This window comes from Arthrobacter sp. NPDC080086, assembly GCF_040702285.1.
The window spans coordinates 1-57,671 of sequence record NZ_JBFBKP010000003.1; the positions used below are offsets into that span (position 1 = coordinate 1).

A 57,671-nucleotide genomic window follows, 5' to 3' on the forward strand; every position below is an offset into this window, starting at 1 on the left:
AACCCGCACCACTCCTACTTCTCCACCGCTCCAACCACTCCGCCTCAACCTTCGTTTCGGCGCCGTGTCGTGCAGCGAGGGGCGAACTATAGGCACCTTTGCGAGACTTGGCAACACCTTTTTCATGACTCGCTAATGACGCGACCATGAAGAATGCCGGAGAACCCCGGCGGGGCCTGGGATTGCGAGCTGAAACTGGCCAATCGCGACGCCATCGATCCCCACCGGATTACCGTGGTGGCGCCAATCAACGACGGCTGAGCCAGACCCCTTCGCTGCCTCACCACCAGAAACAACGACAAGAAAAACCCTGCCCTCACCACTAATATATCAATTCATTGGTTCTGATATATTGATCTGCACCCACTCGATGTGCGCATCTAAGAACAACCAACGGAGGAGACCCATGACATCCGCCCCTCGCATCTTGCGGCGGCCGGCACGCCGTGCCCACGCCCCGCTCAATCCTGCTCGACGTGCGTTTCTAAGCTACGGCGGTGCCTTGGTCGGCGGTGCGCTAGTGAGCGCCTGTGGTGGTGGCTCTGAAGCGGCGGCGCCAGTTGCGAGCACGCCTACCGCTCCCATACAGGCCGATCCGATTTGGGGTGCGAACGGCGCCGCTACCACCATCATCTCGTCGCTGCAGGGCGTTGCGCAGAGCGCGTTTCCCGCCCTGGATTTCCAAGTGGAAGCGTTTGGCGCGCAGCCGTGCGCCGTAGTCGCGCAGACGAGTCCATATACCGATTCGACCAAATCCCCTATCAGTTCAGGTGCCGGGGCGACACAGGCATCGGGTTCTTTCGATTCGCGGCCGGCATTTTTGGCGGCGATTGCGGCGTGTAATGCTGCCGGCGGTGGCCGCGTAGTGGTGCCTTCGGGGACGTGGTATTGCGCGGGGCCCATCGTGCTCCTGAGCAACGTCAACTTCCACCTGAGCGTCAATTGCACGATTTACTTCAGCGCCAACCCGGCTGACTACGCCAAGGATGGCCCGGTCGACTGCGGTGCCAACGGCAAGCTCTATTACAGCCGCTGGCAAGCAGACGACTGCCTGAACTACGGCTCCCCGATCTACGCGCGCAACGCCAGCAACATCGCGCTGACGGGCGAAGGCTCGACCTCGGTGCTCAATGGCCAGGCCATGACGCCGTTTGCCGGCACGGGCAACACCAGCACGTGCTGGTGGACCTTCAAGGGCACCAACGGCGCCTACGGTTGCGCCAGCTCGAGCACGCCGTCGCAGGCCTATAGCAACCCGAACAACGTCGACTTGCAGACGGCGGTGCCGGGAATCTCGAGCGCGCTGTATACGCTGCTGACCAACCCGGCGACGCCCTGGCAGCAGGATCAAAACTACCTGCCGGCCCTATCCGAAGCCGGCGTGCCAGTGGAAAAGCGCATCTTCGGCCTGGGCCACTACCTGCGGCCGTGCATGGTGGAGTTCATCGGCTGCACCAATGTGCTGATGGAGAACTACCGCACCATCAACACGCCGCTCTGGCAGCACCACCCCGTGCACTGCACGAACGTGGTCATCCGCGGCGTCACGGTCGACAGCATTGGCCCGAACAATGACGGCTTCGACCCGGATGCCTGCAGCAACGTACTGTGTGAGAACGTCACCTTCAACACGGGTGACGACTGCATCGCCATTAAGTCGGGCAAGAATCTGGATACCGGCTACGGCCCCGCGCAGGACCACGTCATCCAGAACTGCACGATGAACAGCGGTCACGGCGGCATCACCCTGGGCAGCGAGATGGGCGGCGGCGTACAAAACATCTACGCGCGCAACTTGGCGATGCTCAACCAGTTCTGGGCGACCAACTCGCTGAACATCGCCATCCGCATCAAGACGAACATGAACCGTGGCGGGTTCGTGAAGAACTTCTATGTGACCAACGTCAGCCTGCCCAACGGTGTGAACCTGACGGGCGCCGGCTATGGCAGCAAGATGCTCACGGGCAGCCCGATCAACAGCACCGTGCCGCTGGGCGTAGTCACATCGTCGGCGGCAAATCCGTCTGCATCGCAGGGCGGGCTGATCACGTTCGATTGCGATTACCAACCGGCTGCCGATGCCATCCGCACGCGGCCGGCGTTGGTGCAGAACGTCAACATCTCGAACGTGACGGCCAGCAATGTCACCGTGGGGAGTCTGACCGGTTCGTGTTTCCAGGCCATCGTTGCGCAAGGTCCGGTGGCGTTCGACTACAACGGGCCGCTGCCCGCGCCCACCGCACCCCCTATTACTGGCGTAACGATCTCAAACTGCAACTTCGGCACACCCACGGCGGCCGGCCCTGCGAGCGCCACCGTGCCGGGGCCGATCTACGCCTACAACGTGCACGACATCACGCTACAGAACGTGGTGATCGGTGGGCAGACCTTCAACACCACCGTGACCGACACTCGCTGAGCAACCCGCTTCCTTCAAGAACGCGACGAACGGCCCAGCCCCTGAGCAGCGCCTTCATATGAAGGCCTGCGCTCGAGTTGGCCGCAGTTCAAGTGCGCGGGCTTTGCCGCTATCATGGTGCCCGCGCCGCCCATTGTTCACTGGTCTTTGACCGCATCGACAGACTCAGGCAGCGCGTTGCGATCCCTTACACTATCACCCGATCTTGTTGCGAGCTGTATGACTTCGCGCCCCGCTTCCTCGCCGTCGCATGACGAGGTCACGATGACTGCTTCCCGACGCGTCTACCTCAGCCTGCGCGAGCGCATCGTCGAGATGGAACTGCTGCCCGGCACGCGCATCGTTGAAAAAGAGCTCGCGGATGAATTCGGCACCAGCCGCACCCCCGTTCACGAGGCCGTGCAGCGACTGGCGGAAGAAGGCCTGATCGACGTACAGCCGCGTGTTGGCACGTTCGTGTCGCGCATTCCGCTCAATACGCTGGAAGAAGCCATGCTGGTGCGCAGCGCGCTGGAAGTGGCCATCATCGAAAAGGCAGCCGAGCGGATCACGCCGGAAGGCATCAAGAAGCTCAATGCCGTGCTGGAGCGCCAGGCGCAATGCGTGCGCGACAGCAATCGCCGCGGGTTCTTCCGTACGGATGAAGCCTTTCACGCCACGCTGGCCGAGTTGTCGGGCTACCCCGGCGTGTGGCAGATCATTCTGGAAGTCAAAACGCAGATCGACCGCTATCGGCTGCTGACCCTGCCGCTGGAAGGCCGCATGACCGAAGTGCTGGCCGAGCACCGCGCCGTCATCGACGCACTCGCCTCCGGCAAACCGAAGGAAGCCATCCGGGCCATGCGGGACCACCTTGACCAGGTGCTGCCCGTGCTGGAAATCACGCGCCGGCTGCGCCCGGAGTACTTTGAGGTGTAGGCCTCTCCGGATGAAATGGCCGCAAGGCGACATTGCCACGAGCAACACCAGGCCTCAATCAGCCCGCCATTGCGCCCTGATGTGAAGCGTCAAGCAATAAAAAACCCGCCGAAACTCTGGCGGGTTTTTCCTCTCGCGGCGCTGATCAGTAACCAGCCGCCAACCCCGTATTGCGACGCGGATCATTCGCGCCATAGAACTTGTTATTGCCCACCGGCTTACCGCCCAGCGACGGCGCCCCGACGATGATCGCGGCCAAGTGGTTGGCCGGCTGCGGCGCACCCAGGTTGTGGCCCATGTCGGTCAGCACCTTGCGCGTATCCGGCGACAGCGCGTACGGCTCAACGTTGGTCACGTCGGGCAGCCATTGCTGGTGGAAGCGCGGCATATCCACGGCTTCCTGCACGTTCATGCCGTAGTCGATGGCGTTGATCATGGTCAGCATGACGGCCGTGATGATGCGGCTGCCACCCGGCGTGCCCACCACCATGACGGGCTTGCCGTCCTTGGTAACGATGGTCGGGCTCATCGACGACAGCGGGCGCTTGCCCGGAGCAATCGAGTTGGCCTCGCCCTGCACCAGGCCGTACAGGTTCGGCACGCCGACCTTGGCGGTGAAGTCGTCCATCTCGTCGTTAAGGATCACGCCCGTCTTCGCGGCCGTGACCTTGGCGCCAAACCAGTCGTTGAGCGTGTACGTGACGGACACCGCGTTGCCGTACTTGTCAGCAATCGAGTAGTGCGTCGTGTTGCTGCCTTCATGCGGCTCGACGCCCGGCTTGATGTCTTTCGACACACCGGCCTTCTTCGGGTCGATCACGGCGCGGATCTTGGCCGCGTAGTCCTTGCTTAGCAGGCGGTCCAGCGGGTTCTTCACGAAGTCCGGGTCGCCCAGGTAGCTGTTGCGGTCCACATAAGCGTGGCGCATGGCTTCGATCTGGTAGTGCGTTGCCTGCGCGGAATGCCAGCCCAGATCCTTGAGCGGATAGCCTTCCAGAATGTTCAGCATTTCGCAGATGATCACACCGCCCGAGCTCGGGGGCGGCGCCGACACCACGTGGTAGCCACGGTAATCACACTCGACCGGCGCCAGTTCGCGCGTCTTGTAGCTGGTCAGGTCTGCCTGCGTAATCAGGCCGCCGCCAGCCTTGCTCGATGCAGCAATGGCCTCGCCGACCCAGCCCTTGTAGAAGCCGTCAGTGCCCTTGTTGCTGATCTCGCGCAGCGTCTTGGCCAGGTCATGCTGCACCAGCTTCTCACCCACCTGGAACGGCTGGCCCTTGTTCAGGAAGATCGCGCCCGAGGCGGCGTCTTCCTGAAAGTCCTTGGTGGAGGTGTGCAGCATGTCGACGTCGCCCTGGTCGAGCAAGAAGCCCTTCTCAGCCAGTGCGATGGACGGCGCGATCAGTGCCGCGCGCTGCATGGTGCCGTACTTCTGGCGGGCGTACTCCATGCCCGACACGGTGCCCGGTACGCCCACGGCCAGGTGGCCCTTGGTCGATGCGCCCTTGATAACGTTGCCGTCCTTGTCCAGGTACATGTTGGCGGTGGCGGCCTTCGGAGCGACTTCGCGGAAGTCGAGGAAGGTCTTGCGCCCATCGGCCAGCTGGATGGTCATGAAACCGCCGCCGCCCAGGTTGCCGGCGGCCGGATAGACCACGGCCAGCGCGTAACCCACGGCCACAGCAGCGTCGACAGCGTTGCCGCCACGCTTGAGCACTTCCACACCGACCTTGCTGGCCAGGTGCTGTGCGGACACCACCATCCCATTTTCCGCAGCGACCGGCGCAACCGACGCTGCGTGCGCGACCGTTGCGATGCTGATCGACGCGATTGCGGCGGCGATCCACCGCATCCCTGTTCTTGGATTCTGCATAGGAGCTCCTTTGGTACCTTCGTTGACGCCGGTCATGCCGGCGTACGTGTTATCGGCGCGAACGTTATCAGGCCGTGCGCCGGGGCACTATAGCCTCATCCCCGTATTGACGCAGGGCGCGCGCGGTGCGCCAGAGCTCCCTCGCCAATCAATCCACCAATTCAGCCCATCAGTGCAAACGGCGGCGCGCGCCGGCGCACCGGCTGCGCCTTGACGATGGCGGTGTTGGTTTCCGCATGGTCGGCCACCCGGTCCAGAATCTGGTCGAGCTGGTCAATCGATTGCACATACAGCCGGGCAATGAAGCAATCCTCGCCCGTCACTTTGTCGCACTCGCCGATCTGCGGAATATCTTCGATCAGCTTCTGCACGAGATGCAGCTTGCCCGGCATGGGCCGCACCCGCACGATGGCCTGGAGCGGGTAACCCAGCGCCGCTGGGTCCAGATCGACCGTGTACTGACGGATCACGCCGCGCTCTTCCAGCCGCCGCAACCGCTCCGACACGCTGGGCGACGACAGCCCGACCTGCTCGGCCAGTTGCTTGAGCGAGATACGGGAATCGGTCAGCAGAACATCCAGAATCCGCTGATCCAACGCATCAATGGTGCTCATTGCGCCTCCAATTGGCGTTTCGCCTTATTTCATGAAGAAAGACGTTGATTCTGCCTTATAAAACCCATGGAGAACACGCTCTCCGCATGCGATCCTTCTCACATCAAGACAAACCAACGGGGGCGACTGTCATGCACGACAAGACACGGGGCACGGTCGAAATGACCACCGCCATGGCGATTTCCGGAACGATCGGCTGGTTCGTGGTGCGTTCGGGGCAGCCCGTCATGGACGTGGTGTTCTGGCGCTGCGTGTTCGGGGCAATTACGCTACTCGCGGTGTGCGCGGGCCTCGGGCTGTTGCGGGGTGCAATCACGTGGCGGCGCGCGGGCATTGCCGCGCTGGGCGGGGTGGCCATCGTCATCAACTGGCTGCTGCTGTTTGCGGCGTATCCACGGGCGTCCATTTCGGTTGCCACGGCGGTCTACAACACGCAGCCGTTCATGCTCGTTGGCCTTGGCGCGCTATTCCTGTCGGAAAAACTGACCGCCACCAAGCTGACGTGGCTGGCCATTGCCTTCATCGGCGTGGTGCTGATTGTGCAGGTGGGGCCAGCCGCCACCGCAGGCACGGATTACATGATGGGGATTGCGCTGGCCCTCGGTGCGGCGTTTGCGTATGCGGTGGCGGCCATCATCACCAAGACGCTGGCCGGCACGCCGCCGCACCTGATCGCGCTGATCCAGGTGTGCGTGGGCGTGCTGATGCTGGCGCCGCTGGCCAACCTGTCGCATGCACCGGCCGATGCGCGCACGTGGGTCATTCTGGTGACGGTGGGGGTGGTGCACACGGGGCTGATGTACATCCTGCTCTACGGCGCCATCCAGCGGCTGCCGACGCACCTGACGGGCTCGCTGTCGTTCATCTACCCGATCGTGGCCATCGTGGTCGATATCGTGGCCTTTGGGCACCGGTTGCAGGTACCGCAGTTTCTCGGGGCGGGCGCCATCCTGCTGGCGGCGGCGGGGATGAACCTGGGGTGGTCACCCTACCGATGGCTCCATTCGCGGAATCAATCCGCCGCCGTTAAATAACACCGCTGTTAAATCGCGCAATAACCCGCCGCATTCAGAACATGAATCGGCGGCCAAACTGCTGTTATTCTTGTGCGTTTTCCGCCGATGCAAGGCGCGCCATGCGCCTGCCTCTCTCCCTCTCAAGGCGTCACGGCGCCCGGCGGACAGAAAAACCCAAGACATACGCACAAGATGAAGGAAGGTCACCCGCCACTGCCGGACCGCGAACACGCGGTCGCCTGGATCCGGGAACAAATGGAAACCTATGGCCTGTCTGTCGAAGACTTGCAGGCGCACGGTTGCTTCGATGCACCGCCCCCGCCCGCCGGCCCAACGTATATGAGCGCCGACGGCCAGCACTGGGACGGCAACGGCGACATGCCGGACTGGCTGCAACGCGCGGTCAACGCTGGGCAGAGCATCGAGCATTTCCGCATTGGCTGAGCGTTTCTCCCCGGGGGGCAGCGCTGGTGCAGGTACGCGGGTTGCGTGGTTGTGTGTGCAAGCGCCGCCGGTTTGACGCATTAACGCACCTTAACCGTTGCACTACCCGGCTGGCGCTCCAACTTAACGGAGGACGTCATCATGCCGGAACGCAAAACCGTAGAACGTGCGCGCGCCGACAAGCGCCACGGCAAGGCCGCCTCGACGCAGGCAGGCAACTTCGTCAAGGAAGAGATGGATCACATCCGCGAGGGCAAGCACGGTGCCAAGAACACCAAGCAGGCCATCGCGATCGGGTTATCCAAGGCGCGCCGCGCTGGCGTGGCCGTCAAGCCGCCGGGCGAAGGCAAGGCGTCGTCCGGCACGCGCAAGAAGGCTGAGCGCGACATAAAGGCCGGCAGCAAGAAGGGCAGCCACGCTAGCGCCAGCAAAGAATCCACGAGCAAGCGCAGCAAGACCACCACCCGCACGCTAAAGAAGGAAGGCCACGCGGCCGCGTCCAAGTCGTCGCTTTCTAAGCAGGCGCATAGCGCGGCATCCAAGCGCTCCCGCAGCGAGCGCTCGGCGGCGGCCAAGAAGGGGGCCGCCACCAAGGGCGCGGCCGGGCGATCCGCCGCCGCCAAAAAGGCAGCCCGCACCCGGGCGGCAAACCACGCCAAATAAATCTGTCCTGTATCTGTGCTGTTCCACCCTGAGGGCGGCCCGTTGGGTCGCCTTTTTATTGGGGCGGCGGTCCGCAATAGAAATTTTCGTTCTCCGTGTCAGGAACACGCACAAGCGCCGACCAAGTTGCACGGAACACATCTGCGCGATGTCGCAGTGCACCGTACGGCAAGGGTTTTCACCCTGTATGCCGTTCAATGAACCTGCTTAATCAAGGAGAACGCAAATGAAACAACACGCCATGATCGCCGCCGCCCTGGGTAGCCTGCTCGCACTGGGCGCCCTGTCCACGCCGGTGCAGGCTGCTGATGCCGCTGGCAAGGAAAAGTGCTACGGCGTTGCCAAGGCAGGCCAGAACGATTGCGCCAGCCCGGGCAGCGCGCACGCCTGCGCCGGCCAATCGAAGATCGACAAGGACCCGATGTCGTGGAAGTTCGTGCCGGCCGGCACCTGCATGCAGATGGGCGGCACGATGCAGCCTGCCTCCAAGTAAGCGCCCCACGCCACATCGAGTGACCGCCATGCAGACAACCCTGCCCACGTGCGCCGGCGCTGGCCTGCGCGCCCCGCACTTTCCTGCCCTGCTACACGGGGAGGCCCGCTTCCCCTGGGTAGAAGTGCACAGCGAAAACTATCTGTATGGCGGCCCGGCCCGCGCCGCGCTGCTGGCTGCACGGGCTCACCAGCCCGTGAGCCTGCATGGCGTGGGCATGGGGCTCGGCAATGCCGACGGGCTCGACATCGACCACGTGCGCGCCATCGCCACGCTGGCCGATACCGTGGCTCCGGCTGCCATTTCCGAGCACCTGTGCTTCAACCGCAGTGGCGCACAGGTCGTCAATGACCTGCTGCCCCTGCCTTATTCCCGCGAGTCGCTCGACATCGTGTGCGCCAACGTCATGCGCGCGCAGGACATCCTCAAGCGACCGCTCCTCATCGAGAACATTGCCGCCTACATCGACTGCCGCACGCTGGTCGATGCCGACGAGGCCGTCACGGAAGGCGCATTCCTCACCATGCTCGCCCGCCGCACCGGCTGCGGCATCCTCCTCGATCTAAATAACCTGTACGTGAACAGCGTCAACCATGGCGTAGCAGTCGAATCGGTGCTCGCCGACATCGACCCCGCGCACGTCGGCGAGATTCACCTCGCCGGCTTCAGCGAAGAAGACGGCATGCTGATCGACACGCATAGCGCGCCCGTGCATGCGCCGGTCTGGGCACTCTACGAAGCCTGGGTTGCGGCACACGGCGCGCGCCCCACGCTCATCGAATGGGATGCCGATCTTCCGCCAGTCCAGACGCTGCTGCAGGAAGTCGAGCGCGCTCAGGCCATCCTTGATCGCCATACGAAGTCGCACGCAGCGGAGGCCCCTCATGCGCTTGCGTGATTGGCAAGCCGACCTGATCGGCACGCTGACAACACCGTCCCCCGAAGAGGCATCGCGAGGAGCGGCGGTGTACCGCAATGCGCGCCTGGTCATCCTGCGCAATGCGTTGGCAGGGGCGTATCCGGTGTGCCGGGCGCTCGTCGGCGAGGATTGCTTTGATGCCATCGTGCGTGAAACGCTGGCCGTGCAGCGTTCCACCTCACCGAACCTGCATCGTTACGGCGATGCGCTGCCAGACGTGATCGCGCATTCGCCATTGGCCGACAGCGTGCCGTATCTGGCCGACGTGGCGCGACTGGAATGGTGCGTGCATTGGGCTCACTACGCACCCGATGCCTCCTGCACCGAGGTGCCGGATGCCAACGCACTCGGCGCGCTGCTCGCCCAGCCGGCGGATGCGATTCGCGCCGGGCTCATCGACGGCGCCTGGTGGATGGCTTCAGCGTGGCCCGTGGTTTCGATCTGGCGCGCCCATCAACCGGGGGCCACCGTAGCATTGGCCGACATCGACCCCAGCCGGGGCGAAGCCGCCATCGTCACCGTGCGCGAACAACGCGTGGTCGTGCTCGACGTCGATGCCAGCGCCGCCGCCTTCCTGGCCGCTTGCGACACCACACCTTCGCTGCAAGACGCACTCACACAAACACTGCGCGATTGCGCAGGCTTCGATCTGACCGCCTGCCTGTCGCACCTCTATCACACCGGACTGCTCGCACTGTCCGCTCACCCGGCAGCCGCCTCTGGAGAGACACCATGACCACCACCCTCGCCCCGCTCACACGCATGCGCACCACGTTCGACCGCATCCTCGGCTCGCAAAGTGCCGTGTGCGCCATCGTGCTGCTTGTTGCACGTGCCTATCTGTTTTATGTGTTCTTCCGCTCGGGCCTGACCAAGCTGCACGATTGGGACACCACCGTGCTGCTGTTTTCCGAGGAATACAAGGTGCCACTGCTGCCGCCCATGCTGGCTGCGGCGCTGGGCACGTTTGGCGAGTTGGTGTTTCCGACGCTCATGCTGGCCGGCATCGTGCCGCGCCTGGCGGCGGTGGGGCTGTTCTTCGTCAACGTGGTGGCGGCGCTGTCGTACTGGGCAAACCTGTCGGCATCGGCCATCGAATTCCACTTCGTATGGGGCGTGCTGATTGCCATCGTGGCGACGGTGGGACCGGGCTGGCTGGCGGTGCAGACGCTGTGGCAGCGCCGGGCCGAAATGCCCCGTCACGCAGTTTGACGATACAGACGGGGCGTGGCGCTCATGCACTGGGGCGGCGGGGGCTTATCATGCGCACTTGTCGTCATTCTTCCAGGAGCATCGATGCGCTTCCCTCGGTTGTCTTTCATGGCCCCAGCTGCCCCGGTAAGTACGTTGGCTGCAATGGGTGCAGCGGTGCTGCTCAGCGCGTGCGCCCTGGGCGATAGCCCGAACAGCACCGGCGCCCGCATGACGGATGACTCGCTGCTGTCGTATCAGGTCAAGGCGGCGCTGGACCAGGACACCGCGCTCAACCCGCGCCAGATCCGCATCCACACCACGCCCGAAGGCAAGGTCACGCTGACGGGCTGGGTCGACACACCCGAAATGGCCCGCCGCGCCGGCGAGGACGTGAAGCGCTTTGTCGATCCAGCCAAGTTCGACAACCAGTTGCGTATCCTGTCCCGCATGCAAGTGCTGGGCGGCGGTCCGTTGATCCCGCCGGGCTTGCCGCAAGCACCGGCCAGCGCGCCCGCAGCCCGCTAAGCCACGCGCGTGCCCACCCGCCCGGGCACGCGTGTCACCGGCAGTGACTGCAGCAGCCCGAACCCTGCCTCCATCACCAAAAACGGCACTAACAGCAACGTCGCGCCCGACGCCAGCGCCACCGCCTGCCACGTACAAAAGAGCCCCCGTGCCACCGCGTCGTAGCGACCCAGCGCCACGCTGGCCTGCCGAATCCGCAGCACCGACCACACGCACACCACCGACCCCATCAGATTGGCCATCAGCAGGTGCGCCGGGGCAAACGCGGGCAACCCGGCAATGCCCAGCGCCGCCGCCACCGCGTTCAATGCCTGATGCAGCCAAGCAAACGTCCAGGGCGTTGCAAACGGGGCGGTCACGATCAGGTCGTACCAGGCGCTAGCGCGCACGACCCGCGCAAAAGTCGACTCAGTCATCATGATGGCGTCTCTCCATAAGTGAACAATACGCCACCTTAAAGCCTGGTGTACGCTTCAAGGTCAAGTCGATTTTTGTCCACACACCCATGCCCGCTCCTCTGCCCACGCAACCCGACGATCTCTCCATCGGCGGCTTGGCAGCCGCCACCGGCGTCTCTCGCGATGGCCTGCGGTTTTACGAGGCACGCGGCCTGATCCGTGCCCGCCGACGCAGCAACGGCTATCGCGCCTATCCGCTCGAAGCCGTTGAGCTGGTGCGCTATATCCGCACCGCGCAGCAGCTCGGCTTTACGCTGGCGGAAATCGGCGAAGGCATGGCACAGGTGTGGCAGCAACCCGATACCAATGCCGCCGTCAGCGCGCTCCTGCGCGACAAGCTCGCCACCATTGACGCCCGCATCGCCAGCCTGCAAGCCATGCGCGATGCGCTTGCTGTCCGTGTGGGGCTGCCGTGTCCGCTTGCAACGACCTGAGACGGTCGATATGTCTTGTCATATAACTGTCGCAGACTGCCGCCGTGGGGCGGTTTTTCATGCAGTTGTTGGCGTCGTGGCGCGCCTGCATGGCTTGCTCAGCCATGAAAGGCGCTTGAAAGATCGCCTCGGTAAAAACGCTCCGGTCTCAAGGGGAGTCTGTTGCAGTGAAACATTGGGGTGTCTTTCATCCGCGGGCGTGGGCCGTGCTGTGCGCGGTCGCCTGCCTGCCGCCTGCCGCCTGGGCTGCTGCATCGGCGCCGGCTGCGGCCAGCATGCCGGTGGCCACCATGCCGCCGGTCAAGCCATCGGTACCAGGCGTTACCGGCCCGGGCTTCAACCTCGTCGAGCTTCTGCAGGAACTCAAGAGCAACAACCCGCAGCTCATCCAAGGGCGTCACGCCTATCTGTCGGCCAAGTCGATCCCGCCGCAGCTTGCCGCGCCCAACAACCCCCAGGTCGGCTACATCTGGAACAGCATTCCCAAGGGATTCCCGCTGGCCGTCAACCGCGCGGGTGGTAGCCAGTACAACCTGACGCAGCAGATACCGTTTCCGGGCAAGAAAGCCTTGGCGGCTGAAATTGCCGACCGCCAGGCCGAATCGCTGAATGCGCAGACCGATGCGCTGTATCTGCAGCTCTACGCGCAGCTCTCCACGACGTACTATCAGGCGATTGCCCTGCAGAAGCAGATCGACGTTCAGAAGCTGACCATCACGCGGCTCGAGCAGGTCAAGCAGATCACGCGCGTGCGCTACGCCAACAACGCTGCCGCGTACGCCGACTTCCTCAACGCACAGGTCATGCAAAGCAGCGCGCAGAACGACCTGTTTGCCGCGCAACGCCAGTACGACAGCACGGTCCAAACGCTCAATACGCTGATCGGCAAGGACCCGAGTTTCCCGCTCGTGCTGCGCGCCGATGACGACGCCGTGCGCCTGCCCGAAGAGTCGCTACCCGAACTGGAAAACCAGGCGCTGCGTGAGCACCCGTCGATCAAGGCCTCGGCCGAGTTGATGGACGCCGCACGCAAGAGCGTGACGCTGGCGCGCAAGGCCTACCTGCCCGATTTCCAGGTCATCGCCACTGTCACGACAGACAACCCGCCGTATGGCGTGCGCCCGAACAGCTATCAGATCGAGCTGGACGTGATCATCCCGTTCTGGTTTTTCACCAAAGAGAAGTACGGCGTGAACCAGGCGGTGGAGAGCCAGATCGCCACCGAGGCCAACGATGTGTCAGTGCGCCAGCAAACGTTGTTGGCCGTCGATACCGCCTACAACACGCTGCGCCAGACGCTCGCGCAACTCGACTTCAACAAGCAGCGGCAACTGCCGCAGGCGCTGGCGGCGTATCGCGTGACGATGACCAACTACGCCAGCAACAACGCCAATTTCAACGACCTGCTCATCGCCCAGGGCGCACTCAAGAACGCCGAACTGTCGGTCGCCCAGGCACAGGCCACGGCCTTGCAGGCCTATCACGCGCTGCTCGCGGCCACGGGCCGCTCGCCGGTTCAAGCTCAATAAGATCATGAAGAAGTTCTCTCCCGTCGTTGCTGTGATTGCGTTGGCCGCGGCCCTTGCTGTTGGCGTGGTGGTTGGGCGCAAGTGGCCCGCCGCTCCATCGACCCCGGCTGGCGATACCGCGAAGCCGGCAGTGGACTCGGCATCCGCACCGACCGCCAATGCACCTGCACGCCCGAAGCCCGACTCCGTTGAAATTCCGGATGGTGGGTTTGATCCGCAACAAGTGCAGGTCGCGCAGGTCAGCCAGCTTGCGGTGCCGGTGGAGCTGTCCACGCCCGGTAAGCTCGCCTACAACGCCGAGCGCACCAAGCTGGCGTCGGCGCGCGTGGCCGGTCGGCTGGACCAGATTCTTCTCTTCGAAGGGGCACTGGTGCGCGAGGGCCAGCCGATTGCCCAGTTGTACTCGCCCGACTTCATCTCCGCGCAGAAGGAATACCTCCTGGCGCTAAACACCGCCCGCCAGCTCAAGGGCTCCAACATGAAGGACCTGCAGGACGATGCGGATGCCACCGTGCAATCCGCCGCCGGCCGCCTGCACGTGCTGGGCATGTCCGATGCCGATGTCGCGCAGATCGCCAAGCGCGGCACGCCGGCCGAACATCTGACGCTGCGCGCACCCATCTCCGGCACCATCGTCAAGCGCAACATGGACCCCGGCGCTTTCCTGAACGTGGGCGACTCGTTCATGAGCATCGTCGATACACGCGTGCTGTGGTTTATCGGCAATGTGTATGAGAACGACATTGCAAGCGTGCGCATCGGCCAGCCGATCTCGCTGCACACCTCGGCGTATCCGGAGCGCGAGTTCACGGGCCGCGTGAGCTTTATCGCGCCTAACATCGACCCGGCCACGCATACGTTGACGGTGCGCTGCGACGTGCCCAACCCCGACGGCCTGCTGCGCCCCGAGATGTACGCCACAGCGCGCATCCAGACCGGCAGCGGGCAAGCCACGGTGGTGCCCAAGTCCGCGCTGGTGAAGGACCACGGCAGCTACTACGTGATCGTGCAGAGTGATGCCAAGCACTTCAAGCGCGCCCAGGTACAGGGCAAGGACACGGGCACCGACGGCAACTTCGCCGTCACCGCGGGGCTAGAAGCTTCGTCGAAAGTCGTGGTGCGCGGTGCCGCGCTGCTCAACGAGATGATCGTGAAGGCAGGAGCTTGAGCATGTCGTTCAACCCCATCGCGGGCATTCTCAAGCGGCGGCTGTTGATCGTCTTTCTGGCGATCGCGCTGCTGGTGGCGGGCGTGCTGTCGTTCAAGGAGCTGCCGCTGCAGGCGTATCCGGGCGTGGCGCCGCTGTCAGTGCAAGCCATTACGCAATGGCCGGGCCGCAGCACGACCGAAGTCGAGCAGCAGATCACCATCCCGATTGAAAACGCGCTGGCCGGCGTGCCGGATGTGCAGTCGTTCCGGTCGGTGTCGCTGTTCGGCTTGTCGGTGGTGACGCTCAAGTTCAAGGAAGGGACCGATAGCTTCAAAGCGCGGCAGAACTTCTCGCAGTATCTGGCGAGTGCCAACCTGCCGACGGGCGTGCAGTCGTCGTTGAGCCCTGACTCCGACGCCACGGGCGAGATCATGCGTTTTCGCCTGGTGGGCGACGGCGTAGATCTCACCACGCTCAAGAGCTACCAGGACTACGACATCTCCAAGGGGCTCAAGCACGTGCAAGGCGTGGCGGATGTCAGCTCCTTTGGCGGCAAGGTGAAGGAGTACCACATCATGCCGTCGCCGGCGAAGCTGCAGTCGTACGGCATCACACTGTCGCAGCTCATCACCGCCATCGGCAATGCCAACAACAACACCGGCGGTAATCTGCTGCGCGATGGCGAACAGCAGTTCGTGGTGCGCGGCGTGGGCCTGCTGCAGACGCTGGATGACATCCGCAACGTGGTGGTCAACACCAACAACGGCGTGCCCGTGCGCGTGCGCGACATTGCCGAGGTGGAAGTCGGCAACGTGCAGCGCCTGGGCCAGGTGCAATACAACGACCAGCCCGACGTGGTGGAAGGCATCGTCCTGCTCAAGCGCGACGCGAATGCCAGCGAAGTGCTCGCCAAGGTGCGCGAAAAGGTGGCGGAGCTGAACAACGGCGTCCTGCCCAAGTCGGTTCAGATCAAGCCGTTCTACGACCGCCAGGTGCTGCTCGACATCACCATGGGTACGGTGGAACACACGCTGGTGGTGGGCATTGCGCTGGTGCTGGCCGTGCTGTTCGTCTTCCTCGGCAACCTGCGCGCGGCCGCCGTGGTGGCGGCGGTGATTCCGCTGGCGCTGTGCGTGTCGTTCATCAGCATGGAGCACTTCCATGTGCCCGCCAACCTGATCTCGCTTGGGGCGATCGACTTCGGGGTGATCGTCGATGCGGCCGTGATCGTGATGGAAAACATCATGCGGCACCTGGAAGAAGGCGCCGAGAAGCTGGACGACGCCATCGTCAAGGCCACCAGCGAAGTGCAGCGCGCGATGATCTTCTCCACGGGCATCATCATCGTGGCGTATTCACCGCTGTTCTTCATTGGCGGCGTGGAAGGCATCATCTTCAAGCCGATGGCCTTCACGATGGGCTTTGCGCTGATGGCGTCGATCGTGCTGAGCCTGACCTTCGTGCCGGCCACCACGTCGTTCGTGTTCGGCAAGTCGCTGCATCCGCATTCGCCGGCGTTCATCACGGCCATCCTGCGCTGGTACAAGCCGCTGCTGCGCAAGTTGATCGCGCGGCCGATGGCCGTCTTTGCCACGGCCATCGCAGCGCTTGTGCTCACGTTGTACAGCGCGACGTTTCTCGGCACGGAGTTCCTGCCCACGCTGGAAGAAAACAACCTGTGGCTGCGTATCACGCTGCCCAATACGGTGGATCTAGACTACTCCGCGTCGGTGGCGAACGACTTGCGCGCGTATTTCGTCAAACAGCCGGAAATCAAGCAGGTCTCCGTGCAGATTGGCCGCCCAGACGACGGCACCGATTCCACCGGCGTGTTCAACCAGGAATACGGCCTGTACTTCGCGCCGCCCGACAAGTGGGAGGCAGGCATGACCAAGGGCAAACTGGTCGAGCGCCTGTCGAAGCATCTGGAGAAGATTCCCGGCATCGAATACAACTTCTCGCAGTACATCCAGGACAACGTGGATGAAGCGCTTTCGGGCGTGAAAGGCGAGAACTCGGTCAAGCTGTTCGGCAATGACCTCAACGTGCTCGAAACCAAGGCCAACGAAATCCAGGCGCAACTCAAGAAGGTGCAAGGGCTGGTGGACGTGGGCATCTTCCGCGAGCTGGGGCAGCCGACGCTGAACGTGTCGATCGACCGTCAGGCCGCCGCGCGCTTCAACATCAACGTGAGCGACGTGCAGAACCTCGTGCAGTACGCCATTGGCGGCGCGCCCGTCACGCAGATCCTGGAAGGCGAGAAATCGTTCGGGCTGGCGGTGCGGCTGAATCAGCAGGCGCGCGCGTCGTATGACGCCATCCGCGAGTTGCTGATCGATACGCCCGATGGTCAGCACATTCCGCTGTCGATGATCGCCAAGGTGGAGATGACCGATGGCCCGTTCTTCATCTACCGCGAGGAAGGCAAGCGCTACATCGCCATCAAGTTTGGCGTGCGCGGGCGTGACCTGGGCGGCGCGGTGGACGAGGCGCAACGCGTGGTGGGCAACAACGTCAAGCTGCCCGAGGGCTACACCGTGAAGTGGGACGGCCAGTTCAACGAGATGAAGGTCGCCCAGGGCAAGCTGATGGTGATCGTGCCGCTGACCATTCTCGTCATCTTCCTGCTGCTCTACAGCACGTTCGGCAACTTCAAGGATGCGCTGATGGTGGTGCTGAACGTGCCGTTCGCGGCCATCGGCGGGCTGCTGGCGCTGCACATCGCACACGAAACGCTGTCGATTTCGGCGGGTATCGGTTTCCTGTCACTGTTCGGTATCGCCATCCAGGACGGGGTGATCCTGATCTCGTACGTCAACCGCCTGTCGCAATCCGAAAACGTGCGGGAAGCCACGGTGGAAGGTGCCGCGCTGCGCCTGCGGCCGGTGATCATGACGGCCATGCTGGCCGGCCTGGGCCTGCTGCCCGCGGCGTTGTCGCACAGCATCGGCTCCGAGGCGCAACGCCCGCTGGCGCTGGTGATCGTGGGCGGCATGGTGACGACGACGATCCTCACGCTGCTCGTGCTTCCGGTGGTGTTCACGTGGGCGCACCGTCATCGCGGCACGCCGCCGCGCGAGCCCGACGTGACGCCGACGGCCGCCATGCTGCCCTGATCCGCGCTGAGCCTGCCAACGCAACGGGCGCGCCGCTTCAAGAGCGGTACGCCCGTTTCTCGTTGGGCTCACACCAGAATCGGATCAATCTCATGGTTGCATGTGCGCGCCGCGGGCACAGTGCGTATCAATCCTATCCATCTTGATCGCCCGCTGACGCCATGCCGACCCTCCCGAGCACGCAAGCCACCACCACAGACATCGCCACGCAATTCCCACCGCAAGTGGTCACCACGCTGACGGAGCTGTTCGGGAATGACCTCTCGCAATGGCGCTTTATCGTGGATCTGTTCTCCGAAACGGTGGAGCAGGATCTCATCAATCTCGACAAGGCCATCCGTGCCGGCGAGGATGCGCAGATCGTTGAAGCCGCGCACCGCATCGTCGGCTCTGCCCGCATGCTGGGTCATCTGCAGATTGGAGATACCGCCCGCGTCATTGAGCGCACGGCGCAGAGCATCGGGCCGTACCCCGAGCGCCTGGCCGAGATGCAAGCTGCGCTCTCCCGTTTGTGCACCCTGGTGGACGCATTCCAGCGGCAAGTCAGCGGTTGCGTGTGGCCGGATTCATCGGTCGCGCGCTAAGCGGCCGCCTCGCACCGCCAGCCGCCGATTCAGCAGCAGCGGTGCCACCCCCACTGCAATACCGCCCAGCCCAACCAGATTGGTCGTCCAGTCGAACGTAGGCACGCTGTACGCCGCAATGCCCCAAAGGAACAGCGCGCTGCCCAGCGGCCACAGCCCCAGAAACACCGCGTTGAACACCGAGCGCAGCGCTTCGCGCCGGTAGTGCCAGGCACACGCAAAGCCCGCCAGGCCGTAGTAGAACGCCACCTGAAAGCCGATGGCGTTGACCGAGTCCTTGATGATGGCGTTGATGGTCGGAAAAAACGACGCGCCAAACAACAGCACCAATCCAATCCCACTAATCACCGCCGTGGCCACCCAGGGCGTGCGCCATGTCTGGTGCAGCGTCGCGTAACGCGTGTGTAGCATGCCGTCGCGCCCCTTGGCGTACAGCGTGCGCGTGAATTGCAGGATGGAAGTCTCCAGCGTGCCCACCGTGCTCAACATCACGGCCACCACGGCCACGTAGCTCCACGGGCGCGGCAGCAGCTTGTCGGCCACGGCAAAGATGACGTTGGTGCTGGACTGTTCGATCTCCGCGTCGCTCAGCACGAGCAGGATCACGGCCGAGAACCCCATGAACAATGCCAGCACGATCAGCATGGCCCACAGCGCGCCGTAGCCGGGTGCGCGGCTGGCGTCCCGCGTTTCCTCGGTGAGGTTGACCGTCACGTCCCAGCCCCAGAAGAAGAACAGCGCCGTGAGCGCGCCGGTCGCAAACAACTGCGGCGTGAACGCGGCCGGCGATAGCCACGCCCACGACAATGCATGCGCCGGGTGCGAGCCGAACTTCACCACTGCCAGCACCATCAGCGCGATCAGGATGGCCGTCTCGGCGACGGTCATGGCGATCTGCGAATAGCTCGTCAGCTTGATGCCCTTGATGATGATGGCGCTGACCACCAGCAGCCATGCCGCCGCCACGAACGCCACCACGGCCGGCTGCCCGGCCAACGACGGCGCGACCAGCGTGAGCGTGGCCGTGGCTGCCGGAATCGTGCCCGACACCATGAACACTCCCGATGCCACCAGGAGTGCCCAGCCAGCAAAGAAGCCCAACGTACGGTTGAAGATGGCGCCCACCCAAGCGTAGGCGGCCCCGGCATGCGGGTTGATGCGGTTCAGATGCAGGTAGGCAAAAGTCACGCCAAACATGATCAGCCCGCAGTACAGCAGGCTGGCTGGCGTCAACCCGCCAACCGCCGCGATGAGCGTGGCCGTGGTCGCGGCAATGCTGAAGGCCGGCGCCGTGCCGGCCACACCCATGACGATGGATTCGCTCAGGCCCAGTGCATGGGCTTCGAGCTGTGCTTGCGTGTCGGTTGCCATCCCTACCTCCGCCGTTCTGCCCTGCCTGCCGCGCTTTCACTTTCAGTATTGGCGGTGCCGCACAGAACACCAACTACGACAATCCACGCGCCGCCTTATTTATGTTTTCTGTCACATAAATTAAACAATTAGGCTCCGCATTGCGTGATCCGCAATACAACGGATTCTTACAACTATTGATGTAGAACAGCCTACCCCACTATCTTCCGCGGGCAACGTCGGCGCATTGCAACTACAGCCGACTGGCACGCGCGGGCCATGACCCAGCGCGGCCGCACCACTTCACTCGTAGTAACCAGGCATCACTCATCCGGGGGGATTTCGATGTCCGAAGCAGTCCTGCATCCATTTTTTTCGCGCGAGCGCACCATCGCTGCGGTGGGTTTCAACCGCTGGCTGGTTCCACCTGCCGCGCTGGCCATCCATCTTTGCATCGGCATGGCCTACGGCTTTTCCGTTTTCTGGTTGCCGCTTGGCCGCGCACTGGGCATCAGCAAACCGCTGACCTGCGGTGCCGATGTCTCGCTCATCGCGGAACTGTTCACCACCACCTGTGACTGGCGCGTGTCCAGCCTGGGCTGGATGTTCACGTTGTTCTTCGTGTTCCTGGGCGCCTCCGCTGCCATGTGGGGCGGCTGGCTCGAACGTGTCGGCCCGCGCAAGGCTGGTGTGGTCGCCGCTGTGTGCTGGTGCGGTGGGTTGCTGATCTCAGCGCTTGGCATCCAGATGCACCAACTGTGGCTGCTGTGGGTGGGCTCGGGTGTGATCGGCGGTATCGGCCTGGGGCTGGGCTATATCTCGCCGGTGTCGACGCTGATCAAGTGGTTTCCGGACAAGCGCGGCATGGCGACCGGCATGGCCATCATGGGTTTTGGCGGCGGTGCAATGATCGGCGCCCCCTTGGCGGATCGTCTGATGAAGCTGTTTGCCACGCCTGAATCGGTGGGCGTGTCGCAAACGTTTATCGTGCTGGCCGGTATCTACTTCGTGTTCATGATGGCCGGGGCCCTGGGCTACCGCGTGCCGCCGACGGGTTGGAAGCCGGCCGGCTGGACGCCGTCGCCCGCCAAGGTCAACAACACCATGGTCACGCAGCGCCACGTCCACGTGAATGAAGCGCTGAAGACGCCGCAGTTCTGGCTGATCTGGGGCGTGCTGTGCCTGAACGTGTCGGCCGGCATTGGCGTCCTGGGCATGGCCTCGCCGCTGCTGCAGGAAGTGTTTGGCGGCAAGCTGCTGGGCGTGACGACCGCGTTCACCGAGTTGTCTGCCGCGCAAAAGGGTCAGATCGCAGCCATCGCTGCCGGCTTTACGGGCCTGCTGAGCCTGTTCAACATCGGCGGCCGCTTCTTCTGGGCGTCGCTGTCGGATAAGCTGGGCCGCAAGATGACATACGCGGTGTTCTTCGTGCTGGGTTTCGTGCTGTACGCATCGATTCCGTGGACGTCGCACACGGGCAATATCGCCCTGTTTGTGCTGGCCTTCTGCGTGATCCTGTCGATGTACGGCGGCGGTTTTGCCACCGTGCCGGCGTATCTGGCTGACATGTTCGGCACGCAGATGGTGGGCGCCATCCACGGCCGCCTGCTGACCGCATGGTCGACGGCCGGCATTCTGGGCCCCGTGCTGGTGAATTACCTGCGCGAATACCAGATCGCCCACGGCGTGGAACGCGCCGCGGTGTACGACATCACGATGATGATCCTGGCTGGCCTGCTGATCCTCGGCTTTGTCTGCAACCTGCTGGTACGCCCGGTCAACGCGAAGCACTTCATGACCGAAGCACAGCTCGACGCGCAACGCCACGCAGCAGCCGTAAAGAGCCCGACGCCGTCGGTGGCGGCGCCGGAAACGTCGCTGGAGTGGAAGGCGCATCCGGGTTCGGCCGTGGCCGTCGTGGTGGCTTGGGCCGCCGTGGGCCTGCCGCTGGGCTGGGGGGTCTGGATTACACTGCAGAAAGCTGCTGTGCTGTTCTCGTAACGACGCGTTTTAGCGCTTTCACGCCATCGGCCGCACCATGAAGCACCAAAAAATCGAGTTTTACCGTCATCCGGCCGGTGGCTGGGGCGCGCTCAAGAGCGTCGCGCATCAACTGCTGTCGCAGGGCATCGCGGCCAAGGGCGCCAAGACAATGCTGTCGGCCAACCAGCCCGACGGCTTCGACTGCCCCGGCTGCGCATGGCCCGATCGCGATCACGCCTCCACGTTCGAGTTCTGCGAGAACGGCGTGAAGGCCGTGGCCGCCGAGGCCACATCCCGCCGCACCACACCCGAGTTCTTCGCCCAGCACACCGTGCGCGAACTGGCCGAGTGGTCCGACTACGCGCTGGAAGACCAGGGGCGCTTGACGCATCCGATGGTCTACAACGCGGCTAGCGACAAGTACGTCCCAATCGAATGGGACGCCGCCTTTGCGCTGATCGCGCAGCACCTGCGTGCGCTGCCCGATCCGAACCAGGCGATCTTCTACACCTCCGGCCGCACCAGCAATGAGGCGGCCTTCCTCTATCAGTTGTTCGTGCGCGCGTACGGCACGAACAACTTCCCCGACTGCTCCAACATGTGCCACGAGCCCTCCGGCACGGGCATGCGGGGCAGCATCGGCGTGGGCAAGGGCACCGTCACGCTCGACGATTTCACCAAAGCCGACGCCATCTTCATCTTTGGCCAGAACCCGGGGACGAACCACCCGCGCATGCTCGGCGAGCTGCGCGAGGCATCCAAGCGCGGCGCGAGCATCGTCTCGTTCAACCCGCTGCGCGAGCGGGGGCTGGAGCGCTTTGCCGATCCGCAGAGCAAGATCGAGATGCTGACGCTCGGCTCCACGCGCATCAGCACCGAATACCACCAGGTGCGCATCGGCGGGGACCTGGCGACCATCAAGGGCATCATCAAACACCTGATCGAGCGCGATGACGTGGCCCGCAGCCGTGGCGAGCCGGCCATCATCGACCACGCCTTTATCGCCCAGCACACCGGCGGCTACGACGCCTTCGCCGCCGACGTGCGCGCCGAATCGTGGGCCACCATCGAGGCCGAATCGGGCTTGCCGGAACACGAAATCCGCCAGGCTGGCGATACGTACATCAAGGCCGGCAGCGTCATCGCCTGCTGGGGCATGGGGATCACGCAGCACAAGCATTCGGTGGCGACCATTCAGATGATCGTCAACCTGCTGCTCCTGCGCGGCAACATTGGCCGCCCGGGCGCCGGGGCCTGCCCGGTGCGCGGCCACAGCAACGTGCAGGGCGACCGCACGATGGGCATTTACGAAAAGCCCGCGCCGGCGTTTCTCGACCGGCTGGAGAAAGTCTTCAGCATTCAAGTGCCGCGTGAGCACGGGTACGACACCGTCGGCGCCATTGAAGCGATGCGCAGCGGCGCGGCACGCGTGTTCTTTGCGATGGGCGGCAATTTTGCTGCTGCCACGCCGGACACCGCCGCCACGTGGGCCGGCCTGCGCCAGTGCGACCTGACCGTGCACGTCACCACCAAACTCAACCGCAGCCACATCGTGCACGGTCGGGCTGCCCTGATCCTGCCCTGCCTGGGCCGCACCGAAGTCGATCAGCAAGTCGGCGGCACGCAAGGCGTGACGGTGGAAGACTCGATGAGCATGGTGCACATGTCGGCAGGCATCAATCCGCCGGCGTCGCCGCATCTGCTGTCGGAGCCCGCCATCGTGGCGCGGCTGGCCGAAGCGACGCTGCCCGAGAGCACCATCCCCTGGCGCTGGCTGGTGGAAGACTACGACCGCATCCGCGAACGCATCGAAGCCGTGTTCGACGACTTTGCCGGCTTCAACGAAAAGATCCGCGTGCCGGGCGGTTTCCGCCTGCGCAACACCGCGTCGGAACGCGTATGGAACACGCCGTCGGGCAAGGCGGAATTCCATGCGCATGCCGTGCCGACCGACACGCCCGTGCACCGCGCCCGCGAGCGCCATGCCGACGCCACCGTCTTTACGCTGGCCACGGTGCGCTCGCACGACCAGTACAACACCACCATCTACGGCATGGACGACCGCTATCGCGGCGTGTTTGGCCAGCGCCGCGTGGTCTTCATCAACAAGGAAGACCTGCATGCGATCCGCATGAAAGACGGCGAATGGGTGGACATGGTCACGCTGTCTGAAGACGGCACCACGCGCCGTGCCGATGGTTTCCGCCTGGTGGCGTACGACATTCCGCGCGGCTGTCTGGCAGCGTATTACCCAGAGACGAATCCGCTGGTGCCGTTGTCGTCCGTGGCCGATCAGGCGCGCACGCCGACGTCCAAGTCGATCCCGGTGATGCTTGTGCCGAGCCAAGCTCCGCGCACGACGGATAGCACAGCGGCCACCACGGCCGACGCCTGATGCCCACCGAGCCGGCGTGGTCCGCGCTGCAACTGGCGCTGCTGGCGGCATTGCGCGAAACGGACGTCGGTAAGCCGGTGTCGTTACCATGGCTGACCAAGCGCGTAGGCGAGCGCGCCAGCACCGTGCTACGCGCGTTGCATCCGCTGGCCGATGCTGGCCTGCTGCGGGTCGCCATGGATGACACCCGCTGGCTCATTGTGCTGCTCGATGCTGGCCGCGCTGTACCGAAACTCACTGCATGACAGCCCTCACCCACCACCTCGCCGACCTGCCTGTCGTTTCCACCTCGGCGACGCGACGCACGCGGGACGGTACGCATGACGCCACCACCACTGCCGTCGCCGATGAGACCCCGGTCGCGCTCGTCTTCAACGGCATCACGCATGCGGTGATGATGGCGTCGCCGGCAGACCTGGAAGACTTTGCGCTGGGCTTTGCGCTGTCGGAAGGCATCATCGACGGCCGCGTTGATTGGCGTGGCGCCGAGGTGGCAACGCACCCGCATGGTATTGAGGTCCACGCCGAGATCGCCTCGCGCTGCTTCGTCCGCTTGAAGGAACGCCGCCGCGCGCTGGCCGGCCCGACCGGCTGTGGCCTGTGCGGCATCGAGAGCCTGCAAACCTTTGAAGACGCGCCGACACCGCTTGTACCGCCTGCGTGGATGGCTTCATTGATGGACGCACAAGTGCTGGACGCCATGCAGGCGATGACCACACATCAGCCTGCCAATGCGCTCACGGGCGGTTTGCATGCCGCAGGCTGGGTGCCCGCAAACGGCAACGCGCCGCTGCATGTGCTGGAAGACGTGGGCCGCCATAACGCGCTGGACAAGCTGATCGGCCGGCTGGCCCGACTCGGTATTCACCCGGCGGACGGCTTCATCGTCATGACAAGCCGCGCGAGCTTCGAACTGGCGCGCAAATGCGTGCACGTGGGTGTGCCGCTGCTGGCGACGATCTCCGCGCCGTCGTCCCTGGCCATCAACCACGCCAAGGCCGGGCAATTGACGCTGCTGGCCTTCTGCCGGGGCGACAGCGTGACGCGGTTTGCCTGACAAGCGTCGCCGCTCGCGTCGCTAGATCTCCACCTTGCTCCCCAGCTCCACCAACCGGTTGGCGGGGATCCGGAAGAAGTCCGACGGCTTGGCGCTGTTGTGTTGCATCCACGCGAACAGCGCCTCGCGCCACATCGCCATGCCAGGCAGCGGCGATGGCACAACCGTCGCGCGCGTGATGAAGAAAGACGTCTCCATATCTTCAAACACAACGCCAAGGCGCTCGCCCACGGATTTGACGATCTCGTCCACCGCTGGGGTTTCCTTGAAACCGAAATCCACCACCGCCGTAAAGATGTCGTCACCGATGGTTTTGAGGATCAGCCGCTTGGCCGGCTCAACGTAAGGCACCGCCAGCGTGCGGAAATGGATGAACAGCACGCGCTTATGCAACACGTGGTTGTGCTTGAGGTTGTGCAACAACGCCAGCGGCACGAATTCGATGCTCGGCGTCAGATACACGGCGGTGCCATCCACGCGGTACGGCGGATGACGCAGCAGGCCCTCCATGAACGGCTCCAGCGGAATGCCGCCTTCCACATTGCGCGCCTTCAACAACTGCGTGCCGCTGTGCCACGTGACCATCAAGAAGAAGATCAAACCACCCAGCAACAGCGGGAACCACCCACCGGCCGCAATCTTGAGCAGGTTTGCGGCGAAAAACGACAAGTCCGCCGCCAGAAACATCGCCCCAACGCACACGACCAGCGGCAAGCTCCACTTCCACGCATTGCGCATGACCACCGTGACCAGACCTGTCGTGAGCACCATGGTCGTCGTCACGGCAATGCCGTACGCGGCGGCCAGATTGTCAGATTTACCAAATGCCAGGACCACCGCCACCACCAGCAGCAACAGCACGTAGTTCACGACCGGCACGTAAATCTGGCCGATTTCCACGTCGGACGTGTAGAGGATCTTCATACGCGGCGCATAGCCCAGATGCACCGCCTGCGCCGTCATGGAGAAGGCGCCCGAGATGACCGCCTGCGACGCAATCACCGTGGCTGCCGTGGCCAACACCACCATCGGGCCCACGGCCCAATTCGGCATGAGCAGGAAGAACGGGTTCTGCACGGCGGCCGGCTCGCGCAGCAGCAGCGCGCCTTGGCCAAAATAGTTCAGCAGCAGGCACGGCATGGCGATGTAGAACCACGCAAAACGGATCGGCCGCGCCCCGAAGTGGCCCATGTCGGCATACAGCGCCTCGGCGCCCGTCAACGCCAGAAACACTGAGCCGAATACGATAAACGCCAGGATGGTGTGCCGGAAGGCAAACTCCAGGGCATACACCGGGCTGAGCGCCACCAAGATCTGCGGCGACTGCGCCACCGACACCAGCCCGATCCCGCCCAGCAGCACGAACCAGATCACCATGATCGGCCCGAACAGGCGCCCTACCACGTGCGTGCCCTGCTTCTGCAGCAAGAACAAGCCGATCAACACAACCAAGGACAGCGGCAACACCCACTTCTGCAGCGTGGGCGTCATGATCTCCATGCCCTCAATGGCCGAAAGGACTGAAATGGCTGGCGTGATGACGGCATCGCCATAGAACATGGCGGCGCCGAGCAGACCCAGCAGCATGAGCGTGCGCTTGAAGCGAGCACCAGCGCCGCTGGCGCGCATGGCCAGCGCAGTCAGCGCCAGGATGCCGCCTTCGCCGTTGTTGTCGGCACGCATGACGAACACCACGTACTTGATGGACACCACCAGCGTCATCGCCCAGAACAACATCGACAAGATGCCGAAAACCGTCTGGTCTGAAAACGGAACGCCATGTTCCGGGTTGAAGCACTCTTTCAGTGCATACAGAGGGCTGGTGCCGATGTCTCCGAAGACCACGCCGATCGCGCCCACCATGGTGGCCATCAACGCGGGTTTTCTTGTGCTTGTGCTGGCTGCGGCTGTCGACATAGTTAGCTACGACTGAAACAACGGGAGGCGCACGCAATTTCCGTGCGCCATGCGCCGCAAAGCGGCCTCGGCGCAGAACGACGGAGTGCGGCAGACGCCACCAAAGCTTAGGTGAAAACGCCAGGGTTTGCGCGGGTGTTTGCACCAATGGCGGCTGCGCACGGAGCCTGATGCACCCCGCTGGCATCGCATATGCTTGATCTAACGCCAGATGTTAAAAAAACAGGCTTTGACGGGGAGACGCGCCAAGCATATATTCAGCAAACGATCGTTTTGGCTGCTTTGGCCGGTTCTGCCTGCTGCGTTTCTTGGCTGGCAGTCGATCGATTTCTCAACTTTACGACTCAAGATCATGGCTACTGGTACCGTCAAGTGGTTCAACGACGCAAAGGGTTTCGGCTTCATTACTCCGGATGATGGCGGCGAGGACCTTTTCGCACATTTCTCCGCCATCAACATGGCTGGTTTCAAAACCCTGAAAGAAGGTCAGAAGGTGTCGTTTGAGGTCACGCAAGGCCCGAAGGGTAAGCAAGCCTCGAATATTCAGGCCGCTTAATCTGCAGGCCGGGGCGTAGGCAGAGCCAAGATCGCTCACGCGGTTGCAGGACGGCGCACACACTTTCGGGCAGGGTGTGCGCCGGTCGAAAGGCCCCAAGGAATCAGGTTGCAAGGGTTGTTCAGTACGTGTTTGCCATCCAGCGGTCGGGCTGGCGCCTCCTAAAAAGGGCGGCACCCGGCTTTGAAGAATCCTCTCTCGGGAGAATGCAATGGCCAGCCGAATTGAAGAAAACGCCGTTCAATATGATCCGCCCGCCGGGGCAGCTGCAGAAATGCATGCTGCCCCGAGTTTTATCCGGGATTCGGAAATCCAGTTTTCACGCTCACGGGCATTGCGTGAGGGCCAGCGTGTCAGCTTCGATGTGGAGATCGGGCCTGACGGCGAACCCATCGCCGTGAATATCAAGCCGATATGACACCAGGGGTTCACAAAACCGTGGGATGCGATTTTTGACGGAGGGCGGGGCCAAACCTAGTCTTGTGAGGCGGCCGCCCGCTGATCTGAACGCGTGCAAGCCATCGTGCTTTTCAGCGGCCGGTTGAGTTCTCAACTTCAGGAGGTTCGGCCATGCCTACAGGCGTTGTCAAATGGTTCAACAGCGAAAAGGGTTTCGGCTTTATTGCGCAAGAGGGCGGCGGCCCGGATGTGTTTGCCCACTATTCCAATTTCAATGGGGGCGGCATGCGAGAGTTGGCAGAAGGCCAGCACGTTGAGTTTGAGGTGACGCAGGGTCCCAAAGGGCCACAAGCAGAAAACATCAGGCTGATTGGATAGTTTTCGCTGAATACCACACACGCAAAAAAGGGAGGCCCAGCCTCCCTTTCTCATTGGCGCCCGGCTTGATTACTTGGCCGTCGGCATGACAAATTCTGCGCCCTTGGCAATCGAATCCGGCCAGCGTTGCATCACGCTCTTGTAACGTGTGTAAAAACGTACACCTTCTTCGCCATAAGCATGGTGGTCGCCAAACAGCGAGCGCTTCCAGCCGCCAAAGCTGTGCCATGCCATCGGCACCGGAATCGGCACGTTGATGCCGACCATGCCCACCTGGATCTGCCGCGCAAATGCACGCGCCACGCCACCGTCGCTGGTGTAGCACGACACGCCGTTGCCGAATTCGTGCGCATTGATGAGGTCCACCGCTTGCGCAAAGTCGTGCACGCGCACCACCGACAGCACCGGGCCGAAGATCTCTTCCTTGTAGATCGTCATCTCGGGCGTGACGTGGTCGAACAGCGTACCGCCCGTGAAAAAGCCTTCGGCATGTCCATCCACGGTATGGCCTCGACCATCCACGACCAACGTGGCGCCCTCTTCCACGCCCTTGGCGATATAGCCCTCGACCTTCGCCTTGTGCGCGGCCGTGACGAGTGGGCCCATCTCGCTGGCGGCTTCCATGCCGTTGCCGATCTTGAGCGTCTTGGCGCGCTCGGCCAGGCGTGGCACAAGCTTGTCGGCCACATCCCCCACGGCCACGGCCACGGAGATCGCCATGCAGCGCTCCCCGGCTGAACCATACGCGGCGCCGATGAGCGCATCGACGGCCTGGTCGAGGTCGGCATCGGGCATCACCACCAAGTGGTTCTTGGCACCGCCCAGGGCCTGCACGCGCTTGCCGCGCTTGGTGCCCTCAGCGTAGATGTATTCGGCAATCGGCGTGCTGCCAACGAAAGACAGCGCCTGCACGTCGGGGTGAGTGATCAACGCATCCACCGCATCCTTGCCGCCTTGCACGACGTTGAACACACCGTCGGGCAGGCCGGCTTGCTTGAGCAGGTCGGCGATCATCAGGCTGGCGCTTGGGTCACGCTCGCTGGGCTTGAGCACGAACGTGTTGCCGCAGGCCAGCGCCACCGGCGCCATCCACATCGGCACCATGAACGGAAAGTTGAACGGCGTAATACCCGCCACCACGCCCAGTGGCTGGCGCAGGTTCCAGTTGTCGATGCCGCCGCCGATGTTGTCGGTGAAATCCGTCTTGAGCAGGTTCGGGATGCCGCAGGCGAATTCCACCACTTCGATGCCGCGTGTGACTTCGCCCTTGGCATCGGAGAACACCTTGCCGTGCTCGCGCGTAATGCACGCGGCCAGCGCATCGTGGTGCTGGTCGAGCAGCGCCTTGAAATTGAACAGGATGCGTGCGCGCTTGAGCGGCGAGGTTTCCGCCCAGTCGGCCGCAGCGGCACGTGCGGCGGCCACGGCGGCCTCAACCTCGGCCTGGCCACCCAGCAGCACCTGCGCGCCCACGGCGCCAGTGGCGGGGTTGAACACGTCTGCGCTACGGGTGGCGTTGCCCGCGTAGCGCTGGCCCCCGATGTAGTGGCTGACCACAGATTCAGTCACGGCAGGATCAATCGGTCGGTTCATCTCAGGCTACCTCTTGCAGAACGGTACGGACGGTTTCAAAGATGCGCGCGATCTGCGCTTCTTCGATGATGAGCGGCGGCGAGAACGCCAGGATGTCGCCGGTGTAGCGCACCAGCACGCCGCGCTCCAGACATTTCAGGAAGACTTCGTAGGCACGTGCGCCAACCGCACCCGGTCGCGATTCCAGCTCGATGCCAGCCACGAGCCCCAGGTTGCGGATGTCCTTCACATGCGGTGCCCCCTTGACCAAATGCGCCGCCGCCTCAAATGCCGGCGACAGTGCACGTGCGCGTTCAAACAGGCCTTCGTTCCGATACAGGTCAATGGCAGCGACCGCCGCAGCGGCGGCCAGCGGATGCGCGGAATACGTATAGCCGTGGAACAACTCGATGGCGCCCTGCGCGCCCGCCTCGATGATGGTGTCGTGCACCGATTGACGCGCCGCCACGGCGCCCATCGGCACAGCGGCATTGTTGATACCCTTGGCCATCGTCAGCAGATCGGGCGTCACGCCAAAGAACTCCGCCGCGGTTGCGGCGCCCAGGCGGCCGAAACCCGTGATGACCTCGTCGAAAATCAGCAGGATGCCGTGCTTGTCGCACAGCGCGCGCAAGCGCTGCAGATAGCCCTTGGGCGGCACCAGCACGCCCGTGGAACCAGCCAGCGGCTCGACGATGACGGCGGCAATGGTCGACGCATCGTGCAGCGTGACAAGGCGCTCCAGCTCATCAGCCAGATGCTCGCCCCAGGCCGGCTGGCCCTTGGAGAACGCGTTGTGCTCCGGCGCATGCGTGTGCGGCAGATGGTCCACACCCGGGATCAGGTTGCCCGAAAACGCCTTGCGGTTCGGCGAGATACCGCCCACCGAAATACCGCCGAAGCCGACGCCGTGATACCCACGCTCGCGGCCGATCAGGCGCGTGCGCTGCCCTTCGCCACGCGCACGATGGTAGGCCAGCGCAATCTTCAGCGCGGTGTCCACCGCCTCCGAGCCGGAGTTGGCGAAGAAGATACGGTTCAGCCCCTCGGGCATGATCTCGGCGACCTTCTCGGCGGCGCGGAAGGCCAGCGGATGCCCCATCTGGAAGGTGGGCGCGTAGTCGAGTGTGCTCGCCTGTGCGGTGATGGCGTCGACGATTTCCTTGCGGCTGTGGCCAGCATTCACGCACCAGAGGCCGGCGGTGCCGTCGAGCACTTCGCGGCCATCGGCGTCGCGGTAATACATGCCTTGCGCGGACACCAGCAGGCGCGGCGCGGCCTTGTACTGGCGGTTGGCCGTGAATGGCATCCAGAAGTAGGACAGATCGGTGGTTTCCAGCGGGTGCGGGGCGGGCTTCATCGGCAACTCCGAAAAAACAGCGGGAAGAAGGCTGGACTGGCAAGCCAGCAGTTGGAGCAAACTGTACAGAGTCACATGCCACACGGACATGCACAGATGGGCGTTCTATACGAAACTGTATAGGTGCCGCCCACGCGGTCCATACCGCATCGCAACATGGAACTCCAACTCGATCCTCATCATCCCCAGCGTACGTTGGTCGACCAGATCGTCCAAGGGATTCGTACGGCCGTGGACGACCACAGTCTGCTGCCCGGCACGCGGCTGCCGTCGGTGCGCAAGCTGGCTCAGGCACACGACATCAGCACGTTTACGGTGGCAGAGGCCTATACGCGGCTGGCGGCGCTGGGTGCCATCGTGGCGCGGCCGCGCTCGGGCTATCTGGTGGCCGCGCCCGCGCCGGCCCAGCCGGCGTCAGTCGCCCCGCACTGGGAGCCGCCCAAGCTCAACGCCGCCTGGCTGCTGTCCGACGTGTTTGCCGATCGCTCCATCGCCATCAAACCTGGCTGCGGTTGGCTGCCGAACGACTGGCTGGACGAACGCGGCGTGCAGGAAGCCATGCGCGCCGTGAGCCGCGTCTCGGCGCTGCGCGTGGCGGGCTACGGCCACCCCTGGGGCTATGCGCCACTGGGCGAGCATGTGGCGGAGTCGCTCGCATTGCGGGGGCTGCCGGTTGAACGCTCACAAGTGCTGCTGACCAGCGGCGCCACCCAGGCGCTCGACCTGATCGTGCGTACGCTCTTCAAACACGGCGACGTGGTGGCCGTGGATGACCCCGGCTATTGCAATGTGCTGCAGGTGCTCAAGCTCGCCGGCCTGCGCGTGGTGGGTGTGCCGCGCACGCCGGATGGGCTGGACACAGCGGTGCTGGAAGCCATCTTGCGCGCCGACGGGCCCGACCGCCCACGCGCCCTCTTCACCAGCTCCGTGCTGCAAAACCCGACCGGCTCATCGATGTCCGCGCAAAACGCCTACCGCGTGTTGCAACTGGCCGAGCAGCACGGCCTGTGGATCGTCGAAGACGACCTCCACCGTGAACTCGCCGACCCCGCCGCGCCTATGCTGGCCGCACTCGACGGCCTGCGCCGCACGCTGTACGTCAGCGGCTTCTCCAAGACGATCTCGCCGTCGCTGCGGGCGGGCTACGTGGTGGCGGATGCCGCCATCACGCGCGAGCTGGCACGCACCAAGATGGCCGTGGCGCTCACCTCATCGGAGATTACCGAGCGCATCGTGCACGCCTTCGTCACACGGCCCGGCTATGCGGAGCACGTTGCGCGGTTGATTGCGCGACTCAGCGACGCCCACGCCGGTGTTGCAGCCATCATGCGCGAGCATGGTGCCGAGTTGTTCGATACGCCGGGGCGCGGCCTTTTTCTGTGGGCGCGCTTGCCGGGCTGTGCGGATGCATCCGCACTGGCAGATCAGGCCATCCACCACAACATCTGGTTGGCGCCCGGCCAATACTTCCGCCCACACGACGAGGCCAGCTCCTGGCTGCGATTCAACGTCGCGTACGCCGCTGACCCTGCGTTGTGGGCGTTCCTGTCAGGCGCGCACGCTTAAAATTTCCAAATAAACAACAGTACGTTTATCGAGTTAACTACTGTTTCTAAATCATCAATAGCGATCGACTCCGCAGTAGGATGGTTGCCTGTTCAATTATTTTCAGAGGCCCGGACGATCACCCTGTCATCAAGCCACGACAGGATGGTCTATCGCCTAACGTTCTTTTCGTTCGCCTCTGAATCTCAATGCACAAGGAGTGCCATGGACATCAAAACCGTCCGCGAGACCGCCTTCGCGATGCCGCTCACGAGCCCGGCTTATCCGCCCGGTCCGTACCGCTTCATCAACCGTGAGTTTTTCATCATCACGTACCGCACCGACCCGGCCAAACTGCGCGCCATGGTGCCCGAGCCGCTGGAAGTGCCTGAACCGCTGGTGTCCTACGAATTCATCCGCATGGCGGACTCCACCGGCTTTGGTGATTACACCGAGAGCGGCCAGGTGATTCCGATCACTTACGAAGGCAAGCCCGGCACCTACACGCTGGCGATGTATCTGGATGACCACCCGCCGCTGGCAGGCGGCCGCGAGATGTGGGGCTTCCCCAAAAAGCTCGCCAGCCCCAAGCTGGAAACCGACAAAGACACCCTGATTGGCACGCTGGACTACGGCCCTGTGCGCGTGGCCACTGGCACCATGGGCTACAAGCACCGTGAGCTGGATCTGGCGGAACAGAAGCGCCGGCTGGAACTACCCAACTATCTGCTGAAGATCATCCCCCACGTGGACGGCAAGACCGCACGCATCTGCGAGCTGTCGCGCAACTTCATGGTCGATGTCGAGATGAAGGGCGCCTGGACCGGGCCTGCCTCGTTGGAGCTGGCACATCACGCACTGGCGCCGGTAGCCGAACTGCCTGTGCTGGAGATTGTCGAAGCTCGGCACATCATTGCCGACCTGACCCTTGGCATGGGCGAGGTCGTGTTCGACTACCTCGCCAAGTAACGCCCATTCCCTCCCTCATCCTCCCCTCAAGGAGCACACAGCATGTCTGATTTGAAAGGCAAAGTCGCCGTCGTCACGGGTGCTGCCAGCGGCATCGGCAAGCAGATCGCGCTCACATTGGCCAACTCGGGCGCCGCCATCGCCATCGTTGACCTGAACGAAGACGGCGCCACGGCCGTCGCCAAGGAGATCACCGATGCGGGCGGCCGCGCCATCGGCCTGCGCATGGACGTGACCGACGAGGAAGCGGTCGACAGCGGCATTGATCGTGTGGCAGAAGAATTGGGTTCGGTCGACATCCTCGTCTCCAACGCCGGCATCCAGATCGTCAACCCGCTCGTGAGCTACTCGTTTGCCGACTGGAAGAAGATGCAGGCCATCCACGTCGATGGCGCCTTCCTGACCACGCGTGCCGCACTGCGCCATATGTATAAGGACGACCGTGGCGGCGTGGTGATCTACATGGGCTCGGTGCACTCGCACGAGGGCTCGCCGCTCAAGTCGGCCTATGTGGCGGCCAAGCATGCGCTGCTGGGCCTGAACAAGGTGCTGGCCAAGGAAGGCGCGGCGCATAACGTGCGCTCGCACGTGGTATGCCCGGGCTTTGTGCGCACGCCGCTGGTTGAAAAGCAGATCCCCGAGCAAGCGAAGGAACTCGGCATCAGCGAAGAAGAGGTCGTGAAGAAGGTCATGCTGGGTGACACCGTCGATGGCGTGTTCACCACGGTGGAGGACGTGGCCGAGACGGTGCGCTTCCTGGCGACCTTCCCGAGCGCCGCACTCACCGGACAGTCGTTCGTCGTGAGCCACGGCTGGTTCATGCAGTAATCGCGTACTCAGCGCATCCAAGGAGGTCGAGGAGACATGCCCGCACCCAAACTACGCGTGGCCGCGAGCAAGCGGCCCACCCCTGCGGAATCCTCTCGCCCGGACGACGCACCGCTCACCACGGCACAGCGCATCGTGCTGCCGGCGTACGAAAACATCGCGCTGGTGCTGCAAGGTGGCGGCGCGCTCGGCGCATATCAGGCCGGCGTGTTCGAAGGGTTGGACGAGGCCGGTATCGTGCCGAACTGGATTGCGGGCATCTCCATCGGGGCACTGAACACGGCCATCATTGCTGGCAATGCGCCCGAGCATCGGCAGGCGAAATTGCGCGAGTTCTGGCAGACGATCACGCAGCCGAGTTTTTCCCCGCCGCTGCCCGACATCCTGGAAAACGCCTGGTTTGATGGCAATGCGCATCTGCGCAAGTGGCTGACTGCCATGCAGGCGGCCGACACCCTCCTGGAAGGCCAACGCGGCTTTTTCACACCGCGCGTTCCGCCGCCGTTGCCCGCGAACGAAGTCGACCCGCTCGATGCCAGCTATTACGACACCACGCCGCTCAAGGCCACGCTGGAGCGCCTGTGCGATTTCGACCGCATCAACGATGGCGGCATCCGCGTATCCGTGGGTGCCGTCAACGTACGCACCGGCAACCTCGAAGCCTTCGACAACACCGAGCGGCGCCTGAGTGCCGAGCATTTCATGGCATCCGGGGCGCTGCCGCCGGGTTTCCCGCCAGTGTTGATCGACGGTGACTATTACTGGGACGGCGGTGTCGTGTCCAACACGCCGCTGTCATACGTGTTGGGCGCCAAGCCGCGCAAGGACACGCTGGTGTTCCAGGTGGACCTGTGGAGTGCGCTGGGGCCGGTGCCCGATACGATGATCGGCGTGGCCAGCCGACAGAAAGACCTGCAGTACTCCAGCCGCACGCGACTCGTGACCGATTGGATGGAGCGCTCGCAATCCACGCGCAGGCTGGTGCGCAAGCTGCTCGACCACCTGCCACCGAAGGAATTCGAGCGCACGCCGTGGTACAAGCACGCGCAAGAGTTGGCCTGCACCAAGCACTACAACGTCTTCCACCTGATCTACGCAGCCAAGGAGCATGAAGGGCCGGGCAAGGACATCCAGTTCGGACCGTCCACCATGCGTGACCACTGGGCATCGGGCCTGGCGGACATCCGCGAATCGCTCTCGCACCCCGAGTGGCTGGCGATGCCGGACAACGACTCCGGCTTCGTCACACATGACATCCATCGCCACCTGCATGGGGATCGGCCGGTCAAGCGGCTATAGCAATGTTTCGTGGCACGTGATGCCTTGGCTGAAGGCCGCTTGGTGCCAAGGCTACAGGTGTTCATAGATTTTCTGAGGGAACCCCTGTTTCCACATCAGCCGTAAGCCGCAACAGCCCACAACCGGCGAAGCCTCAGCGCTGGGGCTCGGCAGGCCCCCGCAACCAATGCGTGGCGGCTATCAATCGTCCACGGGAAAATCGAAATACGTGCTCGCGTACGGCTCGTTGACCAGCGTGAAATGCCACCACTCGGTGTCGAGCCGCTTAAACCCAGCCTGCTCCATTAAGGATTGCAGCAACAAGCGATTTGCCTTTTGCTGGGCAGCAACGGTTTGGTCGTCCGGGTGCGAAACGGGGCTGAAGCAGTCGTAGCCGGTGCCAAAGTCCAGACTGTTGTCCTGCGCACGCTGCGACATCGGCGCCGTGCAACTGGCCTGTTTGCGCTTTGGGTCGTAGGCGGGGATCTGGCTGCCAAGCGGCACGATGGTCAAATCCACCGTACTGCCGCGGCTGTGCCCGGATTGATACGCGATGTAGCCATCGGCAAACAGTCGGGTCTTGTCCACGGTGGGATAAAACTCGGTGCGCATCTTGGTGGCCTTCAGGTCTTCTGCCCACACGGCAAAATCGTTGACGGCGGTTTGCGGCCGATAGCAGTCGTAGACCTTGAGCGTCAGCCCCATCGGCACCAGGCGCTCCACCACCGATTGCAGCGCCTGCGCCGCCGGCTTGGTCAACAGGCAGACCGGCGCCTTATAGCCGCTGATTTTCCGCCCGACAAAATTGTGAGCCGTGAAATAGCGCACATCTGTCTGAATATGCGGAACGGCCTTCTGCACGTTAACAAAGTCAGCAGGCCGTCGGGTTTCGACCTCTGCCGCTTGAGCGAGCGCCGAAGCACACACCACAGGTAGCAACGCGAGCAACAGCTTGGCGGATTGGATTCGCATGTCGGGGAGCCTCGAGACGTTGACCTCGTCAGTGTAGTGAGCGTGCGATGGTGTTGCACGCTCCGGTCGAGGCATCGTTCAAAGCCCGTTTCTCTGCACCACCTCCAGCGGCGGCCGGGGCAGCGCCGCCATCCAAGCCCGGCGGATCACGCCACTGATCTGCTTGTAGACCTCCTTCGAGATCACGGTTTCGGCCAGCATGGTGTCGATCTTGCTCTGGCCGATATGCAGGGCGAACAGCAGCAGCAAGCGCTTCTCCAGCGCGGCGCTGTAGTCGCCAAACTTCTCGCGTAGCTCCGCCAGCGCGCCTTCTGCGGCTTCGATACGGATGACCAGCACGCTGTCGAGCAAGTCGGCCATGCGCTCACCCAGCACGGGTTGCAGCGATGCGCGGTTGTACGCACGCAGGCGTTCCAGCACGGTCTGGCGGCACACCAGCAACTCAAAGCGGTCAGCCAGTGCCTTGGCGAGCGGCCCGTCGACATGCACCACACGATGCAGCCATTGTGCGAGGCGATAGGCGACGCTCTTGGCGAGAATCTGGCGCGACACGCGCTTGTAGCCCAGGCGGCCCTCGGTGCGCGCGGCGTCGATCATGTCGGCGGTATTGCGCATCATCGCGTCGAGGTTGCGGATGGAGACCAGGCCGTTGCCGTACTCAGGAATCAACTCGCGCTCGCGCGTGGCCAGTGCAACCAGGCCGATGGTCACGCGTTCGCGCTCGGTCAACGCCTCTTCCAGATTCAAACCCGCCGCGCCGGCCGCCACTTCCTGCCGATACGTTGCGGCGGCTTGATCCGTCGCGCCGGCCGCGAAGTGGAAGTGCCCACCGATGCGACGCATGATGGCCTCCACTTCTTCCGTCGACATGTTCAACGCCTGCCCTTGCAGCGCTTGCTCTTGCGAAGAGAGTTGATCCAGCCCGAGTTGATGCATCACCCAGCGCAAGGTCGCCCCGTTGAAGAGCACGCTCACCAGCACAAAGCCCGTGGCCAGAATGGTGACAAAGTGGCGGTCCGCAGCGTGCACGGCCTGGTTCTCCGCCACGCCCAACGCCAACACCAGCGTGACGGCACCCCGCAGACCGCCCCACGCAATCGCCAGCTTGTAAGCATGACTGACCGGCGCCGAGAGCTTGAACCACGCCAGCGCCGGCAACAGACCAAACAGCACGACCAGGCGTGCAACGAGCGCCGCAACCACGATCACCGCCAGCCACGCGGCGTCTTTCCACACCACGCCGTGCAGCAACTCCGGCACGCGCACAGCGGCCAGCAAGAAGACCACGGCGCCCGCCAGCGCGGCAATCTGCTCCCAGATCAACTGCAGGTGATGCCAGTTGCGCGGCGTCAGGCGCGTGCGGCCCAGCGCGCCCACCACCAGCCCCGCGCACACCACCGACACCACGCCCGACACGCCCAGCATGTTTTCGGCCACCAGATACAGCGGATACGGCAGCGCCAGCGTCCACGCCGCTTCGGCCTGCGCGATGCCGCGTAGCGCTGGCAGCAGAAACGCAGCAATGCGCCCCGCAACCAGTCCGAACACCACGCCACCGCCGAACGCCTTGGCCAATTCACGCATGCCGGTGCCGACGGTCGCATCCCCACCGTGCCCGGTCAGCATCGCCAGCAGCACGCCCATGATGGCGATGGCCGCGGCATCGTTAAGCAACGCCTCACCCTCCACCAGCCGGATCAGCCGCGCGGGCGCGCCCACGTCGCGAAACACGGCAATCACGGCGGAGGGGTCGGTGGTGGCGATCATCGCGCCCAGCAACAGGCACGTGACGATGCCAAACGGCGTCACGGCTGACGCCGCCAGGCCGATGACGCCCGTGGCCACGACCACCGCCACGATGGCCAACATCAGAATGGGTGCGGCATCGGGTGCCATGCTGCGTACGTCCACCGACAGCGCGGCCTGAAACAACAGCGGCGGGAGAAACAGCCACAGATACGCCTCCGCCGGCCAGCTCGGGTCAATGAGCGGCGCGAAGAACGTGGCCGCGAACGCCGGCGCGCTGTTCTGCAAGCCCACGTATGCCCCGCCGATGCCGATGCCCGCCAGCGCGAGCAAGGTCGACTCCGGCAGCGTCAGCCGCGAGGCCAGCATCTGCACCAACGCCACCACGGCAAGCAGCCCGCCCGCCACCAACAACAGAATGACCACACCGTTCACGCCATGGCCCCTTGCGTGAAGACTCGAGCGGCATGCCAGTCGATGCGTTCCGTGTCGGTGAGGTCGGGCACGACGGCCGTGCCGGTTTCGGCGGCGGCCACGGCGGCTTCGAGCACCGCCATCACCGCAACGGCTTGCGCGGGCGGCACGGGGTTGGCGCAGCGGCCAAGGATCGCGTCGCGCATGGCAGCGTAGTAAGTGCGCTGATCACCGGCCGGCGTGGCGACTTCGGTGGCGGCAGACGTTGCGCCGTCGATGAGGACGCTCGCATCGTCATCCGCGCCCCAGCCCGCCGCGCCGGGCTCCATGCCCGCCAGCAACTGCGCTTCCTGTTGATCCATCCGCCGCTTGATAAACGAGCCGCGCGTCCCGTGCACGATCCAGCGCGGCGCGCCGCCCGCCACCAACATGCTCGCGTGCAGAATGGCGCGTCGCTCGCCAACGTGCAGAACCACGTGCGCCCAGTCGGGCGTTTCCGCGCCGGACCGCTGGCGGGCGAACGACGCGCTCACCGCATCCGGCAAGCCGAGCAGCAGCAATGCCTGATCGATCAGATGCGGGCCGAGGTCAAACCAGATGCCCGTGCCCTGCCCGGCCTGCTCGCGCCACCGTGCGCGCACCTGGGGCCGGTAGCGATCGAAATGCGCCTCCACATGCATGGCCTCCCCGATAGCACCACCGGCAAGTACGGCCTGCACGGCCAGGAAATCGCTGTCCCACCGGCGGTTCTGGAAGACGGACAACAGCCGACCCGTTTCGCGCGCCACGCGTGCCAGGTGGCGCGCCTCGGCCAGCGTGGTGGTGAACGGCTTGTCGACAACGACGTGCTTGCCGGCGCGCAGCGCGGCTTCGGCCAAGGGCGCATGTCGGTCATTGGGGGCGGCGATGACGACGAGATCAACGTCCGCATGGGTGACAGCGGCCTCGGGCGTACAGACCAGCACATCGGGCCGGTCCGCGTGGACAGCGTCCGGCCGGTTGGAGCCGACAACGCTCAGTTGCAGGCCCGGCGTGGCATCCACCAGGGCGGCATGGAACAGTTTGCCGGCGTACCCGTAGCCCACAAGAGCAACGCGCACTGCCGACGGCAGACGTGATGAAGAAAGCATATGGAAAGGAAAGCGGAAAGCCGTTGTTCAGATGCGCGGCGCGCAATTTGGTGCCGGCAATCGGCGACAGGTTCAACGAAAGTTGCTGCGTTTGAGCTCTGCCGGATTTGCCCGCCGTCAAAAGCGTTGTTTAACCCTCTTGTAAATAGGAATTATTCTCATTAGTATCTGCGCCTTCAAACTCTGAAGGCGCGCCGGCTGTGGTGGGCAAGGCGGCCTCCTCCGCGAAGGCGGAGCTATTTACTTTACGGGAACTGCAATGCCGCCGAAATTTCGACGAGAGGGTCTGCGTCTGTCTCTGGCCGTCCTGGGGACGCTGCCACTCTGGAATGCCGCGATGGCGGCCGACACGATTGCGGCAGCCGACGCGGGCACGCTGCCCACCTCCACGGTCACCGGCGCGCGCAGCAACACCAGCTACGACACGCCCATCGCCAACACAGCCACGAAGATCCCGGTGCCGCTGCGCGAGATTCCGCAATCCGTGAACGTGGTGCCGCGTGCGGTGATCCAGGACCAGGGCGCGCTGTCGATCAACGACACACTGCGCAATGTGCCGGGCGTGTCCGCCTCGCTGGGGGACGCGCAGCGCGACCAGGTGACCATTCGCGGGTTCTCGTCGATCAACGATCAGTACGTCGACGGCCTGCGCGATGACTCGCTGTACTTCCGCGACCTGTCGAACATCGACCGCATTGAAGTACTGAAAGGCCCCGCCGCCGTGCTGTACGGGCGCGGTTCATCGGGCGGCATCATCAACCGCGTGACCAAGAAACCGTTGGCCACGCCGCTGGCGGAAGTGGGCGTGGTCGTGGGCACCGAGGGCCAGAAGCGCGCGGAGTTCGACCTGAACACGTCCATCAATGACGACGCCATCCGCGCGCGCTTGACGGGCGCGGTGGAAGACTCGGGCGGTTTCCGCAACGACTACTTCCTGCGTCGCCAGGCGATTTCGCCATCGTTCCTGTTCAACCTGTCGCCCGATACCAAGCTGACGGTGCAGTTTGACTACCTGCACGACAACCGCATTGCCGACCAGGGCGTGCCGTCGTACCGCGGCCGCCCGGTCAACGTGCCGATCGAAACACGCTACGGCTCGGCCAATGCAGGCGCCGGCAATGTCAACTCCACCATGAAGAGCGTGACCGGCACGCTGGACCACCGCTTCAACGAGCAGTGGTCGTTTCACAGCGTGGTGCGCAACTACGAGTATTCGCTCGGCCGCAACAACTACGTGACCGTCAACAGCATCGTTGATGGCGCCGTGCCGACCGCGCGCCTCGGCGTGAACCAGCGCAACCGCAGCGACCGCGGCACTGTCTGGCAGAACGAACTCACGCAGAAGGCGAACACTTTCGGTGTCGAGCACACCCTGCTGTACGGCATCGAACTCGGGTATCAGGACAAAAGCGACCGCGTGGCGGCGGCTGCAGGCACGACCACAGTCAACCTGTTCAACCCCGTGCTGCCGGTGCTGCCGGCGGTCCCTGCCAACGCGACGCCAACCAACTACGGCCTGTCGCACAACGAGACCTACGCCGCCTATGTGCAAGACCTGATCAAGTTCTCGCCGCAATGGACGGTGCTCGCGGGCTTGCGCTACGAAATCCTCAAGCAGAGCCGCGACGACCTGACCCCGCGCAATGCCGACCTGGCGCGTACCGACAAGCCGGTCAGCCCGCGCCTGGGCGTGGTGTATCACCCGATCGAGCCGCTGTCGCTGTATGCGTCGTACAGCCGCTCGTTCCAGCCGCTGGCGGATAGCTTTACGTTCTTCACCAACAGCAGCGCGCTGGCGCCGCAGCGGACCACCAACTACGAGATTGGCGCCAAGTACGACCTCTCGTCCGGCGCCAGCGTGACGGCCGCGCTGTTCGACATGAAGCAGACCAACCTGACAGCCGCCGACCCCGTTACGCTGCTGGGCGTGCCCATCGGCACGCAGCGCACGCGCGGGCTGGAGCTGTCGTTCACGGGCGAGATTGCCAAGACGTGGTCGCTCATGGCCAGCTACGCGTATCTGAACGGCCGCCTGGAGAACCCGTTCGACCGCAGCGGCACGGTGGCCGTCAACGGCAACCAGCCGTCGCTCACGCCCCGGCATAGTGGTTCGCTGTGGCTCAAGCACGATCTGCCGAACGGCTTCTACGTGGCCGGCGGCGTGCGTGCCGAAGGCGCGCGCTACGCATCGCAGTACAACCTGACGACGCTGCCCGGCTATATGACCGTCGACCTGGGCGCCGGTTATCGCAGCAAGCATGTGGACGTGACGCTGAACCTGCAGAACCTGTTCAACCGCGCGTACTACGTCTCGGCCCACGGCGGCGCCGAGAACTACAACATGCCGGGTGCACCGCGCATGGCTCTGCTGGGCGTGCGGTACAAGATGTAAGACGGTGATGCTGCGACGGGTGCTCTTCCGCTTGCACTGGCTGATCGGGTTGTCGGCCAGCGTGGTGCTGGCCGTGGTCGGCACCACCGGCGCGCTGATGGCATACGAGGATGAACTGCTGCGCTGGCTCAACCCCAGCATGTTCAGCCTGCCTGCCCATCACGGCCCTGCGCCGACGCTGCCGCAGGTGGCTGCCCAGGCCCGGGCGGCCATCGCTGAGCGCCCCGTCACCTTCATCACCGCCGCCTCCAACCCGACCGAACCGTGGCGCGTCTGGTATGCCTGGCCGCCCGGCCAACGCGGCGGAAGCAGCCGTGGTGAATTGCGCTACATCGATCCGGCCGCCGGCACATTGCTGCCCGAAGCGCGTGGGCAAGCGTTCTTTGCCACCACCAAGCTGCTGCACCGCACGTTGCTGGCCGATGAGGTGGGCAAGCAGATCGTTGGCGCGAGCACCATCGCCCTGGTGCTGATGGCGCTGTCCGGCTTGTATCTGCGGTGGCCGAAACGCATCACCAACTGGCGGAGCTGGCTCGTCATCCGCTGGAGTCGCGCGGGGCGCATCCGCTGGTGGGACGTGCATACCGTCGTCGGCACGCTGGTGTTGCCGCTGTATCTGCTGGCTGCGTTCAGCGGGTTGTATTGGGCGTATGACTGGTACCGCGAAGGGTTGCAGCGCATGGCCGGCATGCCGGTGGCCGTCAAAGCCAAGGCGCTGGAAGGCCCGCGCAAACCGCTGGACGAAGCCGCATTGGAACGTGTATGGACGCATTTCGTCGCGACCGCGCCCAACTACGGCACCGCCACAATGCGCATAGACGACACGCGCAACGGCAAGGTGGAAATCAACTGGCTGCCTGCGGACGCCCCGCACGATCGCGCGTTCAATCGACTCACGCTGGATGCCATCACGGGTGCAGCCGTACGCAACGAGGCCTTTGCCGACAAGCCCCCGATGCAGCGTTTGCTGGCCGGCATGCTGCCGTTGCACAACGGGCGCTATTTCGGCCCGATCGGCGTGGTGTTGGTGATGATTGGAGCGCTCATGCTGCCGGTGTTTGCGGCAACGGGGTGGTGGCTGTACCTGGATCGGCGCAGACGTGCGCAACCGCGGCAGCGACCTCAACACACCGTGCCCGCACGCATGGCCTAAGCAGTCAGCGTGCGAGCCACGCGCGCAGATCCCCCTGCCCCACCTCCGTCACCACCAGCGCACGCGAGTGCTTCTGTCGCGCCAGCCACCCCAGCGCGATGCAGCGTTCCGCCACAGCCGCGCCAAGCGCGCCAGCCAGATGCGGACGGCGCTCGCTCCAATCCATGCAGCCGTAGGCAAAGCGGCGCCGGCCTCGGCTGCCTTTTTGCAACGCGTTCACGTCGATACCAATGGCCGCGAAGGCGCGCTCGCCCTCGGGCGTGACATCGTATGCGGCGTGGGTGGCGTCCTGCGGGTTCAGCCAGCCGCGCGCCAGCAGCGTGGCCGACACCTCGGTGCCCAACTGCCCGGCCAGATGGTCGTAGCAGAGCCGCGCGGCACGCAGGTTTTCCGGCACGGTGGACCGGCGCGGGTCGGCCGGCTTTTCAGGCGCGACCACCAGCAGCGATTCGATCATCTCCGCCACCGCCGGCGAGCGCAGCCCGAAGTACTTGTAGCGCCCGCTGGCCAGTGAGGTGATGAGCGCATCGCCTTCAAGCCGGCGCAGGTGCGCGCTGGCCGTGGCGGGCTCCACACCCGCGCCGTAGGCGAGTTCCTTGGCGGTGAGGGCCCGCCCTTCCATCAACAGCAGCAACATGCGGATGCGGGTCGGGTCACCAATGGTGGCGGCCACGCGGCCGATATCCGGTTGCGTTGCAGGTTGAGTAACGGGGGGTGCGGCGGGGGACGATGCAGTCATGGTTCGGTGCAGACCAAACTGTTGGCGCGTGACAGGCGAAGGGACCATCCAGACAATGGGGCATCTTACTCCTGCGCCCAAATTGCGATTGCCCCATGGACACCACCCTCGCTCCGCCTGCCGACCCGCTGCACGCCATCGTGCACCCCGATCCCACGCCCTACTATGCGGAGCTTGCCGCCACGCGGCCGCTGTTTTTCGATGGGACCCTGGGCTGGTGGATTGCCGCTGGCGCAGATGCCGTCGACGCTGTCCTGGGCAGCGCTGCATGCCGCGTCCGCCCGGTCGGTGAACCGGTGCCCAAAGCCGTCGCCGCATCGCCCACGGGCACATTCTTCAGCCGCCTCGTCCGCCAGATCGACGGCCCTGACCACGGCGCGCGCAAAGCCATGGTAATGGCCGCATTGGGCCGCCTGGACGTTGCCGCGCTGGCAGCCCGCGCGCATCGGCAAGCCTATGCCGCCCTGCCCGACGTGGCACATCTCGACACCGCGCTACGCGCCGACGCCCATTTCCGCGTACCGCTTGCCACGATCGCGCAAACGCTGCTCGACGATCGTGCTGATACGGCCGCCTGCCAAGCCGACATTGCTGCGTACCTGGCGGCATTGAGCCCCGGCGCCGATGCCTCGACCGTGCAACATGCCGATACCGCGGTCAGCCGCCTGCAGCAGCGTTTTGCCGATTCTCCCCTTGCGACCGACGATGACGATGCGCAGATCAGCAACCTCGCCGCATTGCTCGCCCAAACCTACGACGCATGTGCGGGCTTGCTGGGCAACTGCATCGTCGTGCTATCGCGGCAGCCGGCGTTGGCCGATCGCCTTCGCGCGCAGCCTGCCGAGATCGAGCCATTCGTGCGCGAAGTCCTGCGCCTGGACGCGCCCGTGCAGAACACCCGCCGCTTCGTCGCCCAAGACACCACGCTGCTCGGCCAACCCATGCGCGCCGGCGACAAGATCCTCGTGCTGCTGGCCGCAGCCAACGTGGATGCAAAAGCCAACCCCGACCCGCTGCGCTTCGACATGGCCCGCGTGCAGCCGCGCCTATGGACCTTCGGCGGCGGCGACCATCGTTGCCCTGCCGAAACGCTGGCCGTGGTCATCGCGCGCGAAACGGTGCGGCATCTGCTGAGCTTGGCCAGTGCGGCACGGTGGCTCGCCGGCCTGGGCGAAGTCACGTATCGGCCGTCACCCAACGCGCGTATTCCTCTCTTTCACGCCTGATTGCCCTCACTGGAGCCGCAAATGATTGCCGTCATCTTTGAAGTCGTGCCCGCCCCGGGCCAGCGCGATGCCTACCTCAACGTGGCCGCGCGCCTGAAACCGCTGCTGGAGCAAATCGACGGCTTTATCTCCGTCGAGCGCTTTCAGAGCATTACGGACCCGGACAAGATGCTGTCCCTCTCGTTTTTCCGCGATGAAGAGGCCGTCAAGGCCTGGCGCAACCTGGAGCAGCACCGCGCCGCCCAGCATTTCGGCCGCGAACACGGGTTCGCCGACTACCGCCTGCGCATCGCCCACGTGGTGCGCGACTACGGCCTGAACGAACGCGAGCAAGCCCCCAGTGACAGCCGCGCCGAGCACCCCGAGCATCGCTAGGTCGGCCGCCAAAGGTTGATACGGCGCGCGCCACCCACCGCGGGCACCGCCTTTGCTAATCGTTCTAGACCTCCGCACGGTTTTGCGCGCTGCACCACGGCGCCAGCGCGACCGTGCGCAACGATTGCAAAGGAATTGTCATGTCTACCGCTTTTCATGAGGTTGAGCGTGAGCCGCAAGCCGCACCCGCGCGCACCGTCCACAAGCCGGTGCGCTACGCCGTGGTCGGGGCCGGGTGGATATCGCAGGCGGCGTTTTTGCCCGGCGTGGCCGAAAGCGGCAACTCCGTCGTCACAGCCCTGGTAACGGGCGACGCGGTCAAGGCCCATGCGCTCGGCGCACGCTACGGCATCCAGCACATCCACGGCTATGCCGACTACGAGCAGTTGCTGGCCAGCGGCGAGATCGACGCCATCTATCTCGCCCTGCCCAACGACATGCACCGGCAATACGCCCTGCCCGCCCTGCAACGCGGCGTGCACGTGCTGCTGGAAAAACCCATGGCTACGAGCGAAGCCGACTGTGAAGCCATGATCGACGCTGCCCGATCCGGCAACGCCAAATTGATGATCGCCTACCGGTTGCATTTCGAGCCCGCTACGCTGGCCGCCATTGAGCTCGTACGCTCCGGCAAATTGGGGCAGGTGCGCGCGTTCTCGGCGACATTCAGCCAATCTGTGGCGCCGTCCAACCACCGGGCCAGCCACGGTTATTGGGCCGGGCCCGTATCCGACATGGGGGTGTATCCGATCAACGCCGTACGCAACCTGTTTGGCGAAGAGCCGGTGGAGGTGTCCGCCATTGGCGTACGCGATCCAGGGCTGGCTTTCAACTTTGACGATACGGTGGCTGTGACGCTGCGTTTTGCCAGCCACCGCGTCGCCCAGTTTGTGGTGAGCTACAGCAGCGCCAATGTGGATCAATACCGCATCGTCGGCACGGAGGGGGATCTGGAGGTCTCGCCCGGCTTCTTGTTTGGGGTGGGTCTGCGGCATCGGCTTACGCTTGGCGGCAAGAGCCGCGAGCAGGCCTTTGAAGCCACCAACCAGTTTGGCGGCGAGCTGCAGTACTTCTCCGATTGCATCCTGCATAACCGCGAGCCCGAGCCCAATGGCGAAGAGGGTCTGGCCGACGTGCGCGTGCTGGCAGCGATTGAACGCGCGCTGGAGTCGGGGCAGCCGCAGAATCTCGGCCCGTTCCAGCGCCATGGGCGTATGGAGGGCTCGCAGGTACGCAAGCTGCCCGCCGTGCCCGCCCCCGAGCTGGTGGATGCCGCCGAGCCGAGCAAGGGCTGAGGCAAAAACGCAAAACGCCCGCAGCGAAGGCGGGCGGGTATGAAAAATCAGCAGGTACGGGAACGTTACAGCTTGAGATGCTGCACGGCGTCGCGCATGCGCAGGCGCGTGGACACGTCGGAATTGTTGGTGTTGCCGCCGGCGCCATCGGTTTCCATGGCGTTGTCGCAATGCCATTCAGTGGCGGCACCGGTGTCGCTCAGTGCGCAGACACGGTGGGTCCAGCGGTCCCACACGAACACGTCGCTGCCCGCCTCGCCAGAGAGCAGCGGCTCGAACCGGTACATCCACAGATAACCGGCGCCCACCAGGGCAAACACAAGAATCGCGGTCCAGGACGCTTTGATTCGGCGTCGCATTGTCATTTCTCCTCGGGAGTGCCGCGCCGGACGCGTCAGACAGGGCGTCACCAGGCCAAAAGCACGGAACTCGGAGGGCAAATCCTAACATGCGGCATGCCCGCCACTGCCCTGCGGGCTTGCAGTACATCAACCTTGGCGACCGCTCCCGCACTCAATTGAAGACATCCTGCCGATACCGCCCAGACTGCATCTGCGCGGTCAGCCAGGCCGATGCGGCAGCCAAGTCGCTGCCATGGCGCGCCTGGTGCATGCGGATGAGCGTGTCGCGCACGGCAGGCGCCATGGCGCGGCCATCTCCGCACACATACACCGTGGCACCCGCGTCGAACGCGGCCCAGACAGCCTCTCGCGCGTCCCACAATGCGTGCTGCACAAAGCGGTGTGGATACCCCTCGACGCACGAATACGCGGGGAAAATGCGCACCAAGCCAGCGTCTTCCCACACGCGCAAGGTGTCGCGGTAGAGGAAGTCATGCTCCGGGTGGCGGCAACCGAAGCACAGCAGCGATGCCGCCACGGCGTCGCCCGCAGACTGCTGCGCGGCGCGCTCCTCCAGAAAACCACGGAACGGCGCAATGCCGGTGCCAGCCCCAATCAGCACCATCGGCTTGCTGGGGTCTGTATCGGGCGCGAACGGCGGGTTGGGCGTGCGCAAGGCCGCGGCGATCTCCGCACCGGGCTGCAACTGCATCAGGTAGTGCGATGCCGTGCCACGATACGTGCCCACGCCTGACCACGCCGGCCCCGACACCGTGCCCACCGTCAGCGCCGCTACCCGGGGCGATACGCGTGTCGATGACGCAATCGAATAGAAGCGCGGCCGCATGGCACCCACGCGCGCGAGCAACCCCTCCAGCGTCAGCTCAATGGCGGGAAAGCGGATCAGCAAGTCCAGCACACTCACGTGCGCGGCGTGAATGTCCTCGTCGAAACGCTTGGCGGCTTCGTCGCCGTCCATCCACACCGCGAGCTGGCCACGCGTGAATGGGCAGCGCGTGGCCGCATGTAGCGCGGCAATGTCGCGCGCGGTGGCAGTGTCTTGCAGTTCCACAAAATCGCGCAGTAACTGCCGCACCGTCACGGGCCGATTCAGTGGGAGGTGGCGAACATGCGCGTATTGCGCAGTCAGCGTGACGAGTGCCTCGCCTTCCAGCCCGAGCCGGGCAATGGCCGCATCGACGCGGTCGTCCGCATTGCGTGGGTGCACGGCCAAATGGTCGCCTGTCGCATAGGTCACACCCTCCGGCAATTGCACGGTGAGGTGGCGTGTGGGGCCGCGTGGCGCCTCGCGGGCGAAATCCCATAGGCCGGCTGGATCGCCGACGAGTTCTTCGTTACTGAGCACGCGCATCGCCCGCGCGTTGGCGGGCAATGTGGCGGCGCGCATGGCGTCGGGTGCGAGATAGTCCACACGGACGGGCGACACCTCGGCCTGCGTCTGGCGGGCGCCGAGCGCGCTCCACAGGCTGCGCGTCCACGCATCGACGGCGGCGTCGAAACCGCCGTTGCCGTCCGCCTCGCCGCGCGGCACGATGGCTTGCGCGCCCGACGCTGCCAGCATCGCCTCCACCCGCTTCGGAAACGCCTGAAACGCCGGCCATTGCGAGTTGCCGCAACCCAAGACTGCATAGCGCAGACCGGGCGCTTGCCGTGTCGGCCCATCGCAGGCATCGAGCCGCGCTTCCAACGTGCGCGCGCTGTCCGGCGCACGGCCGTTGTAGGTGGCCGCCACCACGATCAACGTGCCGGTTTGCGGCAGCGTGTCGGCCACGGTGTCGAGCGGTGCCACCTTGGCATCAAAACCAGCTCGCGACGCCGCGGCCGCCAGCTGCTCAGCGATGTCCTGGCAGGTGCCGAGGCTGCCGCCATACAGCACATGCATCGGCGCTCCGCCACCGGCGAGTGCGGTGAGCGCATTGGCGTCCGCGCGGGCGTCGACCATGGACGGCATCGCGACCACCAACCGCTCACGCGCGCTACGCCGCCGTGCGCGCAGGCGGAAACCTTCTGGCTTGAGCGTCAGCGTTTCCTTGATGTGGAAGGCGTAGTCGTACGGGTCGGACAACGCAAAGCGCTGCAGGATGATCGCAAGCGCGAGCTTGGCTTCAGTCAGCGCGAACTGGCGGCCGATGCACGCGCGCTCACCATTGCCGAAGGGCTTGTAGGCGTGCGGGTGGATGCGGGCCTCGTTCTCGGGCAGGAAGCGGTCGATGTCGAACACCTCGGGCCGCTCCCACACCGCTGGGTCACGGTGCAGCGCCATCAGCACCATCACGACGCGCTGGTCCTTGGGGATGACGTAACGCCCACCGATACGCGTGTCTTCATACGGTGCCACGCCAAAGCTCGGCGCGGTCGGCCACAGGCGCAGCGTTTCCTTGAGCACGCGCTCGATCACGTCAAGTTGCGCGAGGTGCCCGTACTGCGGCACGGTGTCGCCCGGCAGGACGCGGTCGACCTCGGCATAGGCCTGCGCCAGCACCGCCGGGTGGCGCAGCAGCAGATACAGCGCGAAGGTCAGCAGCCCGCTGGTGGTTTCGTGCCCGGCAATCAGGAAGGTGATGACCTGGAAGCGGATGTTGGTGTCGTCCAGCGGCTCGTCCGTCACCGGGTCGCGTGCGTTGAGCATCAGCCCCAGGAGATCGCTCGCGCCGGTGGTGCCGTCCTTCGCCTGGCGGCGCGCGCGGATCACCTCGTCCACAAGCTGGTGCATGGCCGCCACATCTTGCGCGAACTGGCGATGGTGCGCGCGCATGAAGCGGTCTTTGATCGGCAGGCGTGTGAGCCTGCCCATGGCTTCGGACAGCACGCCCACCATGGCCGACAGAAACGGATGCAGCGCAGGCGTGTTGAACGAGTCGAAGCGGTAGCCAAAGCCCGCCAGCGAAATGGTGTCGAGCGTGAGCCGCGTCATGTCGTCGGCGACGGAAATGTCGACGTCGGGACCTTGCCGCGCCCACGTGTTGGCCAGCGCATTGGCCACCTCGAGCATCACGTCAAAGTAGCCCTTCATGGCGCGCTGGCTGAACGCGGGCAGCAGGATGCGGTGCGCCTTGCCCCAGTTGGGTTCGTCCGGATGCGCGGTGAAAAGGCCATCGCCCGCCCCCGCCCGCAGGAACGACAGCGGCGGGCCGATCAGCTTGCGAAAACGGGTTTCATCACACAGCTCGGCCACCAGATCAGCGGCATAGACGAACGGCACACGCCGGCCGGCAAAGTCGAGCTGATAGAGCCCTTGGGGGAATTGCCGGCTGATCTCCAGAAACGTCTGGGCCACGCGGTCTTTGGGCAATTGCAGCAGGTTGCCCAGCCACGGCAAGCCTTTGGGCTGCGGGATGGGCAATGGGAGGGGCTGTGGCAGGGGCTGCACCGCCAGATCGACCATGGCGGAGACATTGGCGGGCAACTCGGAAGCAGAACGCATGCGCGATCGACTGCGAAAGTGGAGTGCCAGCCAATCTACGCGCACCACCGCTACCGATCAAACCGCCTGGCCGTGTTTGAACAGCCGCCCCTAAAAGTGCATCGGGCGACCCGTGGGCCGCCCGATTGTTGGGGAACGGAGCGATGCGCTTGTCAGCGACGGCGTTGCGGCTGCGCCGGGTTGAACGGTGCGTTGACTTGCGCTTCCAGCTCGCGGATCTGGCGCTGCAGCTCGTCCACACGGGCGCGGGCGGCACGGCGTTCGATGTCCAGCGCCTCGGCTTCCGTACGGGCGACCTTCTGGCGCTCCTGGGCCTGGGCCTGTTGCTGGCGCTGGATGTCGAGATCGGTCTTCAGGCCCCGTAGTTGTTCCTGCTGCGCGGCAATCCTGCGCTCGGCACGCTCCTTCTGGGCTTCCAGGCGGATGCGCTGCAGCTCCAGGTCGGCCATCGTGCGCGTTTGCTTGGCAAAGTCGCTGTACAGGCGTTCGGCCTGCGCTTCGTTGGTGGTCTTGATGACGCGCCAGAGGTCTTTCTGCTGGAACAGCGTCACGTAATACGTCAGATCGCTCTGCGCAAACAGCAGGCTGGCGCCATAGGCACCGTTGTAGGTGGTGCGCAATTCCGACAGTTCCTGGGCCTGCATGCGCTGTTGCAGTTCGAGCACGGCGCTGCTGTTCGGGGCCGGACGTTCCGCCCGTGCCGTGCTGGGGGTGGTGGCCTGCGTGCTGACGGCTGCGGTGGCCGGTTGCCCCACGGTGGCGGTCAATGCCGGCACGGGAGCGGCGGCAATCGGTGTGATGGCGGTGGGTGGTGCTGCGGGGCTCTGCGTCACAACCGGCGCACAGGCCGACGTGCCCGCCATGATGGCCACCGCGGCCGCGATGGCCCATCCCCTCTGAAACGCCTGTTGCGACGCCTTCCCTGACTGTTTTGTAGTTGTCATCTCGACCCTGTGGATTCTGCGCAGGTGTTTGCAGCCGAAAACTATACGCGATCCGCTGCCCGAGTGGCGTGCCCGCAGCCCCATCGGGCGGGAGGGTGTTGTATCGGGCTCAGCGCCTTAGAGCCGCTAACAAAACCGCCCTGGCGTCGTTGCGCCTCCCGCAGTGACCAACACTCGGTACTACGCGTACTGTCTGCGTCGGCACGCCTAGCCAGGACAGTTTTGTTAGCGGCGCTTACTCCAGCTCGCGCAACTCGGTTTCCCCGTCGGCAATCTGGTATTTGCGCATCTTTTCCCACAGCACCTTGCGGCTGATGCCGAGCGTGGCGGCGGTGTCTTGGCGGCGCCAGTGGTTGGCGTCCAGCGCGGCAAGGATGCGGCGCCGTTCTTCCCCGCCGTCGCCGCTACCGTTACCGTTGCCGCCGTAACCGTTGTGCCCTCCTTGACTGCCCTCGCGGTCAAATGCCTCACGCTGCAAGCCGGCGAACAGCGGCAGAATGCGCGCCTCTTCCCACCGGCCGAACTGGCGCAAGGTGATGCCGATGCGCTCGGCCAGGTTGCGCAGCTCACGCACGTTGCCGGCAAAGTACGCGCGCCCGACGGAGGCGCGCACCCATTCGGGCACGGGTGGCAAGCTCTCGTAGGTTTTGTCGCCCAGCAGATATCGCAGGAACGACAGCAGCAGCGCCACTTTATCTTCCGCGCCGCGCTGCTCCAGGCTGGGAATGCGCAGCTCGATCACGGCCAGACGAAAATACAGATCGGCGCGGAACTTGCCCGTGGCCACCATCTCGCGCAGGTTCTTGTTGGTGGCGGCCACCAGGCGGAAATCCAGCTTGACGGGCACCGTGGAGCCCAAGCGCGTGCACTCGCTGTCTTCCAGCACGCGCAGCAGCTTGACCTGCTGATAGAGCGGCAGATCGCCCAGTTCATCGAGGAACAGCGTGCCGCCATTGGCTTGCTCGAAGTAGCCTCGGTGTGCATACATGGCGCCGGTGAACGCGCCCTTGGCGTGGCCGAAGAACTGCGATTCGAACAGGCCATCGGGAATGGCCCCGCAGTTGACGGCCACGAACGGGCCCTTGCCGTAGACGCTGTTCTTGTCGTGCAGCAGACGCGCGATGCGCTCCTTGCCGGCGCCCGTTTCGCCGTAGAGCATGACGTTGCTGTCGCAGTCGGCAAAGGTGTCGACCTGCTCCAGCAAGCCATGCATGGCCGGCGACGCGGCCACCAGGGCGCTCTGGTCGGGTGATGCATCTTGCGCCGACGTCATCGACGGCAACACCTTGGCAATCTGCGCGCGCAACTCCGCCGCGCCAAAGTCCGGCCCTAGCACGTGGGTGTATTCAGGCGGGAAGCGGCTTGAGTCTTGCAAGGTATCGGCGGCCACCCAGATGACCGGCATCCCCTGCGCGGCCTGCCAGTCCAGCACGGTAAAGCCGCCGCTTTCCACCACCGACGCGCTGATGATGGCCACGCTCGGCTTCATGCGCGGCTCGGCGGGCTGGAAGTCGATGCCGCCGGCGCGGATCACCTCGGCCCCGAACGGCGCCATGAACCGCGTCACGCGCTCGGCAATGTCGTGCCGCCCTTCCCACACGAAGATCTCAAGCGCTTCGTACGCCCAGCGATCGGTTTTCATGGTGTTGCGTCCATGTCAGTACACGAGGTCAGCTGCGTCGCAGTCGAGCGAGCGCAAGGCCACATCGGCGTAGCCAATGTCCAGCCCGATGGCGTTCAGCAACGGCCCCACGGTGTTGATGATGACCGTATCGAGAAGTGGCCCGATCAGGCTCAAGGTTGACGTCAAGAGCGCCAGCACGGGGGCCAGCACTGCGTTCACCACCCCAGTCAATGGCGTCGATGGAGAGGTCGAGATCGTGGGCTGCAAGCCGCTGAGCAGCCCGCCCAGATTGGTGCAGGCCGACTGCCCGACGGCGCACGTGGACACCCTCGGCGGGGCATTGCCATTGACATCGGTTTGCGGCGTTTTGCCGATTTGCGAAACGGCGATCGTCTCATCCGTCCAACTCGTGTTGGACAGCGGCACCACATTGGCTTTCAGACCCACCGTCACGGTTGTCACAAGGGGCACCGTCACCGACGCAACCGGGGCCGGACTCGCCGATGCGCAGGCGGTCGTGCTATTCACGGCCGTATCCGCGCCTTGCGCAAGACATACCGATACAGGCTGCGGCAACACGCTGATGGTGGCTGTGGATTGAGACCTGGGCACGGCGCAGGTGTTTTTCTTGGCGCCTGCCTGCGCACTGGCGACCAGCAGGCCGATCGGCAAGTTCATCGACAGCAACCCTGGCGCTGACACATTGACGCCCAACCCAACGCGCACCTGGGCTGTCTTCGCCTGCGTCCGCCAATTGCCCGAGGCATCCTTGCCGGCCGGCCCGATGGCGATGACCGGTGGTTCAATCACCTTCAGGCTGACATTGACCGTACCGACCCCGGGCGCATTGATCGCAAGCGCCGGCACGTTGACCGCGGATTCACCGTTGGCGATCTGTGCGGCGGCCGTGATTAGATCGAGTGCATTGACCGTCGTGTCCGCCGCGGCCCGCTCGTTGCTCGGCTGCGATAGAAAATCCGCCTGCGCAACACTATCGCCCTGCAGAACATTGAGGATCCCGACGCTGGAGGTGCGCGCCACCAAATCGACGGGCTGGTTAATGAGGCCGTTGCTGATCAGGATCTGGTTGCTCGCCGCTGACCCGCTGGCGGGCATCACGCCCACCGTCACGCCGCTGATGTTTGCCAGGCTCAGCACCGTCTGAATGAAGCTCTGCAGCGTTTTAGCGCTTGCGTTCAGCGCCAGCAATTCCTTCACGCTGCCGGCTCCAAACGCCACCGCCAAGTCGCCCAGCCGGATGTTGGCATTGGCCAAGCCGCTGTAGGACACCAGATTGACGCTGCCGCCCAGCAGCAGGCCAAGCGCCTGGTTGCGGTTGGCGTCCGTGGCGGCCAGGCCGGAGCCCAATGAGAACGACACAATGGACGTGTTTGCAGCAATGGCCGTGGCCGTCAGGTTGCGCTGCCCCACGGTAAAGAAATACGGCACGTTCTCCGTCAGGGTGACTTTCGCCGCGTTGGTGGTGCCGTCCATCATCGCCTGGGGCGTGAAATAGGTCGGCGGGGTACCGGAAACGTTGTCCCAAAACCCCACTTGCACAGTGGGGGTGATGCTCAACCCGTTCTGATTCACGCTCTGTTGCGCGGCATTGTTGGCGTCGCCCAGCTGCAGCACCGCCGCCATCGCCGCCAGATCCGCCGCCCTTTGCAGCGCGCGCTGCGAGTAAAACAGGTTGCCGATATCGATCGACACCAGCACGGCCAGGCCGACGGTCGCCACAAAAGCAGCGGTCATCACGCTGATGGCGCCGCGCGGGGAGCGACTCAACACAGCGGCATTACGAGGGGTGGCAATAAGCGGCTTCACGACGCAGACTCAACGTGCAGTTGTGGCTTGACCAGACGAGAAGGACTTCGGGCTCGGTATTGACTGCGACAACCCGGGCATCGGCTTGTTGAACGAATCGAGATAGCGCTGATACGCCAGCGCAGCCTGTTCGCCACGCAGCGGCACGAACTCGCCGGCGTACGTGCCCTCGCGCTGGGCCTTGAGCAGCCCGCGCGTGGCGTCACCAACGTGGTTGCCGACGTTGGGCGCAGGGGGCTCTGCGTTTGCCTGCGCCGAGCCCGAGAAGCCCTGGGCACCCACTGCCCCGCTTGCAAGCCATGCCGCCATACCGGCGGTCAACAGCATCCGATGGATCATTGCGCGTTCTCCAGGGTGTCGAGCAAACGCCCGCGCTGCAACGCAAGCGGGTTGATGGATGGACGGCCCGCCGCAGTTGCGACAGGCTTGGCAGACGCAGTGGCCACACTGGTGACTTGCGTTGCGGCGACGGTGCGCGCCACAACCGGCACGGCTGGCGCAGCATTACGGGCGATGCGCCGGTCGCGCCAGGCGCTCTTCACGCGCGCTGCGTCGTCGTCGATGGCCTTGCGTGCGGCGGGGCTCAGCTGCGCGTGCGCTGCCAGCGATGCGGCATCGTCTTTGCGGTCATTCACGGTCAGCCAGATCACGAGATTGCCGGCGATCTTCGGGTTGGTTTCTGCCATTTGTTGAGCCTGCATGAGCGGCACGCGTGCCTGCTCAACCTCGCCCGCACGCATCAGCGCATAGCCGAGGTCGCTCACGGTGTTGGCGTCGGTCGGGTTGGCTTGGGCGGCCACCTGCAGGCAGCGCGCAGCTTCGGAAAAGTGGCCTTGTCGGCCGGCCGTGATGCCCAGGCCGCGCCAGGCACCGGCATTGAGCAGCGCGCCCTGCGTGCCAGCGCCCATGGCCGAGGTGGCGGCAATGACGGCGCGGTAGCCGGCTTCGGCCACCGCAAGTTGATCAGTTTCACGCTGGGCATCCGCGCGCATCAGCAGCACCTCGGGCGCACGCCCGTAGCGCTGTTCATATTCGTCGATATGCGCCAGCGATGCGTAATACAGCCCCTGCTCCTGCATCTTGCGGATCAACGACAGGTAGGTCGCCGGGTTGTTGATCTCGGCCTTTTCTTCGCTCTGACGCTGACGGGCCACTTCGATATCGACATCGGCACGCCGGCTCATGTCGGAGCCCACCATCGAGCCACAGCCCGTCAGCAGCGTCAGTGTGGCCAGTGCGAGCGCACTACCCGCGCGTATGGCGATCTGGATTGTCGTCACCTCAACCTCCTCCTGCGACGTGTTTCAGGCTGCGCATTACGCCCATAAAGCCCGGCCCTGCCGTGATGATCAGCAGCGCCGGCAGCAGCGTGATGACCATCACCATGGTCATCTTGACGGTCAGCTTGCCGATGCGGTCTTTCATGCGGGCGCGGCGGTTCTCCTGCAGGCGCAGACCGAATTGGCGCAACGGTTCCTGCACCGCGCCACCAAAGCGATCGACCTGCGTGAGCAGCGTGATCAGGCCTTTCAGATCTTCGTTGTCAAACAGGCGCGCAATGCGCAGCAGCGTCTGCTCGCGCGGGCGGCCGGAAGCGAACTGCTGGTTGGCACGCCCGAACTCGCCGGCCAGCACGGGCAACATGCCGTGGAATTCGCTGGCGATGACCTGCAGGCTCTGGTCGATCGACAGGCCCACGCCCTGCAGCAGGCGCAGCATGTCGACCATCACCGGCAACTCGTCGTCGACACGCTTGCGGCGGTCTGAAGAGCGATAGCCGAGATACCACTTGGGCGCGAGATACCCCAGCGCAAAACCCATGAACGCCCACAGCACGGCATGCCCCGCCGTGGGTGCCAGGATGAAGCCCAGTACCGCAGACGCCGGCGGCAACAAGATGCGCAGCCCCCCAAACAGCGTGCGGGCGTGCTCGCCGTAGAAGCCGCACTCTTCCAGCAGCTTGCGGTCTTCATCGGTGACGATGCGTTGGCCCAACGGTGTGTCGATCCAGCGTTGGCCCACCTTGGCAATCTGCTGCTGCAACTGCTGCGCTTCGCGCATGCCGTGCGGCCGCGGTTGCATGGGCGCCGCCGGCACGGGCATGGCCGC

General features: G+C 64.4%; 50 protein-coding genes (1 of these 50 running past the window's edge). 31 read left to right on the forward strand and 19 right to left on the reverse strand.

The genetic code is table 11. The annotated features are described in order from the left end of the window. Positions 1 to 406: 406 nt before the first annotated feature. Both AB0305_RS02210 and AB0305_RS02215 read left to right on the forward strand, forming a co-directional pair. On the forward strand, positions 407 to 2,419 hold the full coding sequence (locus AB0305_RS02210) for a glycoside hydrolase family 28 protein (RefSeq protein WP_366171074.1): 2,013 nt from the start codon (positions 407 to 409) through the stop codon (positions 2,417 to 2,419). 264 nt (positions 2,420 to 2,683) lie between these two features. Next, the gene (locus AB0305_RS02215) at positions 2,684 to 3,337 is read left to right on the forward strand and encodes a GntR family transcriptional regulator (RefSeq protein WP_366171076.1); all 654 of its coding nucleotides are present in this window, start codon (positions 2,684 to 2,686) and stop codon (positions 3,335 to 3,337) included. A gap of 145 nt (positions 3,338 to 3,482) precedes the next feature. On the opposite strand, the gene ggt is transcribed toward AB0305_RS02215, so the two are convergent. Next, the gene (gene ggt / locus AB0305_RS02220; RefSeq protein ID WP_366171078.1) at positions 3,483 to 5,213 is read right to left on the reverse strand and encodes a gamma-glutamyltransferase; all 1,731 of its coding nucleotides are present in this window, start codon (positions 5,211 to 5,213) and stop codon (positions 3,483 to 3,485) included. Positions 5,214 to 5,374: 161 nt separating this feature from the next. Beyond that, positions 5,375 to 5,827 carry an Lrp/AsnC family transcriptional regulator gene (locus tag AB0305_RS02225; protein WP_366171080.1) on the reverse strand — a complete coding sequence of 151 codons (453 nt, stop codon included), beginning with the start codon at positions 5,825 to 5,827 and terminating at the stop codon, positions 5,375 to 5,377. Between the two features lie 131 nt (positions 5,828 to 5,958). On the opposite strand from AB0305_RS02225, the gene AB0305_RS02230 reads away from it, so the two are divergent. The 8 genes from AB0305_RS02230 to AB0305_RS02265 all read left to right on the forward strand — a co-directional run bounded on the left by AB0305_RS02230 (position 5,959) and on the right by AB0305_RS02265 (position 11,081). Further along, positions 5,959 to 6,861: a DMT family transporter gene (locus AB0305_RS02230; RefSeq protein WP_366171082.1), complete on the forward strand. Its 903-nt coding sequence runs from the start codon at positions 5,959 to 5,961 to the stop codon at positions 6,859 to 6,861. Positions 6,862 to 7,035: 174 nt separating this feature from the next. Beyond that, a complete protein-coding gene (locus tag AB0305_RS02235; protein WP_366171084.1) occupies positions 7,036 to 7,287 on the forward strand; it encodes an H-NS family nucleoid-associated regulatory protein in 252 nt (83 codons plus the stop codon). A gap of 141 nt (positions 7,288 to 7,428) precedes the next feature. Beyond that, positions 7,429 to 7,950 (forward strand): hypothetical protein, encoded by a 522-nt coding sequence (locus AB0305_RS02240; protein ID WP_366171086.1) that lies wholly within the window; start codon positions 7,429 to 7,431, stop codon positions 7,948 to 7,950. Between the two features lie 226 nt (positions 7,951 to 8,176). Continuing rightward, positions 8,177 to 8,443, forward strand: a complete 267-nt coding sequence (locus tag AB0305_RS02245) for a DUF2282 domain-containing protein (protein ID WP_366171088.1) — start codon at positions 8,177 to 8,179, stop codon at positions 8,441 to 8,443. A gap of 28 nt (positions 8,444 to 8,471) precedes the next feature. After that, positions 8,472 to 9,341 carry a DUF692 domain-containing protein gene (locus AB0305_RS02250; RefSeq protein WP_366171090.1) on the forward strand — a complete coding sequence of 290 codons (870 nt, stop codon included), beginning with the start codon at positions 8,472 to 8,474 and terminating at the stop codon, positions 9,339 to 9,341. Beyond that, a complete protein-coding gene (locus tag AB0305_RS02255; RefSeq protein WP_366171092.1) occupies positions 9,328 to 10,098 on the forward strand; it encodes a DNA-binding domain-containing protein in 771 nt (256 codons plus the stop codon). The genes AB0305_RS02250 and AB0305_RS02255 overlap by 14 nt, the downstream gene beginning before the upstream one ends. Beyond that, positions 10,095 to 10,574 (forward strand): DoxX family protein, encoded by a 480-nt coding sequence (locus AB0305_RS02260; protein WP_366171094.1) that lies wholly within the window; start codon positions 10,095 to 10,097, stop codon positions 10,572 to 10,574. Before AB0305_RS02255 ends, AB0305_RS02260 begins: the two co-directional genes overlap by 4 nt. A gap of 108 nt (positions 10,575 to 10,682) precedes the next feature. Then, entirely contained in the window at positions 10,683 to 11,081 is a 399-nt protein-coding gene (locus AB0305_RS02265) for a BON domain-containing protein (protein WP_366171096.1), read from the forward strand. On the opposite strand, the gene AB0305_RS02270 is transcribed toward AB0305_RS02265, so the two are convergent. Then, positions 11,078 to 11,500 carry a hypothetical protein gene (locus tag AB0305_RS02270; RefSeq protein ID WP_366171098.1) on the reverse strand — a complete coding sequence of 141 codons (423 nt, stop codon included), beginning with the start codon at positions 11,498 to 11,500 and terminating at the stop codon, positions 11,078 to 11,080. The two genes, AB0305_RS02265 and AB0305_RS02270, sit on opposite strands and share 4 nt — an antisense overlap. Positions 11,501 to 11,586: 86 nt before the next feature. Here AB0305_RS02270 and AB0305_RS02275 point away from each other — a divergent pair, with 86 nt between their 5' ends. From AB0305_RS02275 to AB0305_RS02295, 5 genes are all read left to right on the forward strand, one after another. Next, positions 11,587 to 11,973, forward strand: a complete 387-nt coding sequence (locus tag AB0305_RS02275) for a MerR family transcriptional regulator (RefSeq protein WP_366171100.1) — start codon at positions 11,587 to 11,589, stop codon at positions 11,971 to 11,973. A 167-nt stretch (positions 11,974 to 12,140) separates the two neighbouring features. Further along, positions 12,141 to 13,502 carry a TolC family protein gene (locus AB0305_RS02280; protein ID WP_366171101.1) on the forward strand — a complete coding sequence of 454 codons (1,362 nt, stop codon included), beginning with the start codon at positions 12,141 to 12,143 and terminating at the stop codon, positions 13,500 to 13,502. A gap of 4 nt (positions 13,503 to 13,506) precedes the next feature. Further along, positions 13,507 to 14,670, forward strand: a complete 1,164-nt coding sequence (locus tag AB0305_RS02285; RefSeq protein WP_366171102.1) for an efflux RND transporter periplasmic adaptor subunit — start codon at positions 13,507 to 13,509, stop codon at positions 14,668 to 14,670. A gap of 2 nt (positions 14,671 to 14,672) precedes the next feature. Next, entirely contained in the window at positions 14,673 to 17,768 is a 3,096-nt protein-coding gene (locus tag AB0305_RS02290) for a CusA/CzcA family heavy metal efflux RND transporter (RefSeq protein WP_366171104.1), read from the forward strand. A 161-nt stretch (positions 17,769 to 17,929) separates the two neighbouring features. Further along, positions 17,930 to 18,352 (forward strand): Hpt domain-containing protein, encoded by a 423-nt coding sequence (locus tag AB0305_RS02295; RefSeq protein WP_366171106.1) that lies wholly within the window; start codon positions 17,930 to 17,932, stop codon positions 18,350 to 18,352. On the opposite strand, the gene AB0305_RS02300 is transcribed toward AB0305_RS02295, so the two are convergent. Then, a complete protein-coding gene (locus tag AB0305_RS02300; protein WP_366171108.1) occupies positions 18,335 to 19,723 on the reverse strand; it encodes an APC family permease in 1,389 nt (462 codons plus the stop codon). The genes AB0305_RS02295 and AB0305_RS02300 overlap by 18 nt on opposite strands. A 324-nt stretch (positions 19,724 to 20,047) precedes the next feature. Between AB0305_RS02300 and AB0305_RS02305 the strand changes: the two genes are divergently transcribed. The 4 genes from AB0305_RS02305 to fdhD are packed head-to-tail and all read left to right on the forward strand — an operon-like array spanning position 20,048 to position 25,137. Further along, complete coding sequence (locus AB0305_RS02305) at positions 20,048 to 21,703, forward strand: OFA family MFS transporter (protein WP_366171110.1); 1,656 nt, start codon at positions 20,048 to 20,050, stop codon at positions 21,701 to 21,703. A gap of 37 nt (positions 21,704 to 21,740) precedes the next feature. Continuing rightward, positions 21,741 to 24,080: an FdhF/YdeP family oxidoreductase gene (locus AB0305_RS02310; protein ID WP_366171112.1), complete on the forward strand. Its 2,340-nt coding sequence runs from the start codon at positions 21,741 to 21,743 to the stop codon at positions 24,078 to 24,080. Then, on the forward strand, positions 24,080 to 24,325 hold the full coding sequence (locus AB0305_RS02315) for a hypothetical protein (RefSeq protein ID WP_366171114.1): 246 nt from the start codon (positions 24,080 to 24,082) through the stop codon (positions 24,323 to 24,325). Before AB0305_RS02310 ends, AB0305_RS02315 begins: the two co-directional genes overlap by 1 nt. Further along, entirely contained in the window at positions 24,322 to 25,137 is an 816-nt protein-coding gene (gene fdhD / locus AB0305_RS02320; protein WP_366171116.1) for a formate dehydrogenase accessory sulfurtransferase FdhD, read from the forward strand. The genes AB0305_RS02315 and fdhD overlap by 4 nt, the downstream gene beginning before the upstream one ends. A 21-nt stretch (positions 25,138 to 25,158) precedes the next feature. Here fdhD and AB0305_RS02325 read toward each other — a convergent pair whose 3' ends face one another. After that, positions 25,159 to 27,009 carry a potassium transporter Kup gene (locus AB0305_RS02325; RefSeq protein WP_366171118.1) on the reverse strand — a complete coding sequence of 617 codons (1,851 nt, stop codon included), beginning with the start codon at positions 27,007 to 27,009 and terminating at the stop codon, positions 25,159 to 25,161. A 397-nt stretch (positions 27,010 to 27,406) separates the two neighbouring features. Here AB0305_RS02325 and AB0305_RS02330 point away from each other — a divergent pair, with 397 nt between their 5' ends. From AB0305_RS02330 to AB0305_RS02340, 3 genes are all read left to right on the forward strand, one after another. Then, positions 27,407 to 27,610: a cold-shock protein gene (locus AB0305_RS02330; RefSeq protein ID WP_366171314.1), complete on the forward strand. Its 204-nt coding sequence runs from the start codon at positions 27,407 to 27,409 to the stop codon at positions 27,608 to 27,610. Between the two features lie 211 nt (positions 27,611 to 27,821). After that, positions 27,822 to 28,028, forward strand: coding sequence for a hypothetical protein (locus tag AB0305_RS02335; RefSeq protein WP_366171120.1), 207 nt, complete (start codon positions 27,822 to 27,824; stop codon positions 28,026 to 28,028). Positions 28,029 to 28,180: 152 nt separating this feature from the next. Continuing rightward, positions 28,181 to 28,387 (forward strand): cold-shock protein, encoded by a 207-nt coding sequence (locus tag AB0305_RS02340; RefSeq protein ID WP_366171122.1) that lies wholly within the window; start codon positions 28,181 to 28,183, stop codon positions 28,385 to 28,387. A gap of 69 nt (positions 28,388 to 28,456) precedes the next feature. Here AB0305_RS02340 and AB0305_RS02345 read toward each other — a convergent pair whose 3' ends face one another. Further along, positions 28,457 to 29,980 (reverse strand): CoA-acylating methylmalonate-semialdehyde dehydrogenase, encoded by a 1,524-nt coding sequence (locus AB0305_RS02345; RefSeq protein ID WP_366171124.1) that lies wholly within the window; start codon positions 29,978 to 29,980, stop codon positions 28,457 to 28,459. 1 nt (position 29,981) lies between these two features. Continuing rightward, positions 29,982 to 31,319 carry an aspartate aminotransferase family protein gene (locus tag AB0305_RS02350; RefSeq protein WP_366171126.1) on the reverse strand — a complete coding sequence of 446 codons (1,338 nt, stop codon included), beginning with the start codon at positions 31,317 to 31,319 and terminating at the stop codon, positions 29,982 to 29,984. 156 nt (positions 31,320 to 31,475) lie between these two features. On the opposite strand from AB0305_RS02350, the gene AB0305_RS02355 reads away from it, so the two are divergent. The 4 genes from AB0305_RS02355 (at position 31,476) to AB0305_RS02370 (ending at position 35,960) form a co-directional block, all read left to right on the forward strand. Next, the gene (locus tag AB0305_RS02355) at positions 31,476 to 32,885 is read left to right on the forward strand and encodes a PLP-dependent aminotransferase family protein (RefSeq protein WP_366171128.1); all 1,410 of its coding nucleotides are present in this window, start codon (positions 31,476 to 31,478) and stop codon (positions 32,883 to 32,885) included. Between the two features lie 204 nt (positions 32,886 to 33,089). Further along, positions 33,090 to 33,833: an acetoacetate decarboxylase gene (locus AB0305_RS02360; RefSeq protein ID WP_366171130.1), complete on the forward strand. Its 744-nt coding sequence runs from the start codon at positions 33,090 to 33,092 to the stop codon at positions 33,831 to 33,833. A gap of 42 nt (positions 33,834 to 33,875) precedes the next feature. Continuing rightward, on the forward strand, positions 33,876 to 34,661 hold the full coding sequence (locus AB0305_RS02365) for a 3-hydroxybutyrate dehydrogenase (RefSeq protein WP_366171132.1): 786 nt from the start codon (positions 33,876 to 33,878) through the stop codon (positions 34,659 to 34,661). A gap of 36 nt (positions 34,662 to 34,697) precedes the next feature. Beyond that, positions 34,698 to 35,960 (forward strand): patatin-like phospholipase family protein, encoded by a 1,263-nt coding sequence (locus tag AB0305_RS02370; RefSeq protein ID WP_366171134.1) that lies wholly within the window; start codon positions 34,698 to 34,700, stop codon positions 35,958 to 35,960. 180 nt (positions 35,961 to 36,140) lie between these two features. Here AB0305_RS02370 and AB0305_RS02375 read toward each other — a convergent pair whose 3' ends face one another. From AB0305_RS02375 to AB0305_RS02385, 3 genes are all read right to left on the reverse strand, one after another. Continuing rightward, positions 36,141 to 36,911 carry a M15 family metallopeptidase gene (locus tag AB0305_RS02375; RefSeq protein ID WP_366171136.1) on the reverse strand — a complete coding sequence of 257 codons (771 nt, stop codon included), beginning with the start codon at positions 36,909 to 36,911 and terminating at the stop codon, positions 36,141 to 36,143. Positions 36,912 to 36,989: 78 nt separating this feature from the next. Further along, a complete protein-coding gene (locus AB0305_RS02380; protein WP_366171138.1) occupies positions 36,990 to 39,092 on the reverse strand; it encodes a cation:proton antiporter in 2,103 nt (700 codons plus the stop codon). Further along, on the reverse strand, positions 39,089 to 40,201 hold the full coding sequence (locus AB0305_RS02385) for an oxidoreductase (RefSeq protein ID WP_366171140.1): 1,113 nt from the start codon (positions 40,199 to 40,201) through the stop codon (positions 39,089 to 39,091). Before AB0305_RS02385 ends, AB0305_RS02380 begins: the two co-directional genes overlap by 4 nt. A 259-nt stretch (positions 40,202 to 40,460) precedes the next feature. Here AB0305_RS02385 and AB0305_RS02390 point away from each other — a divergent pair, with 259 nt between their 5' ends. After that, positions 40,461 to 42,593 (forward strand): TonB-dependent siderophore receptor, encoded by a 2,133-nt coding sequence (locus tag AB0305_RS02390; protein WP_366171142.1) that lies wholly within the window; start codon positions 40,461 to 40,463, stop codon positions 42,591 to 42,593. Between the two features lie 7 nt (positions 42,594 to 42,600). Then, entirely contained in the window at positions 42,601 to 43,746 is a 1,146-nt protein-coding gene (locus AB0305_RS02395; protein WP_366171316.1) for a PepSY-associated TM helix domain-containing protein, read from the forward strand. A gap of 4 nt (positions 43,747 to 43,750) precedes the next feature. Here AB0305_RS02395 and AB0305_RS02400 read toward each other — a convergent pair whose 3' ends face one another. Further along, positions 43,751 to 44,419 (reverse strand): winged helix-turn-helix domain-containing protein, encoded by a 669-nt coding sequence (locus AB0305_RS02400; RefSeq protein ID WP_366171144.1) that lies wholly within the window; start codon positions 44,417 to 44,419, stop codon positions 43,751 to 43,753. A gap of 161 nt (positions 44,420 to 44,580) precedes the next feature. Here AB0305_RS02400 and AB0305_RS02405 point away from each other — a divergent pair, with 161 nt between their 5' ends. From AB0305_RS02405 to AB0305_RS02415, 3 genes are all read left to right on the forward strand, one after another. Further along, positions 44,581 to 45,711, forward strand: a complete 1,131-nt coding sequence (locus tag AB0305_RS02405) for a cytochrome P450 (RefSeq protein WP_366171145.1) — start codon at positions 44,581 to 44,583, stop codon at positions 45,709 to 45,711. Positions 45,712 to 45,732: 21 nt separating this feature from the next. Beyond that, positions 45,733 to 46,086, forward strand: a complete 354-nt coding sequence (locus AB0305_RS02410) for an antibiotic biosynthesis monooxygenase (RefSeq protein ID WP_366171147.1) — start codon at positions 45,733 to 45,735, stop codon at positions 46,084 to 46,086. 140 nt (positions 46,087 to 46,226) lie between these two features. Next, positions 46,227 to 47,381, forward strand: a complete 1,155-nt coding sequence (locus AB0305_RS02415; RefSeq protein ID WP_366171149.1) for a Gfo/Idh/MocA family oxidoreductase — start codon at positions 46,227 to 46,229, stop codon at positions 47,379 to 47,381. Positions 47,382 to 47,446: 65 nt separating this feature from the next. Here AB0305_RS02415 and AB0305_RS02420 read toward each other — a convergent pair whose 3' ends face one another. The 8 genes from AB0305_RS02420 to AB0305_RS02455 form a co-directional block, all read right to left on the reverse strand. Next, on the reverse strand, positions 47,447 to 47,740 hold the full coding sequence (locus AB0305_RS02420) for a hypothetical protein (protein ID WP_366171151.1): 294 nt from the start codon (positions 47,738 to 47,740) through the stop codon (positions 47,447 to 47,449). A 154-nt stretch (positions 47,741 to 47,894) separates the two neighbouring features. After that, entirely contained in the window at positions 47,895 to 51,167 is a 3,273-nt protein-coding gene (locus tag AB0305_RS02425; RefSeq protein WP_366171153.1) for a cytochrome P450, read from the reverse strand. A 152-nt stretch (positions 51,168 to 51,319) separates the two neighbouring features. Then, entirely contained in the window at positions 51,320 to 52,111 is a 792-nt protein-coding gene (locus tag AB0305_RS02430) for a DUF2968 domain-containing protein (protein WP_366171155.1), read from the reverse strand. 235 nt (positions 52,112 to 52,346) lie between these two features. Beyond that, positions 52,347 to 53,753, reverse strand: a complete 1,407-nt coding sequence (locus AB0305_RS02435) for a sigma-54-dependent transcriptional regulator (protein WP_366171157.1) — start codon at positions 53,751 to 53,753, stop codon at positions 52,347 to 52,349. A gap of 15 nt (positions 53,754 to 53,768) precedes the next feature. Beyond that, a complete protein-coding gene (locus AB0305_RS02440) occupies positions 53,769 to 55,562 on the reverse strand; it encodes a TadG family pilus assembly protein (RefSeq protein ID WP_366171159.1) in 1,794 nt (597 codons plus the stop codon). A gap of 9 nt (positions 55,563 to 55,571) precedes the next feature. Beyond that, the gene (locus AB0305_RS02445; RefSeq protein ID WP_366171161.1) at positions 55,572 to 55,889 is read right to left on the reverse strand and encodes a DUF3613 domain-containing protein; all 318 of its coding nucleotides are present in this window, start codon (positions 55,887 to 55,889) and stop codon (positions 55,572 to 55,574) included. An 8-nt stretch (positions 55,890 to 55,897) separates the two neighbouring features. After that, positions 55,898 to 56,842 carry a hypothetical protein gene (locus tag AB0305_RS02450; RefSeq protein WP_366171163.1) on the reverse strand — a complete coding sequence of 315 codons (945 nt, stop codon included), beginning with the start codon at positions 56,840 to 56,842 and terminating at the stop codon, positions 55,898 to 55,900. A gap of 1 nt (position 56,843) precedes the next feature. Continuing rightward, a protein-coding gene (locus AB0305_RS02455) for a type II secretion system F family protein (protein WP_366171165.1) crosses the window boundary here: on the reverse strand, positions 56,844 to 57,671 show its 3' portion. The gene runs 162 nt beyond the window's last position; the window shows 828 of its 990 coding nt (coding positions 163-990); its start codon lies beyond the right edge, outside the window — the gene reads right to left on this strand; the stop codon is at positions 56,844 to 56,846.

Bases quoted from the DNA above. Each gene is read 5' to 3' on its own strand.
- AB0305_RS02210 (WP_366171074.1), top strand. From the start codon at position 407: ATGACATCCGCCCCTCGCATCTTGCGGCGGCCGGCACGCCGTGCCCAC.
- AB0305_RS02215 (WP_366171076.1), top strand. From the start codon at position 2,684: ATGACTGCTTCCCGACGCGTCTACCTCAGCCTGCGCGAGCGCATCGTC.
- ggt (WP_366171078.1), bottom strand. From the start codon at position 5,213: ATGCAGAATCCAAGAACAGGGATGCGGTGGATCGCCGCCGCAATCGCG.
- AB0305_RS02225 (WP_366171080.1), bottom strand. From the start codon at position 5,827: ATGAGCACCATTGATGCGTTGGATCAGCGGATTCTGGATGTTCTGCTG.
- AB0305_RS02230 (WP_366171082.1), top strand. From the start codon at position 5,959: ATGCACGACAAGACACGGGGCACGGTCGAAATGACCACCGCCATGGCG.
- AB0305_RS02235 (WP_366171084.1), top strand. From the start codon at position 7,036: ATGAAGGAAGGTCACCCGCCACTGCCGGACCGCGAACACGCGGTCGCC.
- AB0305_RS02240 (WP_366171086.1), top strand. From the start codon at position 7,429: ATGCCGGAACGCAAAACCGTAGAACGTGCGCGCGCCGACAAGCGCCAC.
- AB0305_RS02245 (WP_366171088.1), top strand. From the start codon at position 8,177: ATGAAACAACACGCCATGATCGCCGCCGCCCTGGGTAGCCTGCTCGCA.
- AB0305_RS02250 (WP_366171090.1), top strand. From the start codon at position 8,472: ATGCAGACAACCCTGCCCACGTGCGCCGGCGCTGGCCTGCGCGCCCCG.
- AB0305_RS02255 (WP_366171092.1), top strand. From the start codon at position 9,328: ATGCGCTTGCGTGATTGGCAAGCCGACCTGATCGGCACGCTGACAACA.
- AB0305_RS02260 (WP_366171094.1), top strand. From the start codon at position 10,095: ATGACCACCACCCTCGCCCCGCTCACACGCATGCGCACCACGTTCGAC.
- AB0305_RS02265 (WP_366171096.1), top strand. From the start codon at position 10,683: ATGGCCCCAGCTGCCCCGGTAAGTACGTTGGCTGCAATGGGTGCAGCG.
- AB0305_RS02270 (WP_366171098.1), bottom strand. From the start codon at position 11,500: ATGATGACTGAGTCGACTTTTGCGCGGGTCGTGCGCGCTAGCGCCTGG.
- AB0305_RS02275 (WP_366171100.1), top strand. From the start codon at position 11,587: ATGCCCGCTCCTCTGCCCACGCAACCCGACGATCTCTCCATCGGCGGC.
- AB0305_RS02285 (WP_366171102.1), top strand. From the start codon at position 13,507: ATGAAGAAGTTCTCTCCCGTCGTTGCTGTGATTGCGTTGGCCGCGGCC.
- AB0305_RS02290 (WP_366171104.1), top strand. From the start codon at position 14,673: ATGTCGTTCAACCCCATCGCGGGCATTCTCAAGCGGCGGCTGTTGATC.
- AB0305_RS02295 (WP_366171106.1), top strand. From the start codon at position 17,930: ATGCCGACCCTCCCGAGCACGCAAGCCACCACCACAGACATCGCCACG.
- AB0305_RS02300 (WP_366171108.1), bottom strand. From the start codon at position 19,723: ATGGCAACCGACACGCAAGCACAGCTCGAAGCCCATGCACTGGGCCTG.
- AB0305_RS02305 (WP_366171110.1), top strand. From the start codon at position 20,048: ATGTCCGAAGCAGTCCTGCATCCATTTTTTTCGCGCGAGCGCACCATC.
- AB0305_RS02310 (WP_366171112.1), top strand. From the start codon at position 21,741: ATGAAGCACCAAAAAATCGAGTTTTACCGTCATCCGGCCGGTGGCTGG.
- AB0305_RS02315 (WP_366171114.1), top strand. From the start codon at position 24,080: ATGCCCACCGAGCCGGCGTGGTCCGCGCTGCAACTGGCGCTGCTGGCG.
- fdhD (WP_366171116.1), top strand. From the start codon at position 24,322: ATGACAGCCCTCACCCACCACCTCGCCGACCTGCCTGTCGTTTCCACC.
- AB0305_RS02325 (WP_366171118.1), bottom strand. From the start codon at position 27,009: ATGGCCACCATGGTGGGCGCGATCGGCGTGGTCTTCGGAGACATCGGC.
- AB0305_RS02330 (WP_366171314.1), top strand. From the start codon at position 27,407: ATGGCTACTGGTACCGTCAAGTGGTTCAACGACGCAAAGGGTTTCGGC.
- AB0305_RS02335 (WP_366171120.1), top strand. From the start codon at position 27,822: ATGGCCAGCCGAATTGAAGAAAACGCCGTTCAATATGATCCGCCCGCC.
- AB0305_RS02340 (WP_366171122.1), top strand. From the start codon at position 28,181: ATGCCTACAGGCGTTGTCAAATGGTTCAACAGCGAAAAGGGTTTCGGC.
- AB0305_RS02345 (WP_366171124.1), bottom strand. From the start codon at position 29,980: ATGAACCGACCGATTGATCCTGCCGTGACTGAATCTGTGGTCAGCCAC.
- AB0305_RS02350 (WP_366171126.1), bottom strand. From the start codon at position 31,319: ATGAAGCCCGCCCCGCACCCGCTGGAAACCACCGATCTGTCCTACTTC.
- AB0305_RS02355 (WP_366171128.1), top strand. From the start codon at position 31,476: ATGGAACTCCAACTCGATCCTCATCATCCCCAGCGTACGTTGGTCGAC.
- AB0305_RS02360 (WP_366171130.1), top strand. From the start codon at position 33,090: ATGGACATCAAAACCGTCCGCGAGACCGCCTTCGCGATGCCGCTCACG.
- AB0305_RS02365 (WP_366171132.1), top strand. From the start codon at position 33,876: ATGTCTGATTTGAAAGGCAAAGTCGCCGTCGTCACGGGTGCTGCCAGC.
- AB0305_RS02370 (WP_366171134.1), top strand. From the start codon at position 34,698: ATGCCCGCACCCAAACTACGCGTGGCCGCGAGCAAGCGGCCCACCCCT.
- AB0305_RS02375 (WP_366171136.1), bottom strand. From the start codon at position 36,911: ATGCGAATCCAATCCGCCAAGCTGTTGCTCGCGTTGCTACCTGTGGTG.
- AB0305_RS02385 (WP_366171140.1), bottom strand. From the start codon at position 40,201: ATGCTTTCTTCATCACGTCTGCCGTCGGCAGTGCGCGTTGCTCTTGTG.
- AB0305_RS02390 (WP_366171142.1), top strand. From the start codon at position 40,461: ATGCCGCCGAAATTTCGACGAGAGGGTCTGCGTCTGTCTCTGGCCGTC.
- AB0305_RS02395 (WP_366171316.1), top strand. From the start codon at position 42,601: ATGCTGCGACGGGTGCTCTTCCGCTTGCACTGGCTGATCGGGTTGTCG.
- AB0305_RS02405 (WP_366171145.1), top strand. From the start codon at position 44,581: ATGGACACCACCCTCGCTCCGCCTGCCGACCCGCTGCACGCCATCGTG.
- AB0305_RS02410 (WP_366171147.1), top strand. From the start codon at position 45,733: ATGATTGCCGTCATCTTTGAAGTCGTGCCCGCCCCGGGCCAGCGCGAT.
- AB0305_RS02415 (WP_366171149.1), top strand. From the start codon at position 46,227: ATGTCTACCGCTTTTCATGAGGTTGAGCGTGAGCCGCAAGCCGCACCC.
- AB0305_RS02420 (WP_366171151.1), bottom strand. From the start codon at position 47,740: ATGCGACGCCGAATCAAAGCGTCCTGGACCGCGATTCTTGTGTTTGCC.
- AB0305_RS02425 (WP_366171153.1), bottom strand. From the start codon at position 51,167: ATGCGTTCTGCTTCCGAGTTGCCCGCCAATGTCTCCGCCATGGTCGAT.
- AB0305_RS02430 (WP_366171155.1), bottom strand. From the start codon at position 52,111: ATGACAACTACAAAACAGTCAGGGAAGGCGTCGCAACAGGCGTTTCAG.
- AB0305_RS02435 (WP_366171157.1), bottom strand. From the start codon at position 53,753: ATGAAAACCGATCGCTGGGCGTACGAAGCGCTTGAGATCTTCGTGTGG.
- AB0305_RS02445 (WP_366171161.1), bottom strand. From the start codon at position 55,889: ATGCTGTTGACCGCCGGTATGGCGGCATGGCTTGCAAGCGGGGCAGTG.